This is a genomic window from Microbispora sp. NPDC046933 (assembly GCF_040644635.1).
Taxonomy (GTDB): Bacteria; Actinomycetota; Actinomycetes; order Streptosporangiales; family Streptosporangiaceae; genus Microbispora.
In genome coordinates, this window is record NZ_JBEYWW010000034.1 from 51,012 (window position 1) to 101,545 (window position 50,534).

53 protein-coding genes are annotated in these 50,534 nt (G+C 72.8%); 25 read left to right on the forward strand and 28 right to left on the reverse strand.

The genetic code is table 11. The features are described from left to right. Window positions 1-63: 63 nt before the first annotated feature. Together ABZ857_RS34660 and murA are read right to left on the reverse strand one after the other, a co-directional pair. The gene (locus ABZ857_RS34660; RefSeq protein WP_357051834.1) at window positions 64-3,024 is read right to left on the reverse strand and encodes a transglycosylase domain-containing protein; all 2,961 of its coding nucleotides are present in this window, start codon (window positions 3,022-3,024) and stop codon (window positions 64-66) included. A 52-nt stretch (window positions 3,025-3,076) separates the two neighbouring features. Beyond that, on the reverse strand, window positions 3,077-4,381 hold the full coding sequence (gene murA, locus ABZ857_RS34665; protein ID WP_357051837.1) for a UDP-N-acetylglucosamine 1-carboxyvinyltransferase: 1,305 nt from the start codon (window positions 4,379-4,381) through the stop codon (window positions 3,077-3,079). Between the two features lie 101 nt (window positions 4,382-4,482). Between murA and ABZ857_RS34670 the strand changes: the two genes are divergently transcribed. After that, window positions 4,483-4,968 (forward strand): hypothetical protein, encoded by a 486-nt coding sequence (locus tag ABZ857_RS34670; RefSeq protein ID WP_357051840.1) that lies wholly within the window; start codon window positions 4,483-4,485, stop codon window positions 4,966-4,968. A 284-nt stretch (window positions 4,969-5,252) separates the two neighbouring features. After that, window positions 5,253-6,224: a winged helix-turn-helix domain-containing protein gene (locus ABZ857_RS34675; protein ID WP_357051842.1), complete on the forward strand. Its 972-nt coding sequence runs from the start codon at window positions 5,253-5,255 to the stop codon at window positions 6,222-6,224. Window positions 6,225-6,284: 60 nt separating this feature from the next. Here ABZ857_RS34675 and ABZ857_RS34680 read toward each other — a convergent pair whose 3' ends face one another. Then, window positions 6,285-7,679: an amidase gene (locus ABZ857_RS34680; protein WP_357051846.1), complete on the reverse strand. Its 1,395-nt coding sequence runs from the start codon at window positions 7,677-7,679 to the stop codon at window positions 6,285-6,287. 77 nt (window positions 7,680-7,756) lie between these two features. Continuing rightward, complete coding sequence (gene ybaK, locus ABZ857_RS34685; protein ID WP_357051848.1) at window positions 7,757-8,254, reverse strand: Cys-tRNA(Pro) deacylase; 498 nt, start codon at window positions 8,252-8,254, stop codon at window positions 7,757-7,759. Window positions 8,255-8,452: 198 nt separating this feature from the next. On the opposite strand from ybaK, the gene ABZ857_RS34690 reads away from it, so the two are divergent. Continuing rightward, window positions 8,453-9,112 (forward strand): response regulator transcription factor, encoded by a 660-nt coding sequence (locus ABZ857_RS34690; protein WP_357051851.1) that lies wholly within the window; start codon window positions 8,453-8,455, stop codon window positions 9,110-9,112. Here the strand turns inward: ABZ857_RS34690 and ABZ857_RS34695 are convergent. Continuing rightward, window positions 9,066-9,680 carry a hypothetical protein gene (locus ABZ857_RS34695; RefSeq protein ID WP_357051854.1) on the reverse strand — a complete coding sequence of 205 codons (615 nt, stop codon included), beginning with the start codon at window positions 9,678-9,680 and terminating at the stop codon, window positions 9,066-9,068. The two genes, ABZ857_RS34690 and ABZ857_RS34695, sit on opposite strands and share 47 nt — an antisense overlap. Next, window positions 9,677-10,147 carry a hypothetical protein gene (locus ABZ857_RS34700; protein WP_357051857.1) on the reverse strand — a complete coding sequence of 157 codons (471 nt, stop codon included), beginning with the start codon at window positions 10,145-10,147 and terminating at the stop codon, window positions 9,677-9,679. The genes ABZ857_RS34695 and ABZ857_RS34700 overlap by 4 nt, the downstream gene beginning before the upstream one ends. A 76-nt stretch (window positions 10,148-10,223) precedes the next feature. On the opposite strand from ABZ857_RS34700, the gene ABZ857_RS34705 reads away from it, so the two are divergent. After that, a complete protein-coding gene (locus ABZ857_RS34705; RefSeq protein ID WP_357051860.1) occupies window positions 10,224-10,496 on the forward strand; it encodes a type II toxin-antitoxin system ParD family antitoxin in 273 nt (90 codons plus the stop codon). Next, window positions 10,489-10,914, forward strand: a complete 426-nt coding sequence (locus ABZ857_RS34710; RefSeq protein ID WP_357051863.1) for a hypothetical protein — start codon at window positions 10,489-10,491, stop codon at window positions 10,912-10,914. Before ABZ857_RS34705 ends, ABZ857_RS34710 begins: the two co-directional genes overlap by 8 nt. A gap of 450 nt (window positions 10,915-11,364) precedes the next feature. Here ABZ857_RS34710 and ABZ857_RS34715 read toward each other — a convergent pair whose 3' ends face one another. Next, window positions 11,365-11,520, reverse strand: coding sequence for a hypothetical protein (locus ABZ857_RS34715; RefSeq protein ID WP_357051866.1), 156 nt, complete (start codon window positions 11,518-11,520; stop codon window positions 11,365-11,367). 149 nt (window positions 11,521-11,669) lie between these two features. On the opposite strand from ABZ857_RS34715, the gene ABZ857_RS34720 reads away from it, so the two are divergent. Together ABZ857_RS34720 and ABZ857_RS34725 are read left to right on the forward strand one after the other, a co-directional pair. Next, window positions 11,670-12,584: a type II CAAX endopeptidase family protein gene (locus ABZ857_RS34720; RefSeq protein ID WP_357051870.1), complete on the forward strand. Its 915-nt coding sequence runs from the start codon at window positions 11,670-11,672 to the stop codon at window positions 12,582-12,584. Window positions 12,585-12,760: 176 nt separating this feature from the next. After that, window positions 12,761-14,044 (forward strand): sensor histidine kinase, encoded by a 1,284-nt coding sequence (locus ABZ857_RS34725; protein ID WP_357051873.1) that lies wholly within the window; start codon window positions 12,761-12,763, stop codon window positions 14,042-14,044. 57 nt (window positions 14,045-14,101) lie between these two features. On the opposite strand, the gene ABZ857_RS34730 is transcribed toward ABZ857_RS34725, so the two are convergent. After that, window positions 14,102-14,458, reverse strand: coding sequence for an arsenate reductase family protein (locus ABZ857_RS34730; RefSeq protein WP_357051876.1), 357 nt, complete (start codon window positions 14,456-14,458; stop codon window positions 14,102-14,104). Window positions 14,459-14,592: 134 nt separating this feature from the next. Between ABZ857_RS34730 and ABZ857_RS34735 the strand changes: the two genes are divergently transcribed. Continuing rightward, a complete protein-coding gene (locus tag ABZ857_RS34735; RefSeq protein ID WP_357051879.1) occupies window positions 14,593-15,231 on the forward strand; it encodes a hypothetical protein in 639 nt (212 codons plus the stop codon). Window positions 15,232-15,286: 55 nt separating this feature from the next. Here the strand turns inward: ABZ857_RS34735 and ABZ857_RS34740 are convergent, their stop codons facing one another. The 5 genes from ABZ857_RS34740 to ABZ857_RS34760 form a co-directional block, all read right to left on the reverse strand. Next, window positions 15,287-16,588: an FAD-dependent oxidoreductase gene (locus tag ABZ857_RS34740; RefSeq protein WP_357051882.1), complete on the reverse strand. Its 1,302-nt coding sequence runs from the start codon at window positions 16,586-16,588 to the stop codon at window positions 15,287-15,289. Then, window positions 16,585-18,027: an NAD(P)/FAD-dependent oxidoreductase gene (locus tag ABZ857_RS34745; RefSeq protein WP_357051885.1), complete on the reverse strand. Its 1,443-nt coding sequence runs from the start codon at window positions 18,025-18,027 to the stop codon at window positions 16,585-16,587. The genes ABZ857_RS34740 and ABZ857_RS34745 overlap by 4 nt, the downstream gene beginning before the upstream one ends. After that, a complete protein-coding gene (locus ABZ857_RS34750) occupies window positions 18,024-19,463 on the reverse strand; it encodes an FGGY family carbohydrate kinase (RefSeq protein ID WP_357051888.1) in 1,440 nt (479 codons plus the stop codon). The genes ABZ857_RS34745 and ABZ857_RS34750 overlap by 4 nt, the downstream gene beginning before the upstream one ends. Further along, window positions 19,460-20,953, reverse strand: a complete 1,494-nt coding sequence (locus ABZ857_RS34755) for an amino acid permease (RefSeq protein ID WP_357051891.1) — start codon at window positions 20,951-20,953, stop codon at window positions 19,460-19,462. The genes ABZ857_RS34750 and ABZ857_RS34755 overlap by 4 nt, the downstream gene beginning before the upstream one ends. A 75-nt stretch (window positions 20,954-21,028) precedes the next feature. Then, on the reverse strand, window positions 21,029-21,793 hold the full coding sequence (locus tag ABZ857_RS34760) for a DeoR/GlpR family DNA-binding transcription regulator (protein ID WP_357051894.1): 765 nt from the start codon (window positions 21,791-21,793) through the stop codon (window positions 21,029-21,031). Between the two features lie 198 nt (window positions 21,794-21,991). Here ABZ857_RS34760 and hisD point away from each other — a divergent pair, with 198 nt between their 5' ends. The 9 genes from hisD to hisF all read left to right on the forward strand — a co-directional run bounded on the left by hisD (window position 21,992) and on the right by hisF (window position 28,230). Next, window positions 21,992-23,299: a histidinol dehydrogenase gene (hisD, locus tag ABZ857_RS34765; protein WP_357051897.1), complete on the forward strand. Its 1,308-nt coding sequence runs from the start codon at window positions 21,992-21,994 to the stop codon at window positions 23,297-23,299. Beyond that, window positions 23,296-24,372 carry a histidinol-phosphate transaminase gene (locus ABZ857_RS34770; protein ID WP_357051900.1) on the forward strand — a complete coding sequence of 359 codons (1,077 nt, stop codon included), beginning with the start codon at window positions 23,296-23,298 and terminating at the stop codon, window positions 24,370-24,372. Before hisD ends, ABZ857_RS34770 begins: the two co-directional genes overlap by 4 nt. Next, the gene (gene hisB / locus ABZ857_RS34775) at window positions 24,369-24,974 is read left to right on the forward strand and encodes an imidazoleglycerol-phosphate dehydratase HisB (protein WP_357051903.1); all 606 of its coding nucleotides are present in this window, start codon (window positions 24,369-24,371) and stop codon (window positions 24,972-24,974) included. Before ABZ857_RS34770 ends, hisB begins: the two co-directional genes overlap by 4 nt. Then, complete coding sequence (locus ABZ857_RS34780) at window positions 24,974-25,126, forward strand: hypothetical protein (RefSeq protein ID WP_179155475.1); 153 nt, start codon at window positions 24,974-24,976, stop codon at window positions 25,124-25,126. Before hisB ends, ABZ857_RS34780 begins: the two co-directional genes overlap by 1 nt. Then, window positions 25,123-25,755, forward strand: a complete 633-nt coding sequence (hisH, locus tag ABZ857_RS34785; RefSeq protein WP_357051906.1) for an imidazole glycerol phosphate synthase subunit HisH — start codon at window positions 25,123-25,125, stop codon at window positions 25,753-25,755. The genes ABZ857_RS34780 and hisH overlap by 4 nt, the downstream gene beginning before the upstream one ends. A gap of 183 nt (window positions 25,756-25,938) precedes the next feature. After that, window positions 25,939-26,310, forward strand: coding sequence for a hypothetical protein (locus ABZ857_RS34790; RefSeq protein ID WP_357051909.1), 372 nt, complete (start codon window positions 25,939-25,941; stop codon window positions 26,308-26,310). 4 nt (window positions 26,311-26,314) lie between these two features. Continuing rightward, window positions 26,315-27,040 carry a bifunctional 1-(5-phosphoribosyl)-5-((5-phosphoribosylamino)methylideneamino)imidazole-4-carboxamide isomerase/phosphoribosylanthranilate isomerase PriA gene (priA, locus tag ABZ857_RS34795; protein ID WP_357051912.1) on the forward strand — a complete coding sequence of 242 codons (726 nt, stop codon included), beginning with the start codon at window positions 26,315-26,317 and terminating at the stop codon, window positions 27,038-27,040. Then, a complete protein-coding gene (locus ABZ857_RS34800; protein ID WP_357051915.1) occupies window positions 27,037-27,456 on the forward strand; it encodes a RidA family protein in 420 nt (139 codons plus the stop codon). Before priA ends, ABZ857_RS34800 begins: the two co-directional genes overlap by 4 nt. A gap of 3 nt (window positions 27,457-27,459) precedes the next feature. After that, on the forward strand, window positions 27,460-28,230 hold the full coding sequence (hisF, locus tag ABZ857_RS34805) for an imidazole glycerol phosphate synthase subunit HisF (RefSeq protein WP_139574373.1): 771 nt from the start codon (window positions 27,460-27,462) through the stop codon (window positions 28,228-28,230). Between the two features lie 55 nt (window positions 28,231-28,285). Here the strand turns inward: hisF and ABZ857_RS34810 are convergent, their stop codons facing one another. Beyond that, window positions 28,286-28,516 (reverse strand): hypothetical protein, encoded by a 231-nt coding sequence (locus ABZ857_RS34810; RefSeq protein ID WP_357051918.1) that lies wholly within the window; start codon window positions 28,514-28,516, stop codon window positions 28,286-28,288. Between the two features lie 213 nt (window positions 28,517-28,729). Between ABZ857_RS34810 and ABZ857_RS34815 the strand changes: the two genes are divergently transcribed. After that, on the forward strand, window positions 28,730-29,017 hold the full coding sequence (locus ABZ857_RS34815; protein WP_357051921.1) for a chorismate mutase: 288 nt from the start codon (window positions 28,730-28,732) through the stop codon (window positions 29,015-29,017). Window positions 29,018-29,314: 297 nt separating this feature from the next. Here the strand turns inward: ABZ857_RS34815 and ABZ857_RS34820 are convergent, their stop codons facing one another. From ABZ857_RS34820 to ABZ857_RS34830, 3 genes are all read right to left on the reverse strand, one after another. Beyond that, the gene (locus tag ABZ857_RS34820) at window positions 29,315-29,476 is read right to left on the reverse strand and encodes a hypothetical protein (RefSeq protein WP_357051924.1); all 162 of its coding nucleotides are present in this window, start codon (window positions 29,474-29,476) and stop codon (window positions 29,315-29,317) included. A gap of 192 nt (window positions 29,477-29,668) precedes the next feature. Further along, window positions 29,669-29,833: a hypothetical protein gene (locus ABZ857_RS34825; RefSeq protein ID WP_357051927.1), complete on the reverse strand. Its 165-nt coding sequence runs from the start codon at window positions 29,831-29,833 to the stop codon at window positions 29,669-29,671. A 102-nt stretch (window positions 29,834-29,935) separates the two neighbouring features. Then, complete coding sequence (locus ABZ857_RS34830; protein WP_357051929.1) at window positions 29,936-30,571, reverse strand: TIGR03085 family metal-binding protein; 636 nt, start codon at window positions 30,569-30,571, stop codon at window positions 29,936-29,938. Between the two features lie 265 nt (window positions 30,572-30,836). Here ABZ857_RS34830 and ABZ857_RS34835 point away from each other — a divergent pair, with 265 nt between their 5' ends. The 3 genes from ABZ857_RS34835 to ABZ857_RS34845 all read left to right on the forward strand — a co-directional run bounded on the left by ABZ857_RS34835 (window position 30,837) and on the right by ABZ857_RS34845 (window position 34,845). Beyond that, window positions 30,837-32,627 carry an ABC transporter ATP-binding protein gene (locus ABZ857_RS34835; RefSeq protein WP_357051977.1) on the forward strand — a complete coding sequence of 597 codons (1,791 nt, stop codon included), beginning with the start codon at window positions 30,837-30,839 and terminating at the stop codon, window positions 32,625-32,627. Window positions 32,628-32,718: 91 nt separating this feature from the next. After that, entirely contained in the window at window positions 32,719-34,482 is a 1,764-nt protein-coding gene (locus tag ABZ857_RS34840; protein ID WP_357051980.1) for an ABC transporter ATP-binding protein, read from the forward strand. A 111-nt stretch (window positions 34,483-34,593) separates the two neighbouring features. Further along, entirely contained in the window at window positions 34,594-34,845 is a 252-nt protein-coding gene (locus ABZ857_RS34845) for a hypothetical protein (protein ID WP_357051932.1), read from the forward strand. 54 nt (window positions 34,846-34,899) lie between these two features. Here ABZ857_RS34845 and ABZ857_RS34850 read toward each other — a convergent pair whose 3' ends face one another. From ABZ857_RS34850 to ABZ857_RS34880, 7 genes are read right to left on the reverse strand one after another with little or no spacing between them, the layout of a single operon-like run. After that, window positions 34,900-35,904 carry a zinc-binding dehydrogenase gene (locus ABZ857_RS34850; RefSeq protein WP_357051935.1) on the reverse strand — a complete coding sequence of 335 codons (1,005 nt, stop codon included), beginning with the start codon at window positions 35,902-35,904 and terminating at the stop codon, window positions 34,900-34,902. Between the two features lie 11 nt (window positions 35,905-35,915). Next, a complete protein-coding gene (locus ABZ857_RS34855) occupies window positions 35,916-37,286 on the reverse strand; it encodes an MFS transporter (RefSeq protein ID WP_357051938.1) in 1,371 nt (456 codons plus the stop codon). 40 nt (window positions 37,287-37,326) lie between these two features. Continuing rightward, window positions 37,327-38,127 carry an acetoacetate decarboxylase family protein gene (locus tag ABZ857_RS34860; RefSeq protein ID WP_357051941.1) on the reverse strand — a complete coding sequence of 267 codons (801 nt, stop codon included), beginning with the start codon at window positions 38,125-38,127 and terminating at the stop codon, window positions 37,327-37,329. Beyond that, complete coding sequence (locus ABZ857_RS34865; protein ID WP_357051944.1) at window positions 38,124-39,191, reverse strand: transketolase C-terminal domain-containing protein; 1,068 nt, start codon at window positions 39,189-39,191, stop codon at window positions 38,124-38,126. Before ABZ857_RS34865 ends, ABZ857_RS34860 begins: the two co-directional genes overlap by 4 nt. Then, window positions 39,184-40,143, reverse strand: coding sequence for a thiamine pyrophosphate-dependent dehydrogenase E1 component subunit alpha (locus ABZ857_RS34870; protein WP_357051947.1), 960 nt, complete (start codon window positions 40,141-40,143; stop codon window positions 39,184-39,186). Before ABZ857_RS34870 ends, ABZ857_RS34865 begins: the two co-directional genes overlap by 8 nt. A 59-nt stretch (window positions 40,144-40,202) precedes the next feature. Next, a complete protein-coding gene (locus ABZ857_RS34875; protein WP_357051950.1) occupies window positions 40,203-41,477 on the reverse strand; it encodes an ArgE/DapE family deacylase in 1,275 nt (424 codons plus the stop codon). A 59-nt stretch (window positions 41,478-41,536) separates the two neighbouring features. Beyond that, entirely contained in the window at window positions 41,537-42,382 is an 846-nt protein-coding gene (locus ABZ857_RS34880) for an IclR family transcriptional regulator (protein WP_357051983.1), read from the reverse strand. A 114-nt stretch (window positions 42,383-42,496) separates the two neighbouring features. Here ABZ857_RS34880 and ABZ857_RS34885 point away from each other — a divergent pair, with 114 nt between their 5' ends. From ABZ857_RS34885 to ABZ857_RS34895, 3 genes are read left to right on the forward strand one after another with little or no spacing between them, the layout of a single operon-like run. After that, window positions 42,497-43,798, forward strand: coding sequence for an aspartate aminotransferase family protein (locus ABZ857_RS34885; RefSeq protein WP_357051953.1), 1,302 nt, complete (start codon window positions 42,497-42,499; stop codon window positions 43,796-43,798). Then, window positions 43,795-44,250 (forward strand): Rid family hydrolase, encoded by a 456-nt coding sequence (locus ABZ857_RS34890; RefSeq protein WP_357051956.1) that lies wholly within the window; start codon window positions 43,795-43,797, stop codon window positions 44,248-44,250. The genes ABZ857_RS34885 and ABZ857_RS34890 overlap by 4 nt, the downstream gene beginning before the upstream one ends. Then, window positions 44,247-45,347: an aminotransferase class V-fold PLP-dependent enzyme gene (locus ABZ857_RS34895; protein ID WP_357051958.1), complete on the forward strand. Its 1,101-nt coding sequence runs from the start codon at window positions 44,247-44,249 to the stop codon at window positions 45,345-45,347. The genes ABZ857_RS34890 and ABZ857_RS34895 overlap by 4 nt, the downstream gene beginning before the upstream one ends. A gap of 18 nt (window positions 45,348-45,365) precedes the next feature. On the opposite strand, the gene ABZ857_RS34900 is transcribed toward ABZ857_RS34895, so the two are convergent. From ABZ857_RS34900 to ABZ857_RS34915, 4 genes are all read right to left on the reverse strand, one after another. Next, on the reverse strand, window positions 45,366-46,166 hold the full coding sequence (locus tag ABZ857_RS34900) for an ABC transporter permease (RefSeq protein ID WP_357051962.1): 801 nt from the start codon (window positions 46,164-46,166) through the stop codon (window positions 45,366-45,368). 58 nt (window positions 46,167-46,224) lie between these two features. After that, the gene (locus tag ABZ857_RS34905; protein ID WP_357051965.1) at window positions 46,225-47,094 is read right to left on the reverse strand and encodes an ABC transporter permease; all 870 of its coding nucleotides are present in this window, start codon (window positions 47,092-47,094) and stop codon (window positions 46,225-46,227) included. 88 nt (window positions 47,095-47,182) lie between these two features. Continuing rightward, window positions 47,183-48,415: an ABC transporter substrate-binding protein gene (locus tag ABZ857_RS34910; protein WP_357051968.1), complete on the reverse strand. Its 1,233-nt coding sequence runs from the start codon at window positions 48,413-48,415 to the stop codon at window positions 47,183-47,185. A gap of 47 nt (window positions 48,416-48,462) precedes the next feature. Beyond that, complete coding sequence (locus ABZ857_RS34915) at window positions 48,463-49,515, reverse strand: ABC transporter ATP-binding protein (protein ID WP_357051971.1); 1,053 nt, start codon at window positions 49,513-49,515, stop codon at window positions 48,463-48,465. Window positions 49,516-49,644: 129 nt separating this feature from the next. On the opposite strand from ABZ857_RS34915, the gene ABZ857_RS34920 reads away from it, so the two are divergent. Then, window positions 49,645-50,391, forward strand: a complete 747-nt coding sequence (locus ABZ857_RS34920) for an FCD domain-containing protein (protein WP_357051986.1) — start codon at window positions 49,645-49,647, stop codon at window positions 50,389-50,391. Window positions 50,392-50,534: the final 143 nt, after the last annotated feature.

A 50,534-nucleotide genomic window follows, 5' to 3' on the forward strand; every position in this document is an offset into this window, starting at 1 on the left:
GTCCGCACCCGTGTTGCCCCGCACCCGTGCCGCCCCTCAGGGGTGGCGCCCGCACCCGTGCGCTCAGGCGTGGCGCTGCACGCGCTGGACAGGCCGGTCGCGTCGAGCCGGTGCTTGCTGGACTCGGCCCGCTCCCCGGCTGCCCGCCGGATGCTTCGTCGCGTGCGCCGCGCCGTGGGCCGCCCGCGGGTGCCGGCCCTCGTGGGTCACGGCGTGGCGCCGGCCCTCCGCCGTCAAGTGTTCTGCCGTCAAGTGTTCTGCCGTCCCGTGTTCTGCCGTCCCGTGTTTCGGCGTTCCGTTCTGTGTCGCGCCGTTCCGTGTCGCGCCGTTTCGTGCCGTGCCGTGGTGGACTGCGCCGTGGTGGCCTGCGAGGTGAACCGCGCCATGGTGGGCTTTGGCGCGTTTGGCGGCGGGGCTCGACTCCGGAGGAGCGGTGCGGGGCTGGGCGAGACTCGCCCAGCCCGCCCTGCCGTTCGTCGCCGGCACGCCGCCGGAGCCCGTGCGGACCGGCGCACGGGGCGAGGAGCCACGGGCCACCGAGTGGGCTCCGGGGGCGAGCGAACGGCCGGGCGTCCGCGCGCCGGCGGTGACCGGCGAGCTGCGGGCGAAGCCGCGGGTGGGTTTGACCGCGGTGGAGCGGCCCGCCGGCTGCCGGAGCGGGGCGGCGGCGGCCCGGCCGCCTCCGGTGTTGGACGCGGTCCTGCCGCCTCCGGTTTTGGACGTGGTACCGCCGCTTCCGGCGGTGGACGCGGTCCTGCCGCCTCCGGCGACGGGAGTGGTCCGGGCGCTGCCGGAAGCCTCCTCGCCGCCGTTCGCCGCGCCGTCCGTCGCGTGCTTCTCGGAGGCCGAGGCGCCGTCGTCGTGCTTGCCGCGCTCCGCTTCTCGTTTCTTCTTCTCCTTCTCTCGCTGCTTCTCCAGCGCCTCCTTCAGGCCGGGCGTGAAGCCGCCGCCGAAGCGGGCCATGTCCGGCGGGACGAAGCCGTACGCCGGGGTGTTCCGCAGGGCCGCGCGCATCGAGTCGACCCAGATGGGGCCGGGCAGCGAGGCGCCCTGCACCGCGCCGTAGTACCGGCCCCCGATGGTGACGCCGGTGAGCGGATAGCGGTAGGAGCCGCGGATGTCGCCCACGCTGACGGCGGCGGCGAGGCCGGGCGTGTACCCGGCGAACCAGGCCGAGGTGTAGCCGTTGTTCGTGCCCGTCTTGCCCGCGGCGGGCCGGCCGATGGACTGGCCGCGCATGGTGCCCTTGGTGAAGACCCCCGTGAGCACGTGGCTGACCGCGTCGGCGACCGCGGGTTCGAGCGCGGTCACGCAGGCCGGCGGTATCTCGGTGCGGGTGCCGTCGCGCTCCACGACCGCGGTGATGGCCATCGGCCGGCAGTAGCGGCCCCGGGCGGCGAACGCCGCGTACGCCGCCGCCACGGTCGTGGGGTCCATCTCGTTGGCCCCCAGCGTGAACGTCGGCACCTCGTGGAGGGGCGTGCCGTCCGCCCGCCTGATGCCGAGCGACCTGGCCGTCTCCACGACGTCGCACAGGCCGACCTCGCGCTCCAGGCGCATGTAGAAGATGTTCACCGACTGCCAGGTGCCCATCTCCAGGCTGTACGGCCCGCCGCCGCCCTCGCCGCCCGCGTTGTGGATGACCGTGTTCGGGTCGTTGACGGCCTTGCCCGAGCAGTCGCGGTAGCCGTACGACGGGACGTACGCGCCGGGGATGGTGAAGCCGTCGCCGAACCGCATCCCCTGCTTGAGCGCGGTGGCCAGCGTGAACACCTTGAACGTGGAGCCCGCCTGCAGGCCGAGCCCGCCGCCGTGCGCGGTGTCGGCCGCCAGGTTGTAGGTGGTGCTGGGCCCGAGGTCACGGTTGTGCGGGTTGCGCCCGTATCGCTTGCTCACCGCCATCGCGCGGATGCGCCCGGTGCCCGGCTCGATCATCGTCTCCGACGCCACCTGGTTGTCGCGGGGCCTGACCCGTGCGGCGATGGCACGCTGGGCGGCCCGCTGGTCGACCGGGTCGATGGTCGTCCAGATGGTCAGCCCGCCCCGCTGCAGGCGCCGCTCCCGGTCGGCGCTGGTGTATCCGAAGGCCGGGTTGGTGAGCACCTCGCGCTCCACGTACACGCAGAAGAAGGGGCGGGCGCTGTCGGCGCAGCCGCCGGGCTCGGGGCGCAGGTGCAGCGCCAGCGGCTCGGCCGCGGCGGCGCGCGCCACGTCCTTGCCGATCACCCCGAGCTCGGCCATCCGGCCCAGGACCAGGTCGCGCCGGGCGCGCAGCCGGTCCTGGTGCTCGTCGCCGCGCGAGGGATCGGTGTCGTACGGCGTGCGCACGGCGCCGGCGAGCGTCGCGGCCTGCGTGAGCGTGAGATCGGCGGCGTCGACGCCGAAGAACCGCTTGGCCGCCGCCTGGACGCCGAACGCCCCCGCGCCGAAGTAGGCGATGTTGAGATAGCGCTCGAGGATCTGGTCCTTGGTGTATTTGCGCTCCAGCGCCAGCGCGTACCGCAGCTCGTCGAACTTGCGGCGGAACGTCCTGACGAGGGCCTGTGCCCGCTCCTGCTCCGACTCGGCCTGGTTGAGCATCATGTTCTTCACGAGCTGCTGACTGATGGACGAGCCGCCCTGCCGGATCCCGCCGGCCCGGGTGTTGGTGACGAGCGCCCGCAGCGTGCCCTTGATGTCCAGCCCGCCGTGCTCGTAGAACCGCGCGTCCTCGATGGCCACGATGGCCTGCCGCATGACCGGGGCGACCGCGCTCAGCGGCACCGACTGCCGGTTCTGGTAGTAGAACTGGGCGATCTGGTGCCCGTTGCGGTCGAGCAGCCGCGTCACCTCGGGCAGCGGCTCCTCACGCAGCGGCGCGGGCAGCTCCGCGAAGGTGGCCGCGGCGCGCTTGGCCGCCAGGCCGGCCCCGCCCACATAGGGCATGACCAGCCCGGCGGCCAGCGTGCCCCCGGCCGCGCCGCACAGGCCCAACGCGAGGACGGCGCGCCCGAGATCGACGCGGCCGAGAAGACGAGAGGTCACGGGATATCAGTGCGACCTCTGGCGTTTCTCCAAACCCGAGGGCCCCAAAGCTTTACGTAAGCCTGTTGATCTTCAACCCGAGAGAGGTGAACTGTTCGAACGGTCTGTGGTAACCGCGTTCGATGTGGTTGACGCCCCGCAGGGTCGAGGTGCCCTCGGCCACGGCGGCGGCCAGCACCGCGGAGAACCCGGCGCGGATGTCGGGGAGCGTGACGTCGGCCCCGCGCAGGTTGGAGACTCCGCGTACGACCGCCGAGTGCTTGGCGTTGGTGTCGTGGTAGCGGCACGCCGGTCCGCCCAGGCACTGGGCGAACACCTCGATCTCGCACCCCATCTTCTGCAGCGCGGGCACGTACACGAGCCGGTTCTCGAACACCGTCTCGTGCAGCACCGACATGCCTTCGGCGCGGGTGAACAGCACCATCAGCGGCGTCTGCCAGTCGGTCATGAACCCGGGGTGGGTGTCGGTCTGCACCGCCGCCGCGCGCAGGCCGTCCGGGGCGGAGGCGCACAGCCACTCGTCGGTTATCTCGAACCGCGCGCCCATCCTCGCGAGCGTGGTGATGGCGGTGACGAGCCGGTCCTGGTGGCAGCCGTGCACGCGCACCTCGCCGCCCGTCACCAGGCCCGCCACGAGGTAGGAGAACGCCTCGATGCGGTCGCCGGCCAGCCAGGTGGAGGCGCCGTGCAGGCGCTCGACGCCCTCGATGACGATGCGGCGGTCGGGGCTCAGCTCGATCATCGCGCCCATGCGCTGGAGGAACAGCGCAAGCTCCACCACTTCGGGCTCCATCGCCGCGCCCTTGATGACGGTCTTGCCCTCGGCCAGCACCGCCGTCATGAGGATCGTCTCCGTGGCGCCCACGCTGGGGTAGGGGAGCGTGATGCGGCTGCCGCGCAGCCGCGCCGCCTTGGCGGTGATGCCGTTGTCGCCGACCTCGATCTCCGCGCCCATCGACCGCAGCGCCTCGACGTGGAAGTTGACCGGCCTCCTGCCGATCGGGTCGCCGCCGACGAGGGGGACGAACGCCTCGCCCGCGAGGTGCAGCAGCGGGCCGAGCATCAGGATCGGGATGCGGTTGAGCCCGGTGTACTCCTCCGGCACCCGCGGCCGGATCTCGGTGCCCCGCTCGATGGTGATCTCACCCGGGGTGATCTCCACGTGGATGCCGAGGGCTTCGAGCATGGCGGCGGTGAGCCCCACCTCGCCGACCTCCGGGGCGTTGTGCAGAGTGCTCGGACCTGTTCCGAGCATCGCCGCCACCATGTGTTTCGAGACCGCGTTCTTCGATCCCCGGACCTCCACGTCCCCCCGCAGGGGGCCGGACGGGTCGATCTGCCAAACCTCTTCGCTCACTCGGCCTCCTTGGCCCACACCGATGCCGTGTGTCCCCTGCACCCGGCTCCAGCAAGAGTAACGGGACCGGACCCGATCACCATGTGGGTACTATCGGGACGGTGCGGCACCTGAGGGGCAATCTGGCGACGACCGTCGTGACCGTCCTCATACTCGCCGTTCTCGGCGTGGTCGCCGGATACGTGTGGTCGGTGCTCGCTCCCGCCGCGCAATACGTGCTGATCGACGGCACGCCGCATCTGGCCGATCCCGAGACGCAGTCGCTCATCGAGGCCGACGGCTGGTTCGCCGTGGTCACCGGTGTGTCCGGCCTGGTCTGCGGCATCGCGGGGTACGTGCTGTCGCGCGGCCGGCCGGTCGAGGTCCTCGTGGGGCTCGCCGCCGGCGGGCTGCTCGCCGGGTACGTCGCGATGCTGGTCGGCGGCATGGCCAAGGGCGGGGTCCAGGCGGCGGGGCCGGGCGGCTACACCACCACGACCTCGCTGGACCTGACCGCGCACGGCGTGCTGTTCGCCTGGCCGCTCGTGGCCACCGCGGTCTTCTGGGTCATCGAGTTCGCCGTGACCTACAACCAGCGGGGCCGCTGAGTCCTGACCACGGCCCGCCGGCCGGCGGCCCGTGGTGCTGCTTCCGGGCGGGCCCCGGTAGCCGCCCGGTGCACAAAGCCTGTCGTGGCCGGATCGGCGCGACAACGGGTTTCATCCCTGACTGAAAGGGTCCGGGGTCCGGGGTCCGGGGTCCGGGGTCACGGTGCGGGAACCGAGTCCCCTCGTACGGGACGCCCCGGGCGTCAGGCCGTGCGGCGCCCGTGCCCGGGAGGTGAGACCATTCGGTCCTTTAGGGCAGGCCCGGTGATGCCATGATCATCAGCATGCTCAGACTGGAGTTCACCGATGCCGATCTGCGCCAGATCACCGTGGCCGCCACTCCGGACGTGGTGCTGGAGACGGCCCTCAGTGTGCGCCGGCTGCGCACCGGGCCGCGCGGCGGCGGCCGGTCACTTCCGGGCCTGCGGCAGCTCCACCACCTGGTGAACGGCAGCCTGGCGGCCCGGGCGGGGGTGCTCCTCGAGGTGGTCCCGCCGGAGGGCTTCCTCCCGGACTTCCTGCTGCAGCCGGCGGCCCGTGACCTCGCCGGCGGAGTGGAGCTGATCGCCGAGGTGCCCGCGGCGCAGTTCGCCGCCGACCTGTCCGCGCTGCCCCCGTCCCCATCTCCGAGCCGCTGGTTCCGGGAGCTGGCGTCCGGGGCCGTCGCGGCGCGGCGGACGCTCGCCGACGACCTCCGCGGCTACTTCAACTCGTCACTGGCGCCCGTGTGGCAGACGGTTCAGGCCGCCGCGGCCGCCGACCGCTTCCTGCGCGCCGAGACCCTGCTTCGCGGCGGGGTCGACGCGCTGCTCGCCACCCTCAACCCCCGCTGGCACTGGCAGCCTCCCGTGCTGCACGTCCCGTCGCGTCTCAGCCACCACGTTCCGCTGTGCGGGAGGGGGCTGCTGCTGATCCCCTCGTACTTCGCGCCGACGCCCCTGCTGACCTGGCGGCCCGGCCAGTCCACCGTGCTGGTCTACCCGATCTGCCGCGACGACGACCGGGCCGGTTCCGCCGACGCCCTCGGCCCTCTGCTCGGCCGCACCCGGGCGGCCGTCCTGGCCGCCCTGCGCGACCCGGCGACGACGACCGTCCTGGCCGAACGGATCGGGGTGTCCCTCGCCTCCGCCAGCCAGCACGCCACGGTCCTGCGAAACGCCGGGCTGGTCTCCACGACCCGGATCGGCGGAGCCGTCCTGCACGCGCTGACCCCCCTGGGCACGGCCCTCCTGCGGGGGGACACGGTCGCCGGTTGAGACGGCGGCCGGCGAGTACGAGCCCGCGCGGCCGGCGCCGGGGTCCGGGCGAAAGTGCTCTCAGCGGAGCCTGGGCTCGGTCCGCCAGAAGCCGGTCGCCCGCTCGAAGGCGTGCCCGAGGCGCAGGACGTCCATGTCGGCCCACGGTCTGCCCACGATCTGCAGGCCGACCGGGAGACCGTCGGGCGTGAAACCGCACGGCACCGACATCGCGGGCGCGTGCAGCACGCTGATCCAGTAGCACGAGCGCATCCACGCCAGGTAGTCGGGCATCTCCACCCCGGCGACCTCCGTGACGTACGGCTGCTCGACCGGGAACGGCGGCACCTGGCTGACGGGCGCCACCAGGAAGTCGTACCGGCCGAAGAACTCCCGCATGCGGTGGAACAGCCCGGTGCGCAGCCGCTCGGCCCGGGCGAGGTCGGCCCCGGTGACCTTCCGCCCCTGCTCCACGTTCCAGGCCACGTTGGGGCCCACTTCGGGGAGGTCGCCGAAGTTGAGCGCGTAATACCACGACCGGTAGACGCGGAACGCCTCCTCGGCGCCGGACAGGTCCAGGTCCACCTGCTCGACCTTGGCCCCCAGCCCGGCCAGCGTCTCGGCCGCCCGCGCCGTCGCCTCGGCCGTGCGCGGGTCGACCGGGAGGCCGCCGAGATCGGGGCTGAAGGCGACGCGGACTCCGGCGAGGTCCATGTCCAGAGACGCCGCGAACGCCGTGCCGTCCTCGCGGATCGAGAACGGCGAGACCGGGTCGAACCCGGCGACGGCCGACATGAACAGCGCCAGGTCGCCGGCCGTGCGGGCCATCGGCCCCGGCACGGCGAGCGTGAACCAGGCCGCCGTCGCCGACTTCGCCGGCACCCGCCCCGGGGTGGGCCGCAGGCCCGCCACGTTGCAGAACGACGCGGGGTTGCGCAGCGACCCGCCCATGTCGGAGCCGTCGGCGAGCGGCACCATCCGGCACGCCAGCGCCGCCGCCGCGCCGCCGCTGCTGCCGCCCGCGCTCTTCGACAGGTCGTAGGGGTTGCGGGTCGCCCCGAAGACCTCGTTGACGGTGTGCGAGCCGGTGCCGAACTCGGGGGTGTTCGTCTTGCCCAGCGCGATCCCGCCCGCCTCGCGGATGCGTCGCACGAGCGGGTCGTCCTCGGCGGGGACGTGGTCCGCGAACGCCCGCGAGCCGTACGTGGTCCGCACGCCCGCGGTGTCGGCGAGGTCCTTGTGCGCGACCGGGATGCCGTGCAGCGGGCCGCGCACGAGGCCGCGCCGCAGGTCCTCGTCGGCGCGCGCGGCCCGGTCGAGCGCCCGCTCGGCGGTCAGCGTCACGACGGCGTTGACCCGCGGGTTCGTCTCTTCGATCCGCCGCAGGCAGGCCTCGGTCAACTCGACCGCGCTCACCTCGCGCGCCCGCAGCAGCGCGGCCATCTCCGTCGCGGTCAGTCCGCTCAGCTCGTTCACATTCCCCCCGTTCCCTGTGGTTCCCGGTCAGTTTCCTGGCCGGCGAGCCGTACGGGCGATGGCAACAGTAGACAGGCTCAGAGCTTCGCGATGGGGGCGGTCACGGCCTGGGCGAGCCGGACGAGGTTGCCGGGCGTGGTCTCGATCTGCAGGCCGCGCCGCCCGGCGGAGAAGTAGATCGTCTCGAAGCCGAGCGCGGACTCGTCCACCACGGTCGGCAGCCGCTTGCGCTGCCCGAGCGGGCTGATGCCGCCGACCACGTAGCCGGTGACCCGCTCCACCTTGGTCGCGTCGGCCATCGCCGCCCGCTTGCCCTTCAGCGCCGCCGCGAACGCTTTGAGGTCGAGCTTGCCCGCCACCGGCACGACCGCGACCGCCAGGCCCGCCTCGGTCTCCGCCACCAGCGTCTTGAAGATCCGCTCGTACGGCACGCCGAGCGCGTCGGCCGCCTCCTCGCCGTACGCCTGGGCGTTCGGGTCGTGGTCGTAGGGGTGAAGGGTGAACTCCGCCTTCGCCTGCGTGAGGGCGACCGTCGCCGGAGTGCTCTGGCCGCCCTTGCTCTTGGTCTTGCTCACGACCGCAAGCCTAGTGGGGCCGCTTCTCCCCGCTCCGCCCTCCGCGGCCGACTCCGCCACCGAGAACGGAGCGCACGGCCGCCGGAGAGCGGGCGGGTCACCGGTCCGCGTGGTCGTCGGTTCTAAGCTGTCTGGCCGAAGGGGTGCATGACGGCGGCGCCCACCCGGTGGGCCGACCACTCTCGATGCGGAGTTGCCATGCGGATCGTGATAGCCGAGGACGACCCGCTGCTGCGCGAAGGGGTCGCGCTGCTGCTGCGCGCGGAGTCCTTGGACGTGGTGGCCACGACCGACACCCCGGCCGCCTTCCTGGCGGCCGTCGACGCCCACCGGCCCGATGTCGCCATCGTCGATGTCCGGATGCCTCCGACCCACACCGACGAGGGCATCGGCGCGGCGGTCGAGGCGAGGCGCCGTCAACCCGGCCTGGCGGTGCTCGTGCTGTCCGCCTACGTCGAGCAGGCGTTCGCCACCGAACTGCTCACCGTCGGAACCGACCGGCTCGGGTACCTGCTCAAGGAGAGAGTCGGCCGCGTCGACCAGTTCCTCGACGCCCTGCACCGGGTGGCCGCCGGAGGCACGGCCATCGACCCCGAGGTCGTCGCACAACTGCTCACGCGCACCCGCACCGACAGCGGGCTGGAACGGCTGACCGCCCGGGAACGCGACGTGCTCGCCCTGATGGCCGAGGGACTGGGCAACACCGCCATCTCCGAACGTCTCTTCGTCACCGAAGGCGCCGTCCACAAGCACATCCGCAGCATCTTCGCCAAACTCGACCTGGCGCCCACCGACCGGGTGGATCGGCGGGTCACGGCCGTCCTGCGCTACCTGGAACAGACCCACGGCCGCGGCTGACGCCGAAGACGTGCCGAGGCTCCGGCTCGCCGTCTCCCGGCCGATGCGCTCGTGCCTGCGGTGCGGGGCGGCGGCGCGGGTGGCCTTCCTCGCCCGGCCGCGGGGCTGGGGCTTGTCCCGGGCGTGGGGTTACCGCCCGGGCGGGGCGCCGATGGTGGTGGCAGGCATCCAGCGGTCGGCAGGTCGGTCCGGCCGCGCGGGTGCGGGCGGCGTCGATGCGCCAGATTCCCGGGTAGGGCCGCCACAGCGGCAGCTCGGTCCACTCGGTGACCTGCTGGGCGATGAGGAAATCGTGGTCAACCCATTCGACGGTGGCGGTGCTGCCGGTGACCTGCTCGCAGGTTTCCAGGAGGTCGCCGAAGGTGGCCGAGCCGATAGGCGCGGCGAGGGTGTAGGGGCCGGACAGGTGGTATTCGGCGGCGTGCAGGGTGAAGGCGGCGACGTCGCGGACGTCGATCGGCTGGATGGGCCAGTCGGGTGTGCCGGGGGCGAGGACCCGTCCGCCGGCGGCGATGCGGCGCAGCCACCAGGGGATGCGGCCGACGTATTCGTGAGGGCCGACGATCACGCCGGGGCGTAGCAGGATGGAGCGGTCGCCGAAGGTGTCGGTGACGGTTTTCTCTCAGCCGGCTTTCTCCGGCCGTAGGCGTCGGCGCCGCTTTCGCCGGGCGGGCCGTCGGGGGTGTAGGCGCGGACGGGTGAGGAGTCGTCCAGCGGGGTGCCGGGCCAGCCTTGGTAGACGTTGACGGTGCTGGTGTAGAGGTAGCGGTCGGCGGCGTTGGACAGGGCCTTGGTGGAGGTTTCGACCAGGTCGGGGGTCATGCCGCTGGTGTCGAGTACGGCGTCCCAGGGGCCGCGCGCGGCCAGAGCGGTCAGGTCCTCGATGCTGGTGCGGTCTCCCCGGATGGGGACGGTACCGGGGACGTCGCTGCCGGACCTGCCTCGGGTGAACGTCGCCACCTCGTGGCCGCGCTGTACTTGTTCGGCCAGGGCCCGTCCGAGGAACCAGGTGCCTCCGAGAATTAGGAGTCGCATGTGCTCGATCCTGTCGGAGCGGGGTGAGGCGGGGAAGAGGGGGACAACCGCCCCGCGGTCATCGTATGGTTATCGCATGACGACGAAGCCTGTCAGCGTGACGATCGAGGAGCACCTGCTCGAGTACGCCAACGGTGAGGTGGCCGCCGGCCGTGCCAGGTCGATATCGGCTGTGGTCAACGCCGCGTTGGCGCGGCGGGCCGAACTGGACCGCGAGGCCGACGCCGCGGTGCGCGCCGCGGTGCAGCAGGTGCGGTCGGACCCGGCCGCGTCGGCCAAGGTGGAGCGGATGAAGGCGCACGTGCTCGCGCAGCGCGGGCAGGACCTCCCTCGGGCCGCTGGTGAGTGAACGCGGGTTCGTCCTGGACGTGAGCGTGGTGTCGGAGGTCGCCCGGGGTGACCTGCCGATGATCACGCTACTGTTCGAGTTCGACGCCCAAGGCCTGCGCCTGATGGTGCCCGCGCTGGTCGTCGCGGCGGCGGCCGCGGAGATGGGCGGCGCCGACGAGGGGTTCCTGCCCGCCGTGCGCGGGATCGCCCGCCTGGAGCACGGGGTGTACGCGCCGCTGGGCGATTTCGACGACGCGCTCGAGCTCGGGCAGGTCGCCGCGGGGCTGGCCCGGGACAGCCGGCCGCTGTGGGAGGACGCGCACACGGTGATGCTCGCGCGGCTGGAGGGGGCCGACATCCTCACGCTGGACGCGGGCCGGTGGGCAGGGCTGGAGCTGGATGGGGTGCAGGTCACGGAGGTCGCCGACCCCGAGTAGCCGGGGGCAGACGTTGGGGGCCGGTCGGCAGCGCGCCGACCGGCCCCTTTCGTCTGGTGCGCCCGGCATGGGCGATCGCTTGGGGGGTGGAAGTCCCCTGGAGGAAGAGGTGGTGCTGACTCCGAGCCGGAGGCAAGGGCGTCATCGTGAGGTGGGGTCTGAAGGAAGCCCGAGGCGAAACCCTGCACCGAGGGACACGAACCGCGTATGAGGCGGCGATCTGGGTGAGCCTGCAAGCGAAGGTGAAGCCCGTCACCATCAACAGGGTCGTCATGTAGACGCGGCGGGCGTAGGGGGAAGTGATCGTTCTTACCAGGGGAGATCTGTCTGGGGTCGGTTGTGCTGAGTGTGTCGCCGCGCCGGCGGCTGCCGCTGTGAAGTGGGGGCTGACCAGGCAGAAGTCAGCAGAGGTCGTAGTACCGGTGAGGGGAAGGGACGCGCCCGCCCCTCCTAGGCCGAGCGCCTGCAGGGCACGACAACCCGCTTGCCCTCGGCGAGCTTGTCGAGCAGTTGCTCGGCGAGGGCGGCGCCGGTCTGCCAGTTGTCGGCCAGGGCGAGCGCGTGCAGGGCGTCGCCGACGGCCAGGAACGTACTGTCGGTGCTCACCGGGCGGGCTCCATGTCGAGGTCGAATCGTTCTCTCCTTGGTACCCCTGGCTGTACCTCCTGTTGGGGTGCCCATGGGAACGACCGGGAGGGCCCGTCACTGGTGTGCTGATCACTGTCCATCAAGCGCTCCCCAAGGGATACATCGCAATGGCAGTCAACAGCCGGCCCGTCGCCGGGCAAGGGACGAGCCGGACCGGGCTCCGGGGCCTGATCCGCCGCCGTCCACTGCTCAGCTTCTTCGTCCTGGCCAATCTGATGAGCTGGGTCGCCTGGTCGCCCTACATCCTGTCGGCGAACGGCCTCGGGATCGTGGGGTTCTCCTTCCCTCCGCTGCTCGGCACCACCCAGTTCCTCGGCGTTCTCCCCGGGGCCTATCTCGGCCCCGTCTTCGCCGCCTACATCGTGACCAGGGTCACGGACGGCAGGGAAGGCGTCCGTGTGTGGATCGGGCGGATGACCAAGTGGAGGGTCGGCTGGGCCTGGTACGTCGTGACCGCCCTCGGCGTTCCCGCCGTCATCATCGCCACCGCCGTCGCGATGACCGACGGAGACATCCGCATGCCGCCTGTCGCCGTGCTGGCGGCCTACGTGCCCGGCCTGCTGCTCCAGATGGTCACCACCGGGCTGGCGGAAGAGCCCGGCTGGCGTGATTTCGCCCTGGCCCGCATGCAGCGCAAGTTCGGCCCGCTGGGCGCCACCGTCATTCTCGGCCCGCTGTGGGGCGTCTGGCACCTGCCGCTGTTCCTGAGCGAGTGGGGCGGGTGGCCGGACGTCACGTGGACGCGGGTCGGCGAGTTCATCGCCTTCTGCTGCGCCTTCAGCGTGGTCGTCACCTGGGTCTTCAACCGGACCGGGCAGAGCCTGCCGCTGGTCATGCTGTTGCACGTCAGCGTCAACAACTTCATGTCGATCGCCTACTCGGACATGTTCCCGTCGATCGCGACCCCCGCGCTGTCGTCCCGAGTCACCCTGCTCGCGGGCACCACGGCGGCCTTCCTGGTGCTCATCGGGACCCGCGGCCGTCTGGGCTACCGTCCTGGGGAACCCGCCCTCCAGGACTGAGCCGTCTGTTCGACGGTCCGGCACACCCGGGAGCGATGCCGCCGGTCGAGGAGGCCGGCCTGCGCGAGCAGCCCTCTGTGACGAAGACTCTGACCGAATGACAAGTCCGCTATAGCCTGCTGTGTCTCCCGCGATGACCGCGAACGGTCTGTGCGCAGCCGAGGAGGTGCGTCCCCATGGCGGCCGGAAAGGGCCGGGCGTTACGGCACTCGCCGCTGCGGCGGCCGCGACGGTGGGACTTGTCCGCGCGCGGCCGTGCCGTCCTGGACGCGCTCGAACACCTCGTCGGCGGCATGGGCACGGGAGTCCTCGCGCTGGTCGCGCTCCTGTCGGTGGCCGTCACCGCCCTGGCCTGCCTGGCCGGTGTGGGACTGCCGCTGGTGCCGGCCACGCTGCGCGGGCTGCGTGCGGTGGCCAACCGGGAGCGGGCCCGGCTCTCGCACTGGGGTACGGAAGAGATCATCGCCCCACCCCCGCCACCGGCCGGGCTGCGCGCCTCCCTCGCCGACCCGACGGTGCGGCGTGAACTGGCCTGGGTGGTCACGCATGCCTCTGCCGGGCTGCTCCTGAGTTTGGTCGCCCTCACCTTCCCGGTCCACGCGGTGCAGGACGCGACGTTCGCGTTGTGGTGGTGGCTGCTGCCTCCGGAGGAGGCCGCGACCGCGGCCTACGGGCTGTGGGAAGTCAGCGACACGCCCAGCGCTCTCGCCGTCGCCGCACTGGCCCCGATCGAGATCGCTCTGACCGTGGTCCTCGCCTCCCGGATGGCCCGGCTGCAGGCGTGGTTCGGCCGGCGCCTGCTTCGGCCCGGCCCCGGCGTCGACCTGAGCATGCGCGTGGCGCAGCTCACCGCGACCCGCGCCGCCGTGCTCGACGCGCACGCCGCCGAACTGCGCCGGATCGAGCGGTCGCTGCACGATGGGACGCAGAACCGGCTCGTCGCGGTCACTGTGCTGCTCGGGGCGGCGCTACGGGCGCTGGAGCGCGATCCCGCCACCGCCAAGGCGCCACTCGAACGGGCGCAGAGCGCCGCCGAGCAGGCGCTGGCTGAGCTTCGGGGCGTGGTGCGCACCATCCTGCCGCCCATCCTGACCGACAAAAGCCTCGTCGACGCGCTCGCCGGCCTGGCCGCGGCCTGCCCGGTGCCCTGCAGGATCGACGCCGACCTCCCGGTCAGAGCCGCCGCCTCCGTCGAGGCCACCGCCTACTTCGCGGTGGCCGAGGCGCTCACCAACATCGCCAAGCACAGCCGAGCCCGGAACGCCGTCGTCAGCGTGCGCCGTCTGGACGACCGGCTGTGTCTCCAGGTCGTGGACGACGGGCGGGGCGGGGCGGACGAGAGCGGCTCCGGGCTCGTCGGCATCCGGCAGCGGGTCGAGGCACACGACGGGTCGTTCGTGCTGAACAGCCCTCCCGGCGGGCCGACCGTCCTCGACGTGACCTTGCCCTACGGAATGTGAGGCCCCTCCTCATCGGACGGACCGGAGGCTCGGCAACCCGGCCGTCCAAGGGGGAGGTCACGGCAGGACGGAGCGCACGGCCTCGGGGGAGCGGGCCACCACGGCGGTGCCGTCGTCGGCGGTGATGATCGGCCGCTGGATCAGGATCGGGTGGGCCGCCATGGCCTCGATCCACCGCTCCCGGGCCGCCTCGTCGCGCGGCCACGATTCCATACCCAGCTCGGCCGCAACCGGCTCGCCGAGACGGGTGACGTCCCAGGGCTCCAGCCCGAGGCGGCGCAGCACCCCGGCGAGCTCCGCCGCGCTCGGCGGGTCCTCCAGGTAGTGCCGGATCGTGTACCCGGCGCCTTCCGCGTCGAGCAGCGACAAGGCCGACCGGCACTTCGAGCAGGCCGGATTGATCCAGATCTCCATGCGCCCATTGTCCCGCCCGGCTGCGCGTAAACGGGTCCTCATGCCCACCCGGCGAATGGCAAAACGATCTAAAGGGGACAATCTCTTTACGTGGCCTTTGTCGATGGGAGTGGCCGAGCGCGGAAGGGCAGCCGATGGGGACGGACGGTAGCGTCGCGGGGGACGTCGCGAAGGGGCAGGCGTGCCTGTTCGGTGGACTGGCGGTGTGTGTCACCCTGCGGCCGGAGGGCCTGGCGGTCAACCACGGCATGAGTTACTACGGGGTCCACTGGCAGACCGTGCTTCCGTACGCGGCGGGTCTCGCCGGGGCGGCGTTGTTCACTCACCGGGCGCTGCGGGACGCGGCGGGCCGCATGCCGTCCCCGGCCCACCTCCGGCGGATGGCCGACTCGTTCGTCGTGCTGCTGGCCGGGATCGTGCTGACGCCGTACACCCTGGGCGGGGTGGTGGACTGGGCCCACCGGGGGCTGGGCGCGGCCCTGTTCGTGCTCCAGCTCCTGCTGGCCGGGCGGCTCGTCGCGTGGGCCCACGGCGACCTCGCCGGCGCCGCGTTCCTCCTGGTCCAGCTCGGCGGCGGGGTGCTCGCCGCGGTGTACGTGCTCCAGACTGAGGGGCTGCTCATTCACGGCGAGGCGACGTTCCAGCTCGGATTCGCCCTCGTGCTGGCCAGGACGCTCCCGCTGGTCGCGCCCCCGATCGCCGCACCGTCTCCGGCCGCGGGCGGCACGTCGTCCGCCGCGCGCTCTCCCGGTGCCTGCCGGGAGGCGGTGTGAACGGACCGGTCCCACCGCCTCCGCCGGCCCGGCGCCGCCGACGGCCGGTTCGCGGTCAGCCCAGCGAGATCGTGATCGGCCCGCCGCGCGGGTCCGCGCCGGACAGCAGGGACGACGGCACGCGGAACACCCGGCCGGGGGAGACCGGCCACGGCAGCGTGCGGCGGGCGATCTCACGCCCGTCCTGCGTCACCACGACCCGGGCGATCGGGCGGTGCTCGGCCGACCACAACAGGATCCGGTGACGCGGCGGCGCGCCCGCGCCGGGCCGGACCAGACCGGGGGAGACCCACGTGAACGGCGCCTCGGCCCGCAGCGGGATCGCCGCGCCGCCCCCGCCCGAGCCCGTCGTGCCCGAGCCCGTCGTGCCCGAGTCCGTCGTACCCGGGCCCGTGGTGCCGGGGGTCCCGGAGAGGTACGCGAGGACGTGCCGCACCACGTGGCGGCCGTCCAGGGCCGCCACGTCGGCGGTGTCCACCGGGTGGACCAGGTTGCCGACGGCGAACACGCCGGGCCGGCTGGTCGCCAGGGTGTTGTCCACGACCGGGCTCCTGCTGCCCGGGTCCATGGACAGCCCGGCCGCCCGGGCCAGTTCGTGGTCCGGAACCCAGTCGCCCGTGAACACCACCGTGTCGCAGGGCACCGTACGGCGCTCGCCCGTGCGCAGGTCCTCGATCTCGACCGACTCCACCGCGTCGCGGCCGTCGATCCGCACGACCCGGGTGCTCGTGGCGACCGGCACGCGCAGCACGGCCCGGCCCGGCACGCTGAACGCCCCGTACGACTCGGCACGGGCGTGCTCGCTGGTCATCAGCACCGTACGGCAGCCCGCCTCGCGCAGCGTGAGCACGGCCGACCAGCTCACCAGCTCGGCCCCGACGATGACGGCCCGCGTGCCGACCCTGCCGTGGTGCAGGTGGACCACGTTCTGGAGCTGTCCGGTCGTCAGCACGCCCGGCGGGCGGTCGCCCGGCACCATCCGGGCCGTGCGGGGACGTTCCCTGGCGCCGGTCGCCAGGACGACGGCGCGGGCGTCCACCCGCAGGCGGCCCTCCGGGGTGGTGACGTCCAGGGCGTGCTCTCCCGCCCACCCGGTGACCATGGCCGAGGTGCGCACCCGCGCCCCGGCCTCCACCGCGCGGTTGGCCAGCAGGCGGGCGTACGCCGGGCCGGTCATCACGGTGCGCAGGTCGCGCAGGCCGTAGCCGGTGTGGTCGCTGTGCCGGGGGATGCCCCCGGCCTCGCGCTCCCGGTCGAGCACCAGGACCCGCAGGCCGGCCGCCGCGAGACCGGCGGCGGCGGTCAGCCCGGAGGGGCCGCCGCCCACGACGGCGACGTCGGTGGTCAGCTTCATCATGACTCCTCCACACGAGCCAGGCGTTCGGCGATCTCGGCTCCGCAGAAGAAGCCCTGGCAGCGGCCCATCATGGCCCGGGTGCGGCGGCGCAGGCCGTCGATGTCGGCCGGGGGGAGCGGGGAGGCCAGGGCGTCCCTGATCTCCCCGGCGGTGACCCGCTCGCAGAAGCAGACCACGGTGCCGTACGCCGGGTCCTTCGCGATGAGGTCGCCGCACATGTACGGCCGGGGGAACGCCTCGCCGATGTTGGGCATCCGGGGCGGTTCGGACAGGTCGTCGCGTACGGAGGTGACGAGGCCCGCCTCGGCCAGCAGCCCGGCGGCGTGCTCGGCGAGCGCCATGGACGAGGTCAGCCCGGTGGACCGGATGCCGCCGAGCACGAGATAGCGCTGCGCGGCGTCGAGGTGGACCTGGTAGTCGCCGTGCTCGGTGGCCGCCCGCAGCCCGGCGTAGGAGGCCGTGACCTCCTCCTTCAGCAGCGCCGGCATGAGCGCGAGGCCCTTGTCCACCAGGAACGCGAACCCCTCCTCCGACGTGGAGGTGTCGGTGCGGTCGCGCAGGTCCTCGGCGGTCGGGCCGAGCATCACGTTGCCGTAGATCGTCGGGCTGATCAGCACGCCCTTGCCGCGCGAGCTGGGCACGGGCAGCACGATGCGGTTCGCCAGCGGCCTGGCCATCTTGTCGAAGACCAGCAGCTCGCCCCGGCGCGGGGTGACCGTGAACCGCTCGTGCCCGAACAGCCCGTCGACGGCGTCGGAGCCCAGTCCCGCGGCGTTGACGACCCATCGGGCCCGCAGCGGGCCCCGGCTCGTCAGCAGCACGGTCTCCTCGTCGCCCTCCTCGCCGCCGCCGCGCTGGACACTCTCGACCCGCGTGTTCAGCAGCACGCGGGCGCCCCGCGCCAGCGCCTCCGTGGCGAACGCGAGCGTGGTGGTCCACGGGCAGATGATCGACTCCCCGGGCACGGTCAGGCCGCCGAGCGCGCCCGGGCCGAGGGCGGGGACCATCCGGTAGACCTCGTCCGCGCCGACGACCTCGCACTCCCGGTAGCCGTTCTTCACCGCCTTGTCCGCCAGCCCCGGGAGCGCGGCCAGCTCCTCGCCGGTCCACGCGACCAGCACCGCGCCCGTCCGCTCGACCGGGATGCCGGCGCGCCCGGCGTACTCGCCGAGCAGCTCGTATCCCCGCCGCACCAGGCGCGACTCCAGCGTGCCCGGCGTCGCGTCGAAGCCCGTGTGCAGGATCGCGGTGTTGGCCTTGCTGGTGCCGTCGCCGACGTCCGCGCGCGCCTCGACCAGCGCGACCGACAGGGCGCGGCCACCCGATTCGCGCCCGGCGAGCTCGCGGGCCACGGCGGCGCCCACGACGCCGCCGCCGACCACCGCCACGTCGATCGCACCCTCCGGCAACGGCCCGGACCTGCTGACTCCGCTGTTCACACGTCCCTCCCCGTCTCGATCGCCGCGCGGACGCCCCGCCGCCAGCGCGCCATGAACTCCTCCGCCCGCTCCGCCGGCCAGCGCGGCTCGTACGTCGTCGCCGGGGCCCACGCGGGCACGGCGTCCGCCACCGCGAGCGAGGGGGTCACGGCGAGGCGGGCCAGCGCGGCGGCGCCGAGTGCGGTCGCGTGCGGCGACGGGTAGACGTCCACCGGCGCCTGCAGCAGGTCCGCCTGCGCCTGCATGAGAGCGGCCGACCGGGTGAGCCCGCCGTCCACCCGCAGGCGGGCAAGCGGGCGTCCGAGGTCGGCCGCGACGACCGCGGCCAGGTCGGCCACCTGGGCCGCGATACCCTCCAGGACGGCCCGGATCAGGTGCCCGGGCCGGGTGGACAGCGTCATGCCGAGGAACGCGCCGGTCGCGTCCGGCCGCCACCACGGCGCGGCCAGCCCGGCCAGTCCGGGGACGAACAGCGCGCCCTCGGCGTCCGGCGCGGCCAGCGTGTCCAGGTCGGAGGCATCGCCGATGAGGCCGAGGCCGTTCAGCCACCGCACCGCGGAGGCCGCCGTGTAGACCTGCCCGTCCACGCAGTAGGGCGTGGCGCCCCTGGCCCGCCACGCCACCGACGTGGTCAGGCCGGAGGCCGAGCGCACGGCCCGCTCGCCGGTGTTGGCGAGCAGGAACGCCCCGGTGCCGTACGTGCACTTGGCCTCGCCGGCCGACAGGCAGCCCTCCGCCAGCAGCGCGGCCTGCTGGTCGACGACCAGGCCGCCGACCGGGATCTCCCCGCCGAAGGCCCGGGTCGTGCCGACGACCTCGTCGCAGGCGACGATCGCGGGCAGCCGCTCGCCGTCCAGGCCGAACAGGCCGAGCAGCTCCCCGCTCCACTCGACCGCGTCGAGGTCGAGCAGCGCCGACCTGCTCGCGGTCGCGGCGTCGGTGACGAACTCCCCGGTCAGGTGGTGGACGAGCCAGGTGTCGCTGGTCGTGACCACCCCCTCGCGGGTGAGGTTGCGGCGGATCCAGGCCATCTTGGGCGCGGAGAAGTACGGGTCGAGCACGAGGCCGGTCAGCTCGGCGACCCTCCCGGCGTGCCCGGCGAGACCGGCGCACACCTCCTCGGCCCGCCGGTCCTGCCACACCAGCGCGGTGGTCAGCGGCTCGCCGGTCGCCGGGTTCCAGGCCAGCACGGTCTCGCCCTGGTTGGCCAGGGTGACCGCGCCGACCGGCACGCCCGCCGCCGCGACGGCCTCCCGACCCGCGGACAGGACGGAATCGAGCAGCTCCCGGGGGTCCTGCTCCACCCGTCCGCCCGGCAGGTACGCGGGGTGGACCGGCGTCTCGGCCAGCGCGAGGACGGCGCCGTCGCCGCCGACCACGACCGCCTTCGTGCCCGAGGTGCCCTGGTCGATCGCCAGTACGGCCGGCGCGCTCACAGGAGCTCCGCCCGGTCGCCGGTCTCGCGGGTGAGACGGTCCCGGCCGCGCACCCACACGACGGCGAACACGACGGCGCCGAGCACGAGCGAGCCCAGGGCGTACACCTGCGCGGTGCGGAAGTCGGACGGGATGAGGAAGACGGCCAGCTCGATCACCAGCCAGATCACCGCGCCCGCCACGACCAGCGGCTCCCACTTCCCGAGGCGGAAGTCGTCGGGCCGCGGCCGGTGGCGGCGGCGGGTGCCGAGGTAGAGCGCGACCGTGCCGGCGTACAGCAGGGCCGGCATGAGCGTGCCCGCGCCGAGGAGCTGCGACAGGGCGTCGGCGTTGCCGGAGAAGGCGAGCACGATGGCGATCGACGCGCCGGCCGCGAGCACGGTGGCCCAGGTGGGGCCGCCGGTGGCGCGCGGCACCCGGCTCAGCGCCGTGGAGAAGGGCAGCCGGCCGTCGCGGGCCATCGCGTGGACCAGGCGGCTGCAGCTCACCATGATGACCAGGCCGCAGGCGAAGATCGCGAGGCTCACGACGACGAGGAACGCACGGGCGACGCCCGCGCCGAGGACGTTCTCGACCACCTGGGCGACGGGCGCGGAGGAGGCGGTGATCGCCGCCACGTCGTTCCCGAGGGCGGCGGTGACCACGACGAGGAACAGCATGCCCAGGGCGACGCTGAGCAGGATCGCGCGGACCATCGCCCGGGGCACCACCTGCTTGGGGTTGATCGTTTCCTCGGCGAGGTTGGCCGCCGATTCCCAGCCGACCAGCGTGAACGCGCCGAGCAGGGCCGACAGCATGAACGGCCCGAGCCAGCCGAAGTATCCGTCGCCGGAGACCGTGCCGGTGGAGGTGAGGTTGGACCACTCGGCGTGGCCGCCGAAGATCGCGAACCCGGCGATCAGCAGGGTCAGCCCGATCATCGCGATCACCTCGGCGCTCACCGCGAGGTTGTTGATCTTCGTGGTGATCGGGGTGGACCAGATGATCAGAACCATCTGCACGACCAGCACGACGAGCGTGGTCAGCGCGCCGGCCATGGGCGTGTACTCCCAGCCGAACAGCGGGAACAGCGCCACCTGGGCGAGGCCGTAGTCGACCGCCACGGCGACGATCGCGAGGAACGCGAACGACACCCAGCCGAACCACCAGCCCAGCACGGGAGAGGCGAGCCTGCTCGCCCACTGGTAGCTGTAGCCCGACAGCGGGATGCGGCTGGCCAGCGCGCCGTACAGGAGGGCGACCGCGACCGTGCCCGCGCCGACGATCGGCCAGGTCCAGATGCCCGCGGGCCCGCCGGAGTTGAGCACGGTGCCGTACGTCGTGAACAGGCCCGTGGTGATCGAGATGAAGGAGAACGCGACGGCGAAGGACTCGAACGACTTCAGCGTGCGGGAGAACTGCTGGGCGTACCCGGCGTGGGAGATGGCCGCGTCGGCCTGGTCCGCGCTGTTCCGATCATGCGATGGCGGGCGCGTGGAAGGATGGGTCATGGATCGTCTCCTGGCTGGAGCTGGGGAGATTGCAACGGTCCGGGCCCGGCGGCGTGGCCGCGCCGCCGGGCCACCCTACGGGTTGATCACCTCGGCACCCGCCCTGACCAGGGCGGACGCGAGCGCGGGAGGGGGTTCCCCGTCCGTGATGAGGCCGGACAGGCTGTCCAGGGCGCACACCCGGTAGGCGGCGACCCTGCCGTGCTTCGAGTTGTCGGCGAGCACGTACGTCCGTGCGGTGTTGGCGAGGATCACGCGCTTGGTCGCGACCTCGTCCAGGAAGTAGTCGGTGAGCCCGGCTTCGGCGTCCACCCCGCCCGAGCCGAGGAACGCCACGTCGGCGCGCAGGTCCTGGAAGAACCCCAGGGTGTGGGCGTTGGAGACGGCGAGGTCGCCCTGCCGGACGCGCCCGCCCGCCACCAGCACCTCGACGCCGGGACGGCCCGCCAGCTCGGCCGCCACCAGCAGCGAGCAGGTGGCGACCACCCCGCGGAAGGACGGGGGGACGGCCCTGGCGACGTGGACGGCCGTGGTGCCGACGTCGATGATCACGGTCTGGCCCGGCCGCAGCAGCTGCGCCGCGAGCTCGCCGATCACGGCCTTCGCCTCCGACTGGCTGGTCGAGCGCTCCAGATAGGACAGCTCCTCGCCGGTGCCGGACGGCGCCGAGGTCGCCCCGCCGTGGACGCGGACGAGCAGCGCCCGGCGCTCCAGGATCGCCAGGTCGCGCCGGACGGTCTCGTGGGAGACGCCGAGCAACGCGGCCAGGTCCTCGGTGCGCACGGTCCCCTTCCGCCCGAGGGCTTCGATGATCCGCTGATGGCGCTGTGCCGGAAGCAAGAGATCCGCCTTTGACCGAATGTGACTGGTATTGCCCGAGAGTGTGGATTAGTGCCCGAAAACCTGTCAAGAGCCGGGCCGGTAAAACATGCGGCGCAGAAGATTCCCAGCTCCCGAGCGGTGTGCCCGCCGGTGAAACGCCCGTCCCGAATGCTGGACGCACACGGATCCCTCCCTGGTCGTCCGTAGACTGGGACGGTGATTTCCCGTATCGACCTGCGCGGGTCCCTTCCTGATGACCTGCGCGACGTGCTGCCCCGCGCCGAGCTCGACGTCGAGGCCGCCCTGGAGAAGGTGCGGCCCATCTGCGAGGAGGTCCGCCATCGCGGCGCGGCAGCCGTACGGGAGCTGACCGCGAGATTCGACGGCGTCGAGCTGGAGTCCGCCCGGGTGCCCGCCGAAGCCCTCACGCGCGCCCTCGAGGAGCTGGACCCGGTCGTGCGCGCGGCCCTGGAGGAGTCGATCCGCCGCGCCCGCCTGGTCCACCGCGACCAGCGGCGCACCGACACCACCACGCAGGTCGTGCCGGGCGGCACGGTCACCGAGCGCTGGGTGCCGGTCGACCGCGTGGGGCTGTACGTCCCCGGCGGCCGGGCCGTCTACCCCTCCAGCGTGGTCATGAACGTGGTCCCCGCCCAGGAGGCGGGCGTGCCCTCGCTGGCCGTCACCTCGCCCGCGCAGAAGGAGTTCGGCGGGCTCCCGCACCCCACCATTCTCGCCGCCTGCGCGCTGCTCGGCGTCGACGAGGTGTACGCCGTGGGCGGCGCCCAGGCCGTCGCGATGTTCGCCTACGGCACCGAGGAGTGCCGCCCGGCCACGATGGTGACCGGCCCCGGCAACATCTGGGTGGCCGCGGCCAAGCGCCTGCTGAAGGGCCGCATCGGCATCGACTCCGAGGCCGGGCCCACCGAGATCGCGGTCCTCGCCGACGGGACCGCCGACCCCGTGCACGTCGCGGCCGACCTGATCAGCCAGGCCGAGCACGACGTCATCGCCGCCTCCGTGCTGGTCACCACCAGCGTGGAGCTGGCCGACGCGGTGGAGAAGGAACTGCCCGGCCAGGTGGCCGCGACCCGGCACAGCGAGCGGATCACCGAGGCGCTCTCCGGACGCCAGTCGGGCATCGTGCTCGTCTCGGACGTCGACGACGGGCTGAAGGTGGTGGACGCCTACGCCGCCGAGCACCTGGAGATCCAGACGGCCGACGCGCGCGCGGTCGCCGCCCGCGTGCGCAACGCCGGTGCGATCTTCGTCGGGCCGTACGCGCCGGTGTCGCTCGGCGACTACATGGCGGGCTCCAACCACGTGCTGCCGACCGGCGGCTGCGCCTGCCACTCCTCGGGGCTGTCGGTGCAGACGTTCCTGCGCGGCATCCACGTGGTGGACTACAACCGCGAGGCGCTGGCCGGGGCCGCCGCGCATGTGTGCGCGCTCGCCGACGCGGAGGACCTGCCCGCCCACGGCGCCGCGATCCGCGCCCGCTTCGACTGGGAAGTGCCCGCATGACGACCCTCGACGACCTGCCGATCCGCGACGACCTGCGCGGCAAGCAGCCGTACGGCGCGCCGCAGCTCGACGTGCCGGTGCAGCTCAACACCAACGAGAACCCCTACCCCCCGTCGGCCGCGCTGATCGACGACCTCGCCCGTGCCGTACGGCAGGGCGCGGCGACGCTGAACCGCTACCCCGACAGGGACGCCGTCGAGCTGCGCAAGGACCTCGCCGACTACCTCGGCCACGGGCTGACGGCCCACCGGCTGTGGGCGGCCAACGGCTCCAACGAGATCATCCAGCAGATCCTCCAGGCGTTCGGCGGCCCCGGCCGCTCGGCCATCGGGTTCGAGCCGTCGTACTCGATGCACCCGATCATCGCGGGCGGCACGAACACCCGCTGGATCGAGGGCCTGCGCGAGGAGGACTTCGCGATCGACCCCGACGCCGCCGTGGCCGCGATCGAGGAGCACCGCCCCGACGTGGTGTTCCTGACCTCGCCCAACAACCCGACCGGCACGGCCCTGCCGCTGGAGGTGATCGAGCGGATCCTCGCCGCCGCGCCCGGCATGGTCGTGGTTGACGAGGCGTACGCCGAGTTCGCCCGCACCGGCACGCCGTCGGCGCTGACCCTGCTGCCCGGCAACCCCCGGCTGATCGTGACGCGCACCATGTCCAAGGCGTTCGCCATGGCCGGCACCCGGCTCGGCTACCTCGCCGCCGATCCGGCGGTGGTCGACGCCATGCTGCTGGTCCGCCTGCCGTACCACCTGTCCACGCTGACCCAGGCGGCGGCCCGGGTGGCGCTGGCGCACCGCGAGGAGCTGCTGGGCACGGTCGACGCGCTGCGCGCCGAGCGGGACGCCACCGTGGACTGGCTGCGCGGGCGTGGCCTGGCGGCCGCCGACTCCGACGCCAACTTCGTGCTGTTCGGTACGTTTGCGGATCGGCGGTCCGTGTGGGAGGGACTGCTCGCTCGCGGGGTGCTGATCCGGGAGACCGGTCCCGCGGGCTGGCTGCGCGTGTCGATCGGCACGCCGGAAGAGATGGCGGCGTTCCGCGCCGCGCTGGAGGGGGTCCTCGCATGACCGAGATCGACGAGCGCCGCGGCCGCGTCGAGCGCACGACGAAGGAGACGTCGGTGCTGGTCGAGGTGTGCCTCGACGGCACCGGGATCGTCGACGTGTCGACCGGCGTCGGGTTCTACGACCACATGCTCGCCCAGCTCGGCAAGCACGGGCTGTTCGACCTGACCGTGAAGACCGAGGGCGACCTGCACATCGACGCCCACCACACGATCGAGGACACCTCGATCGCGCTCGGAGCGGCGTTCCGCGAGGCCCTGGGCGACAAGTCGGGCATCCGGCGGTTCGGCAGCGCCTCGTGCCCGCTGGACGAGGCGCTCGCGCAGGTCACGGTGGACCTGTCCGGCCGGCCGTACCTCGTGCACACCGAGCCCGAGGGCATGGCCCCGATGATCGGGCCCGACTACGACACCACCATGACCCGGCACATCCTGGAGTCGTTCGTCGCGCAGGCGGCGGTCTGCCTCCACGTGCACGTGCCGTACGGGCGCAACGCGCACCACATCGTGGAGGCGCAGTTCAAGGCGCTCGCGCGGGCGCTGCGCGAGGCGTCGGAGCGGGACCCGCGGGCGACCGGCGTGCCCAGCACCAAGGGCGTCCTCTGATGACCTTCGCCTCCGGAGGAATGATCTTCATCGGCCTCTTCCTGATCGGCGGGGTCATCTCGGGCATCCGGCAGGGCCTCAAGCTGCTGGCGGCGCTCGCCGGCGTCGGGGCCGCCATGGCGATCACCGCGGGAGTGATGTGGTGGCAATGAGCAAGCGCGTGGTCGTTCTCGACTACGGCTCGGGCAACCTCCGCTCGGCGGAGCGGGCCCTGGCCCGGGTGGGGGCGGACGTCACCGTCACCGCCGACTTCGACGCCGCCATCGAGGCGGACGGGCTCGTCGTCCCCGGTGTCGGGGCGTTCGCCGCGTGCATGGAGGGGCTGAAGGGCGTGCGCGGCGACCAGATCGTCGGCCGCCGCCTGGCCGGCGGGCGCCCGGTGCTCGGGATCTGCGTCGGCATGCAGATCCTGTTCGAGAAGGGCGTCGAGCACGGCGTCCACACGGAGGGCTGCGGCGAGTGGCCCGGCACGGTCGAGCGGCTCGACGCGCCCGTGCTGCCCCACATGGGGTGGAACACCGTGACCGTGCCCGAGGGCAGCGTGCTGTTCCGCGGGCTGGAGAAGGGGACGCGCTTCTACTTCGTCCACTCCTACGGGGTGCGCGAGTGGCGGCTGGAGGCCGGCGACGGCTTCCGCCGGCCGCTGGTCACCTGGGCCGAGCACGGCGTGCCGTTCGTGGCCGCCGTCGAGAACGGTCCCCTCATGGCCACCCAGTTCCACCCGGAGAAGTCCGGAGACGCGGGGGCCGTGCTGCTGTCCAACTGGCTGAGCACGTTGTGAGCGTGTCCGGCACGCGAAATCTCAAGGCAGCGGTGGGACACTGGGGATCGGCGGCACGCGACGGCTCCCATCCGAGGACACCGTTGTTCCCGTGGTTCCCGTGCACGGACACGGTGTCCGCGGAATCGGGGCCGCGGCGCGTACGGCCGGCCAGGCCGTGACCGGACCTGAGCGGGAGGCCCGATGAGCAAGGAACGGGCCCGCCGGAGGGCGGAGCGCGAAGCCGAGCGCGAACGCCTCGCGGCGGCCCGGGCCGAACGCGAGGCGAGGGCCGCCCGGCGGCGCGAGATGCGCGAGCGGATCGTCGGGCCCGTCGCCGGAGTCGTGGCCGCGGTGCTGCCGCGGCCGGGCAGACCGGTGCGGGTGGTCCGGCAGCGCGGGTATCTCGCCCGCCGCCGCCGCACGGAGAACGCCGTCGTCGCCGTGCTGTGGTTCCTCGTCCAGGTGCTCGCCTGGATCCTGCTCGACTCGTGGATGGCCCGCCTGGGCGTGTTCCTCGGCTCGATCCTGCTGCTCCCGGTGTTCGTCACCATCGTCTTCGACCGGAGGTCATGACCAAATGTCGCTCGTATTGCTCCCAGCCGTCGACGTCGCCGACGGCCAAGCCGTCCGCCTCGTGCAGGGCGAGGCGGGGACGGAGACCTCGTACGGGGATCCGCTCGCCGCCGCCCTTGCCTGGCAGAAGGCCGGCGCGGAGTGGATCCACCTGGTCGACCTCGACGCGGCGTTCGGCCGGGGGAACAACCGCGAGCTGCTCGCCTCCGTCGTCGGCGCGCTCGACGTGAACGTGGAGCTGTCCGGCGGGATCCGTGACGACGCCTCGCTCGAGGCCGCGCTGAGCACCGGCTGCCGCCGGGTCAACATCGGCACCGCCGCGCTGGAGAACCCGGAGTGGTGCGCCAAGGCGATCGCCGAGCACGGCGACCGCATCGCGGTGGGGCTGGACGTGCGCGGCACCACGCTGGCCGCCCGCGGCTGGACCCAGGAGGGCGGCGACCTGTGGGAGGTGCTCGACCGGCTGGAGTCGGAGGGCTGCCCCCGCTACGTCGTCACCGACGTCACCAAGGACGGCACGCTGCGCGGTCCCAACCTCGACCTGCTGCGCGAGGTCTGCGCGCGGACCGACCGCCCGGTCATCGCCAGCGGCGGGGTGTCCTCGCTCGACGACCTGCGGGCGATCGCGACGCTCGTGCCGGACGGCGTCGAGGGGGCCATCGTGGGCAAGGCGCTGTACGCCCAGGCGTTCACCCTGGAAGAGGCGCTCGCGGCGGTGAAGAGCGCATGAGCGCCCAGATGCCCGAAGGGCGGATCTCCTCCGGCGGTCCCTGGGAGGACCGTTACGGCTACGCCCGCGCGGTCGTCGCCGGGCCGCACGTGCTCGTGTCCGGCTGCACCGCCACCGTGGGCGGTGAGGTCCAGCACGTGGGCGACGCCTACCAGCAGACGCTCACCGCCTTCTCCATCGCGCTGGACGCCGTGGAGAAGGCCGGCACCACCCTGGCCGACGTGGTGCGCACCCGCATGTACGTGGTGAACGCCGGCGACTTCGACGCGGCGGGCAAGGCCCACGGCGAGATCTTCGGCGACGTACGGCCCGCGTGCACGAGCGTGCAGGTCGCCGGGCTGGTCGACGAGCGCATGCTGGTCGAGGTCGAGGTCGAGGCGTATCGGCCGGTGGAACGTGGCGACGACGAGGGCTGAGCGATGACCGTAGCGGTGCGGGTGATCCCCTGCCTGGACGTCGACGCGGGCCGGGTCGTCAAGGGGGTCAACTTCGAGAACCTCAGGGACGCCGGCGATCCGGTCGAGCTGGCCGCGCGTTACGACGCCGAGGGGGCCGACGAGCTGACCTTCCTCGACATCACCGCCTCATCGGGCGAGCGCGAGACCATGCTCGACGTTGTGCGCCGTACGGCCGAGCAGGTGTTCATCCCGCTGACGGTCGGCGGAGGCGTGCGCTCGGCCGACGACGTGGACCGGCTGCTGCGCGCGGGCGCCGACAAGGTCGGCATCAACACCGCCGCCATCGCCCGGCCGGAACTGCTGACCGAGACCTCGCGCCGGTTCGGGTCGCAGTGCATCGTGCTGTCGGTGGACGCGCGCCGCGTGGTCGACGGCCCGCCCACGCCCTCCGGGTTCGAGGTCACCACCCACGGCGGGCGCCGGGGGACCGGCATCGACGCGGTCGAGTGGGCCAGGCGGGGGGAGGAGCTCGGCGTCGGCGAGATCCTGCTCAACTCGATGGACGGCGACGGCACCAAGTCGGGATACGACCTGGAGATGCTGCGGGCCGTACGGGCGGCGGTGAGCGTCCCGCTGATCGCCTCCGGCGGCGCCGGGCGGCTGGAGGACTTCCCGCCCGCGGTGGACGCCGGGGCGGACGCCGTGCTGGCCGCCTCGGTCTTCCACTTCGGCCAGCTCAAGATCCACGAGGTCAAGGACACGCTGCGCGCGGCCGGTCATCCGGTCCGCTGAGCGCCCACAGCGCCGCTCACCGGGGGCCGGGATCCGGCCCCCGGCCGGTGGGTCCTCAGTCGATGTCGACGATGGCCGTGGGGAAGGCCTCCGGTCCGGTGCCGAGTGAGGAGGACGCCATCGACTGGCACTGCCACTGGACCTGGAAGCCCCCTCCGCACCCGCAGCCGCCGCACCCGCCGCTCATGGTGGCGGCGGACGCCTCGTGGACGGGCTGGGCCGCCGCGAGACCGACGGCGGCGAGGAACGCCAGGCCCAGCAGGCTCGGGAAACGCTTGGCACGCATAGCTGTCTCCTGTCCGTCGAGGGATCGTGCGGCGCTCCGGAGTCCGCCCTCCTCAATGGTCCGTGCGACATCACGCAACCGTCTATACCAATCACCGCAAATAGGGCGATAGCGGGCGAAAACCGGCATACGCGATTGTGTGCCCTTTATCGGCCATGTCCGGTGATCCCGTAGGGTTGCCACCGATCATCGTCTCGCCGCCCGGAGGAACATGTGTCCGACCCCGCCTCGCTCGACGACGTCCGCCGCCGCATCGACGAGCTCGACGCCCGTCTGACGGCGCTGCTGGCCGAGCGGCAGCGTCTCGTACGCGCGGCCGCCGCCTTCAAGACGGACGAGCGGGCCGTGCGGGCTCCCGATCGGGTGGAGCGGGTCGTGGCCGCGGCGCGGGAGCGCGCGGAGCGCGAGGGGCTGTCCCCGGAGGTCGCCGAGGCCGTCTGGCGGGCGATGATCGGGGCGTTCGTGGAGTACGAGCTCGCGGAGCACCGGCGGGCCGGGTAGAACGTCACCGCACGCCCGCACCGGGGCCCGTACGGAACGGGCGGGTGTGGCGACGGGAGGCGGGGGCAGGGGATCGGTCCGGGGGCGAGCCGTTCACGGCGCGTCGGGATCCCGTGTGGCCGGTTGCGAAGGGATGCGAAAAGAGAGGCCGGCGGAGCAAGGGCGGATGCCCTGCCGGCCCTGTGCGCGGAGAGCCTCGCGGCTCTGGCTGTGCCTACTGTTCGGTTGTCGTCTGTTACCGGTTGTGGTTGTGGTCGGGGTCGCCTTAGGGAGAGCGGGGGCGGATCGTCCTGGGCCTCAACTCAGGACCGAGGTGAAGAAGGTCGCCAATCGGCTGGCTCCGGTGTTGACCGTGTCGAACACGCCTCGCACGGCGCCTGCCGCCGCTTGCGGCTGGCTGTAGAGGTAGAAGACCACGAACGCGATGGCCGCGTACGTAAGAACCTTCTTCACCTTCATCGGGGGGCCTCCTGCAATCGGTATCCCGGTCGTTTGTACCCGGCGGCAGTGTTGATCATAACTAGCCGAGAGGACATGAGGCCGTTCCGCCCTCATCGTGAGACGGCGGGGTCCACGGTCTCGTCGCGGCGTGGTCCGGACTCCTCGCGGGCCTGCCCGGACACCGCCGGCCCGGCCCGGAAAGAGCGTGGCTCAGCCCGAGAACAGCGAGGTGAAGAACGCGGACAGGCGTTCGGCTCCCGTGGAGATGCCTCCGAACAGGTTCCTGACCGCGCCGGCGGCGTTCGCCGGCTGCGTGAACAAATAGAAGATCACGAACGCGACGGCCACATAGGTCAGGACCTTTTTGAGGTTCATCCGGGGCTCCCAAACGCTCCCACACATCGTGTGCTGGTGCCATGCTGCCCCATGGCGCGACGTTTACGTGGAGGATTCCGGACAAGTCTCGCGCCGCCATCCTCATGGCCCCAATCGGGCCTCCTGGAGCCGGGCGACCGCCGCGGCGTCCCCGTCGTACGTCACCCGGGCGTGCGCCTGCCGGCCGAACGCGAACAGCAGCAGCTCCGACGGCTCGCCGGTGACCACCACCGCCGGCTCGGCCATCCGCCCGGCCGCCTTCGCCCCGTCGGGGCGGCGGAGCACGACCCCCACAGGAGCCTTGCGCAGGAAGAGCCGGGCGGTGCCGCGCAGCCGGCCCCAGAACGCCTCCTGCAGGTCCCTCGGGATGACGCGAGGCTCCCATCCGGCCTGCGCCCGGCGCACGTCCTCGTGATGGATGAACAGCTCCACCGTGTTGACGATCTCGTCCAGGCGGGGGACCAGACCGTACGGCGTCCAGCGCGGCGGGCCGTGGCGGACGAGCCCGACCAGCTCGGGGTAGGGGTGGCTCCGCTTGATGCGCTCCTGCACGCCGGCGGTGTAGCCCGCCAGGAACGGCAGCGCGATGCCGGGCGCGGCGTCGAGCCGGCGCTCGCGCAGGACGAGGTGGGCCGCGAGATCTGCGGTCGCCCATCCCTCGCACAGCGTGGGCGCCTCAGGACCGAGGCGGTCGAGCAGGTCGCAGAGCGCCGCGCGCTCCGTCTGGGCGTGTGTCACGCGATCAGCCTATGCGCCTGTCACGCCCCCCGGACCGGCGGCCGAGAGCATGTCCAGGAATAAACAGATTGATCAGGATGATAGGGAGTAACTAGGACCAAGGGCTTGGGTGGCGTCGGTCCGGTGACCGATCCGGCGGCGTCCCCGAGTGAGTAACGTCCCCCTCCGGGACGCTCGCAGGGAGCGACCCCGGCTGGTCCCCCGATCGGAAGGAACGCACCGCGTGCCGACGAAGGAGTCCCCCGCGCGGCCCGGCAGCTCAGTCATGCTCCAGGGTCTCAAGGTCATCGGCGTGGCGATCAGAACCGAGCCGAGGATCTTCACCGGCGCGGTCCTCGCCAGCGCCCTCTACGGCGCGATGACCGTCGCCTCGTCCTGGGCGCTCGGCTGGGCGACCGACAACGCGGTGCTGCCCGCGTTCAGGGACGGCGCGGCGAGCACCGGCACGCTGGTCGCGGCGGCCCTGCTGATCGTGGGCGTGGCGGTGCTGAAGGCCGCGGGGATCATGGGCCGGCGCATCATGGCCGGGATCCACCAGTACCGCATGCAGGCCCACTCCCGCCGCGCGGTCACCCGGCAGTACCTGCGGCTGCCCCTCGCCTGGCACCACCGCCACCCGACCGGGCAGCTGCTGTCCAACGCCAACTCCGACGTCGAGGCGGCCTGGGGGCCGCTCGCGCCGCTGCCGATGGCGGTGGGCGTGATCGTGATGCTCGTGACGGCCGCCGCGGCGATCGTGCTGGTCGACCCGGTGCTCGCCGTCGTCGGTTTCCTGATCTTCCCGGCCGTGGCCGTGCTCAACCTGGTCTACCAGCGCAGGCTCTCGCCGCTGGTGATGCGGGCCCAGGAGCTGCGGGCCGAGGTGAGCGAGGTCGCGCACGAGAGTTTCGACGGGGCGCTCGTCGTCAAGACCCTCGGCCGGGAGGACGCGGAGACCGCCAGGTTCCAGGCGAAGGCCGACGCGCTGCGGGACGCGAACGTGGCCGTCGGCCGGGTCCGCGGGCTGTTCGACCCCATGCTCGAGGCGCTGCCCACGCTGGGCGTGCTGGCCGTGCTGCTCGTCGGGTCGCTCCGGCTGGAGTCCGGCGGCGTCGCGGCCGGCGACCTGATCCAGGTCGCCTACCTGTTCACGCTCCTCGCCTTCCCGATCCGGGCGCTCGGCTGGGTGCTGGCCGAGCTGCCGCGCAGCGTCGTCGGCTGGACCCGGGTCAGGGACGTCCTCGACGCCACCGGCTCCATGGAGTACGGCACGGCCCGCCTGGACGCGTCCGGCCCGGCCCGGGTGGAGGCCGAGGGCGTCTCCTACGCGTACGCGCCGGGGAGCCCGGTGCTGAAGGACGTGAGCTTCGCCGTCGCGCCGGGCCGTACGATCGCGGTCGTCGGACCGACCGGGGCGGGCAAGTCGACACTCACTCAGCTGCTCGCGCGCCTGATCGACCCCGGCGAGGGCGTGGTCCGCGTCGACGGCGCCGACCTGCGCGAGGTGGCCAGGGGCGAGGTGAGCGCCTCGGTGGCGCTCGTCCCGCAGCAGACGTTCCTGTTCGACGACACCGTGCGCGGCAACATCGCGCTCGGCGGCCAGGTGCCGGACGAGCGGATCTGGGCCGCGCTGCGGCTCGCGCAGGCCGACGGCTTCGTCAGCGCGCTGCCGTCCGGCCTGGACACCCGGATCGGCGAGCGCGGCGCGACGCTGTCGGGCGGCCAGCGCCAGCGCCTGGCGCTGGCCCGCGCGATCGTGCGCGAGCCCCGGCTGCTCATCCTCGACGACGCCACCTCCAGCGTGGACCCGCAGGTCGAAAAGCGCATCCTGTACGGCCTGCGCGACGGCGCGGCCGAGGCCACGGTGATCGTGGTCGCCTACCGGATGGCGACGATCGCGCTGGCCGACGAGGTCGTCTACCTGGAGCAGGGCGTGGTCGCCGACCACGGCACGCACGAGGAGCTGCTGGTCCGCTGCGCGGGCTACCGCGACCTCGTCACCGCCTACGAGCGCGAGGAGGCCGAGCGGGCCGCGCTCGACATCCGCGAAGACACCGATGAGGAGGTCGTGGCGTGACGCACGGCCCGAAGCCCTTGACGAGGAGTGTGACGCGGTGACCGCCGTGACCGACCCTGCGACCGGCACGGCCACAGGAGAGAGCTCGTCCCTGCGGTCGGCCGACCGGGGCGCCCTGGAGACGCTCAGGCAGGGCCTGCGGCTGTCGCCGGAGTTCCGACGCGGGCTCGCCGGGACGCTCGTGCTGGCCGTGCTGGCCACGCTGGGCAAGGTCGTCGTGCCGATCGCCGTGCAGCAGGTGATCGACCGCGGCCTGCGGTCGGGCGTGCCCGACCTGCCGTTCATCCGGAACGCGGTCGCGCTGTGCGCGCTCGCCGTGGTGCTGACCGCGCTGTGCGGCTACCTGATGAACGTCCGGCTCTACCGCTCCACGGAGTCGGGCCTGGCGGCCCTGCGCGGCAAGGGCTTCCGCCACGTGCACGACCTGTCGGTGCTGACGCAGAACACCGAGCGGCGGGGCGGCCTGGTCTCCCGCGTCACCGGCGACGTCGACCAGATCAGCACGTTCATGCAGTGGGGCGGGCTGATGGTCATCGTGTCCGCCGGCCAGCTGGTGGTGGCGACCGTGCTCATGGCCGTCTACTCCTGGCAGCTCACGCTGCTCGTGTGGGCCTGCTTCCTGCCGCTGGTGCTGGCCCTGCCCCGCTTCCAGCGCCTGGTGGCCGGGGCGTACACGCGGGTGCGCGAGCGCGCCGGCGACGTCCTCGCCGCCGTCAGCGAGTCGGTCGTCGGCAGCGCGGTGATCCGGGCGTACGGATCGGAGGACCGCACGGCGGAGCGGATCGACACGGCGGTGGACGGGATGCGCGCGGCGCAGACCCGGGCCCAGAAGATCGTCGGGTTCACGTTCCCGACCACCGAGCTGGCCGCCTCGATCACGATCGCGCTGGTGGTCGTGGCCGGGGTCTGGCTGGGCGTCGCCGAGTCGATCACCGCGGGGCGGCTCATCGCGTTCCTGTTCCTGATCACGCTGTTCATCAGCCCGCTGCAGACCGCGACCGAGGTGCTGAACGAGGCGCAGAACGCGATCGCCGGATGGCGGCGCATCCTGGGCGTGCTCGACACCCCGGCCGACGTGGCCGACCCGGAGAACGGCGCGACGCTGCCGCGCGGCCCGATCTCGGTCCGCTTCGACGGCGTGGGCTTCGCCTACCCCGGCGGGCCACCGGTGCTCCACGACGTGTCGGTGGACATCCCGCCGCGCACGAGGGTCGCGGTGGTGGGGGAGACCGGCTCGGGCAAGACGACCTTCGCCAAGCTGCTCACCCGGCTCATGGACCCGACCTCGGGCCGGATCCTCGTGGACGGGACCGACCTGCGCACGATCGGCTTCTCCTCGCTCAGGGAGCGGATCGTCATGGTCCCGCAGGACGGGTTCCTGTTCGACTCGACGCTTGAGGACAACATCCGCTTCGGACGGCCCTCGGCGACCCGGGAGGAGATCACCCGGGCCCTGACCGAGCTCGGCCTGGCCGACTGGCTCGACGGCCTGCCCGCCGGTCTGGACACCCCGGTCGGCCAGCGGGGCGAGTCCCTGTCGGCCGGAGAGCGGCAGCTCGTCGCGCTCGCCCGTGCCTACCTCGCCGACCCCGACCTGCTGCTGCTCGACGAGGCCACCTCCGCCGTGGACCCCGCCACCGAGGTGCGGCTCGCCCGCGCCCTCGACGGCGTCACCCGCGGTCGTACGGCCATCTCGATCGCCCACCGCCTGTCCACCGCCCAGGCGGCCGACGAGGTCCTGGTGTTCGAGCACGGCCGGATCGTCCAGCGCGGCCCGCACGCCGTCCTAGTCGGCCAGCCCGGCGTCTACGCCGACCTCTACGCCTCCTGGACCACCGCCACCACCGCCCGCTGACGCGTACGCGGAATCTCCTCCTGCGGCGGTCTACGGCCTGTGCCGTCCTGCCGGGGGTGGACGAGGCGGCCATCGGCTGCGGTGATGTTCGCCGCTGTCGCCACCACGTCAATGACTTTCGCCGTCATCGACGCCGTCGTGCTCGCGGAACCCGCCCGCACGCGCGTTCCGGTCCTCGTCGGCGAGGCCGAGTGGAGCCGTACCGTGGACGCGGAACGGCTGCGGGCGCGGCTTTCGCGTAAGGCGGCGAACCTCACCGGCGACGTGGACGCGCTGACGTACGCCGTGTGCGCCCGTGAGGAGGTCACGCACGTGCGCGAGGGCGTTCTGCCGATCACCGCGGCCGACGTCTTCAGGCCCTGATCAGGCCGCGGACAGGTGAGCCGGCCTCCTCCCACGCGCCCCCTCCCTCGAGATCTACGCCGAGACGCGAATGACGGACTTTCCGAAGTGGCCGCTCTCCCGCAGGTCGTGCAGGGCTTGGACGGCCTCGTCGAACGGCCGGACGTCGTGGACCACCGGCCGCAGGTCGTGGCGCCGTACGAAGGCCATGGCCTCGGCGAACTCCTCGGAGCTGCCCACCGAGGTGCCGACGACGCTGATCTGCCGGAAGAACAGCTCCCGCAACGACACCGACACATCGGGGCCGGTCGTCGCGCCGAGGGTCACCAGCCGCCCGCCGGAGCGCAGGGCGGCGAGGTGCGAGGCGAAGTACGCGGCCCCCACCGAGTCGACCACCAGATCGACGGGAGTACGCGGCGCGGGATAGCCGCCGTCGACGCCGAGGATCACCTCGTGGGCGCCCAGGGCCCGCGCCGCCTCGGCCTTCGCGGCGCTCCGGGTGACGGCGGTCACCCGGGCCCCGGCCGCGAGGGCCATCAGCACGCACATCGTGCCCACCCCGCTGGACACGGCCGGGACGAGTACGTGCTGTCCGGCCCGCAGTCCACCCCGGGTGAAGAGGGCGCGGAACGACGTGACCGCCACGAGCGGCAGGGCCGCCGCCTCCACCCAGTCCAGCCCCTCGGGCCGGGGATGGACGTTCGCCGCCGGAACCACGACGTACTCGGCGAGGGTCCCGTCCGGAGGGCCGCCGAGCAGGCGCGGAACGCCGGGCACGTCGTCGGCGGCCGGCCAGCCGAGGGTGGGATCGACGACGACCTCGTCGCCCACCGCGACTCCGGAGGCGCCGGGCCCCAGCGCGGCCACCTCGCCGGCGCCGTCCGAGCCCACCACCAGCGGGGGCTCGGTGCCGTCGCGGCCGGCCGCCACGAACAGGTCGTGCCGGTTCAGGGCCGCGCAGTGGATCCGCACCAGGACCTGGCCCGGCCCGGGCTCCGGCCGGGGGAGCAGCGCCGTCCGGAATCCGGCGACGCCGGGCGCTCCCGCGTGGACCACGGCGCGCATCGTCGGTTGATCCATGATCTCCCTCCTCACGCTTCCGCGATCTCGTGGATCGACGCCGGGCCGCGTTCTCCCCGGCCTCGCCGGCCGGTGAGGCGGGTCACGCCGTCGCGCAGCGACGTACGCAGCGTCTCAGGGGTCATCGTCGCGGCGATCAGGCTGAGCGTCGCGCCGCCCATGAGGTACCACCCGGGGGCGTACGTGGACGCGGTGACCTCGACGAGCGTGCCGGAGATGTACGGACCGGCGCCGCCGAAGAGGATCACGCCGAGGTTGTATCCGACGCTCACCCCGCTGGCGCGGCGGCTGGTGGGGAACAGTTCGCAGAACAGGGCAGGTTGCGGGGCCAGCATCATGACGTCTCCGACGAGCGTGAGGATCAGCCCGGCCACCACCAGATACCAGCGGCCCGTGTGCATCAGGGAGAGCGTCAGCAGGGAGGAGACCGCCACCCAGATCGCCCCGGCGATCAGGAACGGCCGGCGGCCGAAGCGGTCGCTGAGCATCGACGCGGGGACGACCGCGACGGCCATGAAGGCGAAGCCCGCGACGCCGGCGAGGCGGGCCTGCTGCGGGTCCATCCCCAGGTCGGTCGACAGGAACGTGGGACCGTAGACGAGCAGGACGTAGGTGCACATGGTGGGGGCGGCGGTGAGCCCGGCGATCAGCAGGATCGAGCGCCAGTCGCGCCTGAGCGCCGCGCGCAGCGGCCGCCTTTCGGCCTCGCCGGGATCGACCTTCTCGAACTCCGGGCTCTCTCCGAGGCGCAGCCGCAGGTAGAGGCCGACCAGTCCCAGCGGCAGGCTGACCAGGAAGGGAATCCGCCACCCCCACGACGCGGCGGCCTCGGCGCCCGTCGACAGCGAGACGACGACGGCCGACAGGGCGGCCGTCAGCATGCCGAGGGCGATCGTGCTCGTCTGCCAGCTCCCCGCGAAGGCCCGGCGTCCGGGCGGCGCGTGCTCGACGACGTACGACGCGGAGCTGGCCCACTCCCCGCCGGCCGAGATTCCCTGGACGCAGCGGAGCACGAAGATCAGGATCGGGGCGGCGATGCCGATCGTGTCGTAGCCCGGCACGAGGGCCATGGCCGCGGAGGCGACCGAGATGAGGATGACGATCAGCGACATGCTGGCCCGCCGGCCGATCCTGTCGCCCATGTGCCCGAAGATCAGCCCGCCGAGGGGCCGGACGACGAAGCTCATGCCGAAGACGGCGAAGGTCAGCAGCAGCGAGGCCCGGGCGTCGCCGGAGGGGAAGAAGGTGTCGGCGATGGCCTTGGCGAAGAACCCGTAGAGGGCGAAGTCGTACCACTCGATGAAGTTGCCGATGGAGGCGGCGGCGACGGCCTTCCGGAACGGCCTGGGGGCGGCCTCCGGCGGCTGGGGGTGTCCGCTCATTGTCATGTCCTTCCTGACCGGGGCATTACCGGGACAGGCCCTACCAGGAGGGCTGCCCCAGCACGGGGAACCGGTCGCAGTGTTCGAGGTAGGCGCCGTAGCGGATGGCGAGGTGGACCGAGCCCCAGGAGAGCGTCGGCGTCGAAACGGGGCGCAGCAGGTGCACGGGATCGGAATCCCGGGGGTGGAAGGTGAGTTCCGCCTCTCCGCTGCTCGCCGGGGAGAGAGGGGTGACCTCGAACGGGATGCGCACGAGCCGGCTGATGTCGTAGCCGGGGCCGTCCGCGCGGGGGACGAGCTTGAGGGTGAAGTGCGGCGTGATCCACGACGGCACGGCCGGCTCCGGGCCGGACCGCCCGGCCCTTCCGGTCACGTCGAGCAGCGGCGCCCCGTCGGCCATGACGACGCCCGCCGTGACCGCTTCGCCGGCACGCTCGACGACGACCTGGCGCACCTGCTTCTTCGGCAGCCCGAACGCCTCCCGCCCGAAGATCCCGTAGTTCAGGCCCGGGATGAACGTCTCGACCGCGTACGCGCCGAGCTCGCCCGCCTGCCCGAGCCGTGGGTGCTCGCAGGTCACGCACACCCCGGCCTGCGTGTACGACGGGCGGCGCTCGCTCGTGCCGTCGGCCCGGGAGAAGGCGGGGTCCTTGAACCGGGCGAACCACAGCATGACCGCCGGACTGGCCGGTGCCCGCAGCGGCGGGGGCAGGACGCCGTCGACGATCTCGCGTGAGGTCGCGTACTCCACTGTGAGCCAGTCGAGCGTCACCTGCTCCTCGCCCGCTCCGTAGAGCGGTGCGAAGGCGGGCATCCCCCAGGTGACGCCGGGCCCGGTCATCGGAGCGCTCCGGCGTCGTGGGCCTTCTCCCCGCGGACGAGGCGGCGCAGGCCGTTCGCGATCTTCTCCCGGGTGGGGAGGACGCCCGGCACCAGGGAGACGGCCGAGGGGATGCGGGCCGGGGCGGCGCCGATGCGTACCGGAGGGGCGAGCAGGTCCAGCCCGGACTCCGCGACCAGACCGACCACCTCGGCCCCGAAGCCCCCGAAGGTGTGCGCCTCGTGGACGACGGCCAGCCGCCGCGTCCTGGACACGGCGTCCCGGACGGCGGCCGGGTCGAGAGGGTTGAGCCAGCGCAGGTCGAGGACCTCGGCCTCGATGCCCTCGGCGGCCAGCTCCTCGGCCGCGTCCAGCACGAGGTTCTGCACGGCTCCCCAGGTCACCACCGTCACGTCGGAGCCTTCGCGCCGGACCCGCGCGCCGCCGATCGGCCCGACCTCGCCGCCGAGCCGGACGTCCGACCTGGCGCCGTGGTAGAGGGTCCGGTTCTCGATGACGATGACCGGGTCGTCGCACCAGACGGCGCTCAGCAGCATGTCGTACGCGTCCTGGGGGGTGCTCGGCATGCCGACCCGCAGGCCGGGGACGTGGGCGAAGAACGCCTCCAGGTTCTGGGAGTGCTGCGCGCACGCCCCCGGGCCGTTCCCCGCCTGGGTGCGGACGGTGATCGGGGCGGTGACGGCACCGCGCGAGACGTACCGCACGTTGGGGGCCTGGTTGACGAGCTGGTCCAGGGCAACGAGCGAGAAGTCGATCCACATGATCTCGGCGATGGGGCGGCGGCCGAACATGGCCGCGCCGATGGCTCCGCCGAGGATGGCCGACTCGGAGATGGGGGTGTCGAAGACGCGGTCGCCGAACTCGCGGTGCAGTCCCTTCGTGACGCCGAACACGCCGCCGGGCTTGGCCACGTCCTCGCCGAAGAGCAGGGTCTCCGGGCGCTCGCGCAGGGCACGGCGCAGGGCGTGGTTGACGGCCTCGGCATAGGTGAGCCGCTTGGTCTCGATCGTGGTGCCGGTCGTGGTGCCGGTCGCGTCGGTGGGCAGGAGGGTGAGGTCAGGCATAGAGGTGCTCCAATGCGGTCGCCGGGTCGGCCGGCGGTGAGTCGAGGGCGAGGCGGGAGGCGGCCTGGACCCGGTCGGCGACGCGCGCCCGGATCGCGTCGAGCTCGCCGGCCGCGACCCCTTCGGCGGACAGGCGCTCGGCGAGCCGCCCGATCGGCTCCGCGGCGACGGCCCGGTCCAGGTCGCCGGCGGGCCGGTAGTGCTGCGCGTCGCCGATGTAGTGGCCGACGATGCGCTGCGTCACGCACTCCAGCAGCGCCGGGCCCGCGCCGTCGCGGGCGCGCTGCACGCACGTCTCCATCGCCCGGGCCACCGCGTCCGGGTCGTTGCCGTCCACCCGCCCGCCGGGCATCCCGTACGCCGCGGCGCGGCGGAACAGCTCGGGGTTGCGGGTCATGTCGGCGATCGGGGTGAGCTCGGAGTAGGCGTTGTTCTCGACGACGAAGACGACCGGGAGGCCCCGGACGGCGGCGAAGTTCATCGCCTCGTGGACTGCGCCCTGGTTGAGCGCTCCGTCGCCGAAGGCGGCGACGGCGACGCGGCCGCTGCCGTCGAAGGCGGCCGCGAGGGCCGCGCCGGCGGCGATCGGGGCGCCGGCCCCGACGATCGAGTTCTCGCCGTACATGCCGTACCGGGGAGCGGTGAAGTAGGCGGATCCGCCTCTGCCGCCGTTGATCCCGGCGACGCGGCCGAGGATCTCGGCGAACAGCGCCTCGGGCGGCACGCCGCAGGCGAGTGCCCAGCCGTGGCCGCGGTACGTCGGGAAGACCGCGTCCCGGCTCAGGTCGAGGGCGGCGACGGCCCCCACGTACACGGCCTCCTGGCCGCTGCACAGATGGATCGAGCCGACCATGTCGCCGGCCGTGCGGAGCCGGGCGATCTCGTCCTCGACGCCGCGGATGAGCAGCATCCTTTCGAAGTAGCCGAGCAGTGCCGGGGTGTCGGAGCGCATGCGAAGGAGACCTCCTGGCGTTCGGTGGTTGCAAAGGGATACGGGCCGCCCCGCCGGAGTCAGGCGGCGGCCCGCCCGGCGTAGTCCGCCAGCGCCACGGCGAGCACCGCGGCGCACTCGACGACGTCGGCCTCGGTCACGTGCTCGTCGTCGGCGTGGGCCAGCGCCGTACGGCCGGGGCCGTAGATCACGGTGGGGACGCCGCGCCCGCCGTAGTAGGCGGCGTCGGAGCCGGCCGTGAAGGCGAGCGGCTCGCGGGCGGCGGCGCCGACGGCCTCCTGGCCCGACGCGAACGACGCGACCAGGGGGTGCTCGCGCGGCGTCTCCCAGCCGAGGAGTTCGTGCCCCCACTCGACCTCGACGGGATGCTCGGCGAGCCAGGGGTCCCCGGCGGCGACGCCGGCGACGGCGGCCTCAAACTCGTCCCGCACCCGCTGCGCGGACTCTCCCGGGGCCAGCCCGATCCGTCCGGCCATCGTGGCCAGGTCCGGCACGGCCGCCCGCCAGGCGCCCGCGGACACGGTGCCGATCGCGAACGGGATGGCGGAGGGCAGGTGGGCGAACAGCGGATGCCGGTAGGCGGCCGTCCGCCTCCCGGCCAGCTCGATCCACGCCTGCCGGACGCGCATCAGGCGCTCGAAGGCGTCCTCACCGGCCCAGGGAGCGGAGGTGTGGGCGGTCCGGCCGTGCACCGTGACCGAGAAGAAGAGCAGTCCGGAGGAGATCGGCACGATCCGGCTCTCGGTGGGTTCGAGCACGACCGCCGCGTCGGGTGCGGGGCCCTCGCGCAGCGCGACCCGCGTACCGATGCCGGTGGTCTCCTCCCCGACGACCAGGTGCCAGACCAGGTCGAGCGGTGGCCGGAGCCCGGCCCGGTCGAGCGCCGCGACGGCGAGCAGCCCCGCGGCGATGCCGCCCTTCATGTCGCAGGCGCCCCGGCCGTGGACCTTGCCGTCCACGCGCCGGCCGGCGAAGGGGGGATGGGTCCAGGCGTCCGGGTTCGCGGCCGGCACCACGTCCATATGGCCGTTGAGCGCCACGCGCGGGCCGCGGGCCCCAGGCCGGGAGGCGATGACGTTGAAGCGCTCACCCGGCCTGGCGTCGGCGTCCCGCACCTCATCCTCGATCATGGCCTGGCGCCGGACGTGCCAGCCGCGATCACGCAGATACTCCTCGTAGAGGGGGGCGACCCGGTCCTCGTGGCCGCCCGAGGTGTCGCGGCGCAGGGATTCGGCCAGCAGTTCCAGGTGCTCGTCGGCGAGCTCCTGGACCGCGTGGCGCACCGAGTCGGCGAACCGCGGCGCGAGCGTGGCCCGTCCGTGAGTGTCGTTCACGGGTACCTCCTAGGTCTTGCCCGAGGAGTATGTGCGGCCACGCCCGGTTCGCCGCGCCGTCACCGGCGGGTTTTCGAGTATTTGAAATCCGGTGCCGAGTCGGGGGGAAGGGTGAGCCGTCCCTCCCGCAGCAGGGTGCCCGCCGTCTGCGCGGCCAGGACGACCTCGCGGATGAACATCTGCTCGTTCCGGGCGAACCGCTCCGCGGGGACGGAGATCGTGAAGGCGCCGGCGGGGAGCCCGTCCCGGCCGGAGAAGGCCGCCGCGACGCACCTGATCCCCACAGCGAACTCCTCGTCGTCCAGGGCGTAGCCCCGCCGGCGTACGCGCCCGAGTTCGACGTGGAACGCCTCGGGATCGGTGATGGTGTTCGGGGTGAGCCGCTCGAACGGGAGCCGGTCGACGATCTCGGCGCAGCGCTCCTTGGGCAGATTGGCCAGCACCGCCTTGGCCGAGGCACGCGCGTGCAGGGACTGCCGGAACCCGACCTCCAGCCTGCCGACGGTGATCGCCTGGGGGCCGGCCAGATAGTGCAGGAGGGTCAGCTCGCCCCTCCGCCAGCCCGAGACGTAGGCGGTCTCCTTGGTCCGGCTGTGCAGCCCCTTCAGGATGATCGACAGTTCCGGCTCGGGGCCGGCGCGTCGCTGGACGTGCCAGCTCAGCACGGCCGCCCGCGTCCCGACGTCGTACCTGCCGCCGCGGCGGCGGGTGAGGTACTGCTCGGCGATCAGCGTACGGAGCAGGTGATAGGTCGTGCCCAGGCTCAGGCCGACGCGTTCGCTGATGTCGCGGGCGGTCAGCTCTCCGCCGTGCTCGGCGACCAGTGCGAAGACGACCAGTCCCCTCGTCAGGGTGGACAGGGTGCTCGGGGACTTCCCGTCGAGGTGATCGGACGAAGCGGACATCACGGACTTTGATTATCTGAAATCGCGCCCGTCGGCAAGGATGCCGGGCGGCGCGGCCACCTACGCTCCACCGGACAGCACCTGTCTCCCCTCGCACCAGAAGGAGGCCGCCCGATGGGCACGCGTCCACTCCTCGAACGCCACCGCGCGGTGATGCCGTCCTGGATGAACCTCTACTACGAGGACCCCATCGAACTCGTACGCGGAGAAGGGCGCCACGTCTTCGACGGCGAGGGGCGGCGCTACCTCGACTTCTTCGGCGGCCTGCTCGCCACGATGGTGGGGCATGACATCCCGGAGATCACGGAGGCGATCCGGGAGCAGGCCGGCCGCATCCTGCACACCTCGACGCTCTACCTGGTGCGGCGGCAGGTGGAGCTCGCCGAGCGGATCGCGGCGGCGAGCGGCATCCCCGACGCGAAGGTCTTCTTCGTGAACTCCGGCACGGAGGCGGTCGAGACCGCCCTGCTGCTCGCGACCCAGTACCGCCGCTCGAACCAGGTCCTCGCCCTGCGCGGCAGCTACCACGGGCGATCCTTCGGCACCGTCGCCGCGACCGGCATCAGGGGCTGGTCGGCCACCTCGCTGAGCCCGCTGAACGTCACGTACGTGCACAGCGGCTACCGGCTGCGCAGCCCCTTCCGGGGCCTGGACGACGCCGCGTACGTCGCCGCGTGCAAGGAGGAGCTGCGCACGATCATCGAGACCGCCACCGCGGGCGACGTGGCCTGTCTCATCGCCGAGCCCGTGCAGGGCGCCGGCGGTTTCGCCACGCCGCCGCCGAGCTTCTTCGCCGAGATGAAGTCCGTGCTCGACGAGTACGGAATCCTGTTCGTGTCGGACGAGGTCCAGACCGGCTTCGGACGGACGGGCGCGGCCTACTTCGGCATCCAGGCGTTCGGCGTGCGCCCCGACGCGATGGCCTTCGCCAAGGGCGTCGCGAACGGCGTGGCGATGGGCGGCGTGGTCGCCAGGGGCGACCTCATGGACTGCCTGGGAGCCAACTCCATCTCCACGGCGGGCGGCAACCCGCTCGCCTGCGCCGCCGCCGTGGCCACGCTCGACGTCATCAGGGACCGCGACCTCCAGGCGAACGCCGACCGCGTCGGCGCCCGCCTGCGGGACGGCCTGCGGCGCATCGCGGCGGACCACGCCTGCGTCGCCGAGGTCCGCGGCATGGGCCTGATGATCGGGGTCGAGATCGTCACGCCCGGCACCACCCGGCCGGACACGGCCCTCGTGGCGCGCATCCTCGAGGAGTGCAGGTCGCGCGGCCTGCTCATCGGCCGCGGCGGGCTGCTCGGCAACGTCCTGCGGGTCACGCCGCCGATGACGGTGACCGAGGAGGAGGCCGACGAGGCGTTGCGTATCTTGACCGATGTCATGGAGGAGATCGCCGCCATGGCGGCGGTATGAGCGGAAGCGAGCGGGACATGGAGGACGTCGTGGGGAAGCCGGCGCTGGTCGAGCGGCGTAGCACGGACAGGATCGCCCCGCCCCTCGGTGCGTACAGCCACGCGGCGCGCGTCTCACCGGAGGGCGCCGTCCTGCACATCGCGGGGCAGGTCGGCAACGCCCCCGACGGAACGGTCGCCCCGGACGCGTACGGGCAGACCGTCCAGGCGTTGCGCAACATCGCCGCCGTCGTCGAGGACGCCGGAGGGACCCCGGGGGAGGGGCTGGTCTCGCTGTTCACGATGGTCGCGAGCCGGGAGGCGCTTCCCGGCGTGCGCCGCGGCATCGGCGAGGTCTTCGCCGAGTGGTTCCCGGAGGGGGACTATCCGATCAACTCGTTGTGCGTGGTGGCCGGGCTGGCCCGCGAGGACCTGCTGGTCGAGATCGCCTCGGTCGCGGTGGTGCCGGGATGACGCCGGAGGACTTCCGCGCGCTCTTCCCCGCTCTGCGGCGGGTGATCTGGGCCGACACCCCGGGCGCCGCGCTCGGCTGCCTCCCGGTGGCACGGAGCCTGTCGGAGGCGCTGGACTCCTGGCTGGACGGCTCGTTCGACTGGACCGCCTGGGACGCGGCGGCCGGTCGGGCCCGCGAGCGGTTCGCCGCCTGGCTGGGGATCGACCCCGGCTGTGTGGCCACCCTGGGGTCCGCGTCGGAGGCCGTCGCCACGGTGGCGGCCTCACTGCCGCGGGGGCGGGTGGTGGTGTCCGCCGAGGACTTCCGCAGCACGCGCTGTCCCTGGGCCCCGTTCCACGACGTGACCGAGGTGGCGCACGGACCCGACGGGCTCCGGGTGGACGACCTGCTCGCCGCGATCACTCCGGGCACGACCGTCGTCTCGGTCAGCCACGTGACCAGTCACGAGGGGCTGCGGCTGCCGTTGCCGGCCCTTCGCGACCGCTGCGACGAGGTCGGCGCCCTGCTGCTGGTCAACGCCACCCAGAGCCTCGGCGTCCTCGACCTGGATCTGGTCCGGTGCCGGCCGGACTACCTCGTCGCGCACGCCTACAAGTGGATGCTCGCTCCGCGCGGCTCGGCGTTCCTCGCGATCCGGCCCGATCGCCTCGGCCCGGTCCGGCCGCTGGTGGAGAGCTGGCGCACCACCGGCGCGCCGCTGGCGTACTTCGGCGGCGACCTCGTGCCCGCCGCAGACGCGAGCCGGCTGGACACGTCACCGGCCTGGCTGGCCTGGACGGGCACCGTGGCCGCCCTCGACGTGCTGGCCCGGCTCGACCCCGCGGAGGTCGACCGGCACGCCACGGGGCTCGCGGCCCGGCTGCGCGAGCGGGCGGGCGCGGCCGGCTACCGGCCCCTCGCCGCCGACGGGCCCTCGCACATCGCCGTACTGCGTCCCCCCGAAGGAGTCGATCCGCGGGCGTTGCTGGAGCGGCTCCGAAGCCGGGGCGTGCGGGCCACCGCGGCCGCCGACCGGATCCGCTTCGGCTTTCACTACTACAACACCGCCGACGAGGTCGACGCGATCTCTCGCCTCCTGATCGAGGAGGCCGGGTAGTCCGGCGGACGAGTCGCCTCAGTGGGTCTGCGGGTCGCCGCCGGACAGGCGCTGGGCCAGGTAGATCGGGATCACCGACAGCAGGATCAGCGCGGCGGCCACCACGTTGACCACCGGCGCCTGGTTGGGCCGGAACAGGTTCTCGAAGATCCAGATCGGCAGCGTGCGGACGCCGGCTCCGGCGGTGAACGTGGTGACGATGATCTCGTCGAACGACAGCGCGAAGGCGAGCAGACCGCCCGCGAGCAGAGCCGAGCGCATCATCGGGAACGTCACCAGGCGGAACGTGGTGAACGTGTCCGCCCCGAGGTCGGCCGACGCCTCCTCCAGGTTCAGGCCCATGCGGCGCAGCCGGGCCAGCACGTTGTTGTAGACGGTGACCACGCAGAACGTCGCGTGGCCGACGATCACGGTCAGCAGCCCGAGGGGGAGACCGAGCACCGTGTGGAAGGTGTTGCTCAGCGCGATGCCGGTCACGATGCCCGGCAGGGCGATGGGCAGCACGATCACCAGCGAGACCGTCTCCCGGCCGAAGAACCGGTAGCGCTGCACGGCGAAGGCGGCCATCGTGCCGAGCACGAGCGCGATCACGGTCGCGCCGAGACCCGCCTGGACCGAGGTCCACAGCGCGTCGCGCAGGCCGGCCGAGCCCCAGGCGGCGCTCCACCAGCGCAGCGTGAACCCGGCGGGCGGCCAGGAGAAGGTCCGGTCGGAGTTGAACGAGTTGAGCAGCACCACGGCCAGCGGCACGTAGACGACGGCCAGGCCGGCCACCAGCGCCGCCCGCAGCAGCGTCCGGGACGTCCGAGAGAGGTTCACCGGGCCTCCTTCGCCGGCCGGCGAACCATGTCGCTTCCGGTTCGTTCGCATCGCTGTCTCACAGATTCTCCAGCGCGCCGGTGCGGCGTACGGCCGCGAGGTAGACCAGCATGATCACTACGGGGACGGTGGCGACGGCGGCGGCGAAGGGCAGGTTGTTGGCCGCGCCGATGTTGTCGTAGACCACGTTGCCGATGAGCTGGGTCTTGCCGCCGACGATCTTCACGGTGATGTAGTCGCCCAGCGAGAGCGAGAACGTGAAGATCGACCCCGCCACGGCGGCGGGGAAGGTCAGCGGCCAGACCACCGTGCGGAACGTCCGCCACCCGCGCGCGCCGAGGTCGCCGGCCGCGTCGAGCAGCGAGTTCGGCAGCCGTTCGAGCCCCGCGTAGATCGGCAGGATCATGTACGGCAGCCACAGGTACGACAAGGTCACCACGGTGGCGGTCAGGCCGTAGCCCCAGCCGAGCAGGCCGTCCGAGGACAGCATCACCCGCCAGGCGTACGCCTTGACCAGATAGGACGCCCACAGCGGGGTGAGCACGGCGATCACCAGCCAGCGCTGGGCCCGCGGTGAGGCGAGCTTGGCCATCGCGAACGCCATGGGGAAGGCCACCACCAGGTCGATCAGCGTGACCGCCGCCGCCACCCCGAGCGAGCGCAGGGCGACCGTGCGGTAGACCTCGCCGGTGACCAGGTCGGTGAAGTTGGCCCAGGTGAACACCTTGACCACGTCGCCGGTGAACACGTCGGTCGACCAGAACGCGGTGACGAGAAGGGCGGCCAGCGCGCCCAGGTAGGCCAGCCCCAGCCAGGCCAGGGGCGCCGACAGCAGCAGCGACAGCCGCACCCCGGCGTGCCGGTGCAGGAACGAGGCGGCCCGCCTCCGCATCCCGGGGGAGGCGGCCGTCGTGGTGATGGTCGTCATCGTCTTCTCTCCGTGCGGCTTGTCTCCGTACGTCTTCTCTCCGTGCGGCCGAGGGGGACGGCCGGGCGGCCGTCCCCCGGGGGAGTGCTCAGCCCTTGATCTCGGTCCAGGCCCGGGTCCACTCGGAGTAGTCGGTGCACGTGACGTCGGTGCGCCCGTCGAGGCACTGCGCGATCGGCGTGGTCCAGTAGTGGACCTTGGAGAAGTACTCCTCGTCGGTGGCGTGGTAGGTGTCGCAGAACGACTTGTCGGAGGTCTCCGCGCACGCCTTCGCGTTGGACGGCGCCTCGCCGAACCACTCGGCCACCTGCGCGTTGGCCTTGGGGGAGATGATCCAGTCGAGCCACTTGTAGGCGCAGTTGGGGTGCTTGGCCTTCGCGGCGACCATCCAGGTGTCCGACCAGCCGGTGGAGCCCTCCTTCGGCAGCGCCGTCTCCACCGGCGCCTTGTCGGCCTCCACCAGGTTGGCGATCACCTGCCAGGTCGTGCCCACGGCCGTGTCGCCGGACTTGAACGACTGCACCGCCTTGGTGTAGTCGGACCAGTACTCGCCGACGTTCTGCTTCTGCTGCTTGAGCAGGTCGACCGCGGCCTGGAGCTGCTTGTCGTCCAGCGCGTACGGGTCCTTGATGCCCAGCTCCGGCTTGGCCGACATCAGGTAGAGCGCGGCGTCGGCGATGTAGATGGGCGAGTCGTACGCCGTCACCTTGCCCTTGTACGGCGAGGCCGGGTCGAACACGACGCCCCAGGAGTCGGGGGCCGGCTTCACCGTGTCCGTGCGCCACATGAGCAGGTTCGCGCCGCGGCCGTGCGGAATGCCGTACGGGACCCCGTTGACGGAGTTCCACGGCTTGAGCTTCAGCCCCTCGAACACGTCCTTGTAGTTCGGCACGAGGTCGGTGTTGACCGGTGCGACCGTGCCCGAGGCGATCAGGCGCAGCGAGGCGTCGCCCGAGGCCGACACGGCGTCGTACTCGCCGGTCTTCATCAGGTTGACCATCTCGTCGGAGGTGCCGGCCGTCTTGGTGTTGACCGTGCAGCCCGTCGCCTTCTCGAACGGGTGGACCCAGTCGACCTTGGGGTCGTTGGAGCCGTCCTCCGCGTACCCGGCCCAGGCGACCAGGTTGACCTGGCCCTCGCCGGCGCCGAGCGACTTCAGGGCCTCGATCTTGGGCGGGGTGAAGGCGCCGCCGCCGGGGGCCGCGCCCGAGCCGCCGGTGGCGGGGGACGACCCGCCGCCGCAGCCCGCGACGGCGGCGAGCGCCAGCGCGGCGGTGACGACGAGAGAGGGCCTGGCGAAACGCGGACGGGGGGACCGCATCGTGGTTCTCCTTGCTGTGAATGGTGCTGTGGACGCGGTGGCGGAGCTCAGCCGGCGGCGACCGGCTCGGCGGGGGCGTCGATGGGGAACTCGTGCCGGCGGTGCCACACGAGGCGGACGCGGGCGCCGCGCAGGCCCGTCACGTCCATGGACGACGCCTGCAGGTTCTGCTGGAGGGCGATGAGACGCCCGCCCGCGTCCAGGTCCACGACGAACCGGGTCGCCGGGCCGGCGTACACCACCTCGCGGATCACTCCGGCCGCCTCGTGCTCGTCGGGGCCGGTCTCCTCCTCGCCGAGCACGACGCGCAGCTTCTCGGGCCGGACGCTGAAGGTCCCCTCCCTGCCCAGCACGGCCCGGGCGGCCTCGCCGGAGATGAGGTTGGAGGTGCCGACGAAGGAGGCGACGAAGGCGGTGGCGGGGCGCTCGTACACCTCGGCGGGGGTGCCGACCTGCTCGATCCCGCCCTGGTTGAAGACCGCGATCCGGTCGCTCATCGTCAGCGCCTCCTCCTGGTCGTGGGTCACGAACAGGAACGTGATGCCGACCTCCCGCTGGATCGCCTTCAGCTCGACCTGCATCTCCTCGCGGAGCTTGAGGTCGAGCGCGCCGAGCGGCTCGTCGAGCAGCAGCACGCGGGGCCGGTTGACCAGCGCGCGGGCCAGTGCGACCCGCTGGCGCTGGCCGCCGGACAACTGCGCCGGGCGCCGCTTCTCGAAGCCCTCCAGCCGCACCGAGCGCAGCGCGGCGAGCGCCCGTTCGCGCCGCTCGGCCTTGGGCACCTTCTTCACCCGCAGGCCGTACTCGACGTTGTCCAGCACGCTCATGTGGGGGAACAGCGCGTAGTCCTGGAAGACCGTGTTCACGTCCCGCTCGAACGGCGCGAGCCGCGTGACGTCGCGCCCGCCCAGCTCGACCGTCCCTGCCGTGGGCGACTCGAACCCGGCGATCATGCGCAGCACGGTCGTCTTCCCCGAGCCGGACGGCCCGAGCATCGCGAAGAACTCCCCGTCGGCGACGTCGAGGTCGATCCCGGCCACCGCCTCGACCGGTCCGAAGCTCTTGCGCAGGCCGCGGAGACTGACTGCTTGGTCTGGCATGACCTAAAACATATGGAGTTAAATGTTTCGCGTAAAGACTCGATCCGGTATCACTGTTGTCAACTTTCGCGGAGTCCACTTCCGCGGAGTCAACCGCCGCGGACGGCGAACAGGAGTGCGACCGTGAACATGGCCCGCCTGGCCGTCTTCTCGCCGGTGGACAGCACCGGCCGGGTGGACGCCGTCGTACGGCGGCTCGCCGACGCGATCGCGGTCGGCCTGCTCGCCGACGGCGAGCAGCTGCCCAGCGAGGCGGAGCTGGCGGGCAGGCTCGGCGTCTCCACCGTGACCCTGCGGGAGGCGCTCATGGCGCTGCGCCAGCAGGGGATGGTCGAGACGCGGCGCGGCCGGGGCGGCGGCAGCTTCGTCCGCCTGCCCGCCGAGCTCGACCCCCTGGCGCGGCTGCGCACGTTCGCCGCCGACGAGCTGCGCGATTTCGGCGACCACTACGCGGCCATCGCGGGGACGGCGGCCCGGCTGGCCGCCGAGCGCTCGCTTCCCTCGGACGTCGCGCCCCTGTGGCGCACCCTGGACGAGATGGACGCCGTCGCCGCATCCACCGAGACGGCCGGGTCCGCCGGGGAGGCGTGCGCGCGGCTGCGCAGGCTCGACGGCCGCTTCCACATCGAGGTGGCGGCGGCCTCGCAGTCGGCCCGCCTCACTCAGGAGGAGATCCGGTTACAGGCTGACATCGGACCGTTGCTCTGGCTTCCGCACGAGGGCCTGAGCGGGCACGATGAGACGGCGGCACAGCATCGCGCCATCGCCGGGGCCGTCGAGCGCGGCGACGGCGAGCAGGCCAGGGCCGTCGCCGAGCGGCACGTGCTCGACGCGACACGACACCTCATCGAGCTTCGGCTGCGGCTGCGGGAGTAAGAAGCATGAGCACACCGGCGTCACTTGTGCAGGCCGGGCACGACCACGCCGCCGCGGCGGCGGCGCGGGTGCGCGAGACGGCCGAGGGCGTCTTCGAGGCGCTGCGCGAGGTCCGCGACGCCGCCGTCGCCTGCGTCCTGCCC

Bases quoted from the DNA above. Each gene is read 5' to 3' on its own strand.
- ABZ857_RS34675 (WP_357051842.1), top strand. From the start codon at position 5,253: ATGCTCAGACTGGAGTTCACCGATGCCGATCTGCGCCAGATCACCGTG.
- ABZ857_RS34690 (WP_357051851.1), top strand. From the start codon at position 8,453: ATGCGGATCGTGATAGCCGAGGACGACCCGCTGCTGCGCGAAGGGGTC.
- ABZ857_RS34700 (WP_357051857.1), bottom strand. From the start codon at position 10,147: ATGCGACTCCTAATTCTCGGAGGCACCTGGTTCCTCGGACGGGCCCTG.
- ABZ857_RS34705 (WP_357051860.1), top strand. From the start codon at position 10,224: ATGACGACGAAGCCTGTCAGCGTGACGATCGAGGAGCACCTGCTCGAG.
- ABZ857_RS34720 (WP_357051870.1), top strand. From the start codon at position 11,670: ATGGCAGTCAACAGCCGGCCCGTCGCCGGGCAAGGGACGAGCCGGACC.
- ABZ857_RS34725 (WP_357051873.1), top strand. From the start codon at position 12,761: ATGGCGGCCGGAAAGGGCCGGGCGTTACGGCACTCGCCGCTGCGGCGG.
- ABZ857_RS34730 (WP_357051876.1), bottom strand. From the start codon at position 14,458: ATGGAGATCTGGATCAATCCGGCCTGCTCGAAGTGCCGGTCGGCCTTG.
- ABZ857_RS34735 (WP_357051879.1), top strand. From the start codon at position 14,593: ATGGGGACGGACGGTAGCGTCGCGGGGGACGTCGCGAAGGGGCAGGCG.
- ABZ857_RS34740 (WP_357051882.1), bottom strand. From the start codon at position 16,588: ATGATGAAGCTGACCACCGACGTCGCCGTCGTGGGCGGCGGCCCCTCC.
- ABZ857_RS34755 (WP_357051891.1), bottom strand. From the start codon at position 20,953: ATGACCCATCCTTCCACGCGCCCGCCATCGCATGATCGGAACAGCGCG.
- ABZ857_RS34770 (WP_357051900.1), top strand. From the start codon at position 23,296: ATGACGACCCTCGACGACCTGCCGATCCGCGACGACCTGCGCGGCAAG.
- hisB (WP_357051903.1), top strand. From the start codon at position 24,369: ATGACCGAGATCGACGAGCGCCGCGGCCGCGTCGAGCGCACGACGAAG.
- ABZ857_RS34780 (WP_179155475.1), top strand. From the start codon at position 24,974: ATGACCTTCGCCTCCGGAGGAATGATCTTCATCGGCCTCTTCCTGATC.
- hisH (WP_357051906.1), top strand. From the start codon at position 25,123: ATGAGCAAGCGCGTGGTCGTTCTCGACTACGGCTCGGGCAACCTCCGC.
- ABZ857_RS34790 (WP_357051909.1), top strand. From the start codon at position 25,939: ATGAGCAAGGAACGGGCCCGCCGGAGGGCGGAGCGCGAAGCCGAGCGC.
- priA (WP_357051912.1), top strand. From the start codon at position 26,315: ATGTCGCTCGTATTGCTCCCAGCCGTCGACGTCGCCGACGGCCAAGCC.
- ABZ857_RS34800 (WP_357051915.1), top strand. From the start codon at position 27,037: ATGAGCGCCCAGATGCCCGAAGGGCGGATCTCCTCCGGCGGTCCCTGG.
- hisF (WP_139574373.1), top strand. From the start codon at position 27,460: ATGACCGTAGCGGTGCGGGTGATCCCCTGCCTGGACGTCGACGCGGGC.
- ABZ857_RS34810 (WP_357051918.1), bottom strand. From the start codon at position 28,516: ATGCGTGCCAAGCGTTTCCCGAGCCTGCTGGGCCTGGCGTTCCTCGCC.
- ABZ857_RS34820 (WP_357051924.1), bottom strand. From the start codon at position 29,476: ATGAAGGTGAAGAAGGTTCTTACGTACGCGGCCATCGCGTTCGTGGTC.
- ABZ857_RS34825 (WP_357051927.1), bottom strand. From the start codon at position 29,833: ATGAACCTCAAAAAGGTCCTGACCTATGTGGCCGTCGCGTTCGTGATC.
- ABZ857_RS34835 (WP_357051977.1), top strand. From the start codon at position 30,837: ATGCTCCAGGGTCTCAAGGTCATCGGCGTGGCGATCAGAACCGAGCCG.
- ABZ857_RS34845 (WP_357051932.1), top strand. From the start codon at position 34,594: ATGACTTTCGCCGTCATCGACGCCGTCGTGCTCGCGGAACCCGCCCGC.
- ABZ857_RS34850 (WP_357051935.1), bottom strand. From the start codon at position 35,904: ATGGATCAACCGACGATGCGCGCCGTGGTCCACGCGGGAGCGCCCGGC.
- ABZ857_RS34855 (WP_357051938.1), bottom strand. From the start codon at position 37,286: ATGAGCGGACACCCCCAGCCGCCGGAGGCCGCCCCCAGGCCGTTCCGG.
- ABZ857_RS34860 (WP_357051941.1), bottom strand. From the start codon at position 38,127: ATGACCGGGCCCGGCGTCACCTGGGGGATGCCCGCCTTCGCACCGCTC.
- ABZ857_RS34865 (WP_357051944.1), bottom strand. From the start codon at position 39,191: ATGCCTGACCTCACCCTCCTGCCCACCGACGCGACCGGCACCACGACC.
- ABZ857_RS34870 (WP_357051947.1), bottom strand. From the start codon at position 40,143: ATGCGCTCCGACACCCCGGCACTGCTCGGCTACTTCGAAAGGATGCTG.
- ABZ857_RS34880 (WP_357051983.1), bottom strand. From the start codon at position 42,382: ATGTCCGCTTCGTCCGATCACCTCGACGGGAAGTCCCCGAGCACCCTG.
- ABZ857_RS34885 (WP_357051953.1), top strand. From the start codon at position 42,497: ATGGGCACGCGTCCACTCCTCGAACGCCACCGCGCGGTGATGCCGTCC.
- ABZ857_RS34890 (WP_357051956.1), top strand. From the start codon at position 43,795: ATGAGCGGAAGCGAGCGGGACATGGAGGACGTCGTGGGGAAGCCGGCG.
- ABZ857_RS34895 (WP_357051958.1), top strand. From the start codon at position 44,247: ATGACGCCGGAGGACTTCCGCGCGCTCTTCCCCGCTCTGCGGCGGGTG.
- ABZ857_RS34905 (WP_357051965.1), bottom strand. From the start codon at position 47,094: ATGACGACCATCACCACGACGGCCGCCTCCCCCGGGATGCGGAGGCGG.
- ABZ857_RS34910 (WP_357051968.1), bottom strand. From the start codon at position 48,415: ATGCGGTCCCCCCGTCCGCGTTTCGCCAGGCCCTCTCTCGTCGTCACC.
- ABZ857_RS34915 (WP_357051971.1), bottom strand. From the start codon at position 49,515: ATGCCAGACCAAGCAGTCAGTCTCCGCGGCCTGCGCAAGAGCTTCGGA.
- ABZ857_RS34920 (WP_357051986.1), top strand. From the start codon at position 49,645: ATGGCCCGCCTGGCCGTCTTCTCGCCGGTGGACAGCACCGGCCGGGTG.